The organism is Flavobacterium sp. LB2P53, assembly GCF_003970305.1.
Lineage (GTDB): Bacteria > Bacteroidota > Bacteroidia > Flavobacteriales > Flavobacteriaceae > Flavobacterium.
This window is the reverse complement of the sequence record NZ_RYDG01000013.1, coordinates 1-57,671: the sequence shown is the minus strand read 5'-3', so window position 1 is coordinate 57,671 and position 57,671 is coordinate 1. Positions and strand designations below refer to the sequence as shown.

Below are 57,671 nucleotides of genomic sequence, written 5' to 3'. Positions count from 1 at the left end.
TGTTGTCAATTCATTTGTAAAAATATCCAGCGCTATGGTAGATTGTTTTATGTACTCTGAAAATTCCTTTAATTCATTTGGGGAATTTATAGATTCCTCAAGTAAATTGGCTAACCCAATGATATTGGCAATAGGTTGCCTCACTCTATGCGAGGTCATGAAGATCATTTCTTCAAGACCTTTTATATATTCTTTATGGTTTCTTTTGCTTTTTTAAAAAGCATTTATGCTGTAGTTACATTGTTTTCCACACTGAAAATTGGAACAAATTGATATTGAGAATCTTTTTGTAACTGTAATTTAAAAATTTTAAATTTTAAATTCCTTTTTAGCTTCTACAAATTTAGTTTCTCCCTTGCCAATTAAATTTTCGCCTTCGTTCCAAATTTTCTCATACTTTTGAGTTATTGTCCCTAATAAAGAGTCTAATTTGCCTTTTAGTTCATCAGCATAATCATTGCTTTTGTCCATGATTTTTCTTCTTGTTTTGTCTCCTTTTTCAGGCGCAAACAAGACTCCTAATAATGCTCCTACGGCAACTCCTCCTAATACTCCTAATATAATTTTATCTGCTTTCATAATGTTTATTTTTAATAACAATGAATTTAAATTCCTCGGCCTTTTATCAGTCTCAATATCACTGCTATTACAGCTATAACCAAAAGGATGTGAATAATTGATCCCGCGCTGTATGCGAAGAACCCAACCGCCCAAAAGATAATTAAAATTACGGCTATGGTATATAATAGATTGCTCATGATTTTAGTTTTTAATGATTAATATTTTAATTTCTAGTTAAGTCTAAGTCCCACATATAAGCTCAATACGCTATTTTTTGCATCAGGATAAGTGTAATTAGTACCGGAATAATTTCTTTCTTTTCCTACTTTGGTTAAACCATAATTATATCGTACTCCAAAGTTTGCAACATCTAAATCGATACCAATACCTCCGGAGATACCGGCGTCAAACTTATTGAAATCATTGGTGTCTAATTCACTTTCGGAACTAAATAAGTTAGAATCATTGGTTGTTTTACCACTTACCATATAAGCGGCATAAGGCCCAACATGGACATTAAAATTATCGGTAAGATTCATTACCAATAAGACTGGTACTTCAATATAATTGACATTGAATTTAGCTGTTCCGTTAGCAAAAGAATTGTTGTACACCAGTTCTGCTCCTTTTGTGGTATAGTTAATCTCAGGCTGAATAGCAATAGCATTAGTAATGGGAAGCTTAGCATATAAACCGGCATTAAAACCTGTTAATACATTATTGTCATCTACATTATCCGTGTAAAGATTTGAGAAATTTAATCCTCCTTTAAAACCAAAAGAAGCTGTTTTTTCTTGTGCTTCAATAGTTGTAAAAGTGATAAGGCTTACAAATAGTGAAGCTAAAATAATTGATTTTGATTTTTTCATTTGTTTAATTTTTTAATTAAAAAATTGTTCTTTGCAAAGATGCAACTGTTTCAAAATAATTATGTTACAATACTTTTTGATAAGTTTATATTATTCACACTTTTTTCAATCTCCAAATTTTTCTTTTGATTTTTATTTTTGTCTTTCCAATTTCCTTTTAAATCTGATTCATTCCGCTTTATTGATAATTACCTGTGAAAGAATTGTCACTTTACAAAGTTCAGCTCTTTATGTACAGTTTAAACCGGAATAGGGTGTTCAGTTTGCTCTGGAATATCCACTTTATACCTAAAAACGATTACATAACTTTTAGGATTAGTTACATTATTCACGGGTTACAGACTAAGGCTTAGAGCCACATGTATTTTGCCTCATTCATTTCATATACCGGAATTGATTAATTGGCAGTTCTAGGGTGATTAATAGTGTATTCTTTAAGGATATTTTCTAAAGACTTGTAGTAATTTGTTAATGTTTGGATATTTATTTCAGGATTTGAAATAATTGGAACAGTGATGGGAATCTCCGCTAGGTATTTAGATAACTCAGGATACTGGTCGTGTATTTTTATCGTAATTTCAAGAATAGATTCGCTAAGTTGTTTTTCTGTTTTCATACTAAAATAGTTTAAGGTAACCTTTATTTTTTTAAAAAAGATGCAATCAAATTCACGAATTTCATCTTTAATAATTAGAATAAATACTTGATAAAGTAGTGGTTATAAAGTAAATTTATTCAAAATACGGTTGTTTATTCCAGAGTAAGAATTGTTATTGCGGGTTTCATGTCCTAAGGTTTTTTTGGATTATTGCTATTCCAAAAAAAGAAAAGGTAACTTTTTAAAAATAAAACCTACCAGGTATGGATTCATATCAGGTAGGTTTTATAAATTTAAAATTTGTTGGTAGACAAAATCATCTGCATCCCCGGATATTGAATATCTCCGTCATCTTCAGCAGTTATAAATATTTTTGACGGCTTGTAGGCTGTAACTGTTTCAAAAGTTGCTCTAAGTTTTGAGGACAAAAATCCGCTATCGCTTTTTATTTGACCAATATTTCTTACAATATCCCCGTCTGTTTCCATCCAGACAACGTAAACATTTTTTGAAGGCTGTAATCTGTTTACTTCGGCTAAATCTGATATTTTTATTTTTATCAAATAATTTTTGTTACTGTCTTTTGTGACATTTACCGAGCCATTTGCTGCGGGGACCACAATAGAATTTTGAAAAGCAATGTTTTTACCACATGAAGAAATCGAAAGCAGCATCAGCATTGCTAAACCACCCATAAATATTTTTTTTAAATCAGCACTTATTTTCATTTTAGTTTTATTTTAAGAGTATATATAATACAAATTTAAGTTTTTTTATTAAATTAGTTGTTGAATAACTTTTATTTAAACTTGTAATATTCACAGATTAATAAAAAAATTATTCTTTGTAATTAATTACTTTGTTTCTTGTCTTTCATAATTAAAACAACTCCTCCAATAGCAAGTACAGCCCCTATAATGGGGGACCATTTTATTGGATGGTTTACTTTTTTATTTATTTGTATTGGGCCTATATCAACAATTTTTTCAGTGGTTACATAGTTAAAGCTGTTGTAAAGTAACAGAATTACTCCTAAAAAAATCATCGCGATTCCAATGGTTCTTGTTTTCATTTTTTTTTATTTAAAAGTGATTGTATGGAGATGCGTTTATGCTTTTGAAAAATATTCTTTTACAAAGGTATGTTGCTGATTTGGTGTCATCTGATTGGGATGTTTGATTTCGAATTTTATTTTAAAAAATGTTCATTCTCACTCAAGAAATTAAACAGTTCCAGTGGGTGTGCTTGAGCAAATGGCTTTTAAAGTACAGCTATAGAGTTGTCAATTTGGTATAAAACAATTTAAATTATAAGATAATTCCGTTCTATTTATGGAGTGTTGTTTTGACAGTTGTGCAGAGTGAAGATATTTTATTATTCATCTTTTGTTGTACGAATCAGACTAATACCTGAAGCGAAAAATACGGCACCTAATATGCCATAAATAAAGAGGGATTTAATGTCACTAATATCGTCTGAGGCACTAGAAAATAATACCGCAGTATAGATTAGACCGCTAATTCCAAGAAAAGTAAGTACAGTTCCAAAGATTCTTTTAAGATTCATATTTCTTTTTTTTAAATGGATTGCTATAGTTTTAGTAATTTCTCGTGAAAGTCTAATTAGAAACAAATACACAAAATAAAAATATCTTCAAACAGCTGTAAATAATGGTATTACAATACAAATGTATTCCGATTAGACTTTACGAGTGTTATATAATTGTCTATAAAAGTTACATCATTCACACTTAAAAAAAAGGGATTTAGTATTACATTCTATCCATGAACCAATTCAATTCCTTTGTCATTTTTTGATATTTAAAAATAGTTTTGATATTTTTATTTAACCGAATAAAGGCAGTTTCACTTTTTACTACATAATCAAATGCTTTGTGATGCATACAGTTTACTGCAATTTCAATCTTATCCTGTGAGGACAACATGATCACTGGAATATCTGGATTGAAAGCTTTAATTTGATCTAAAGTTTTAATTCCGTTTATGGCATTTTTCTCAATACCATCAAGTTGGTAATCTAAAATGATCACATCTGGATTATTGGATATATTTGCCAAGCAGTGTTCACCGGTAGAGAAGGTTTCAACGATAAAATCAGTATTTGTGGTAAATTCAATTTCTAAAGATTTTAAAAATAATGCATCATCATCTACTAAGAAGATTTTTATTTTATTTTCGTTTTTCACTATTATGTGTTTTTAATTATATTAAGTTCTTCCTCTAGTTCAATACAGGCTTGCAGACAAATTTTTTCTAGTTGTAATACTAAATCATATATTCCCTCTGATTGATCTTGTGTAATTGCAAAGTTCTGAATTTTTTTTGCCATATTTTCAAAATCACTGTTAATACCCATTATGGCAAATGAAGGGATCATTTTATGGGCAGCAGCGCCTAATAATTTCCAGTTTTTGTCCTCTAAACTTTGCTTTATAGTATTCATTAAAGGCGGTGTTTGTACTAAATACAGGGATATCATTTCCATCATTAAGGTTGGATTTGATTTTGTTTTTTGATTCAAATAAATCAAATCAATACATTTTATTTTTTTCTCTTTACTATTGTTTTCCTTTAAACCGTTATTAAGTTTTTCACTCAGTTTTTCCAGTTTTGGTTTTTTTAATATTCCAACAATTTTGCTGTACAGCAGTCTTTCGTCAACTGGTTTTGCAAGGTGGTCATTCATTCCTACCGATTTGCATTTAGCTAAATCAACTGTGGTGACATCAGCAGTTAAAGCAATAATTGGGACTTTTGAATTCATTTTCTTACGGATATACTCTGTAGCTTCAAATCCGTTCATCTCTGGCATTTGTAAATCCATTAGAATAATGTCGTACTCTTTCGCTTTTAGTTTTTCGATAGCTATTTTCCCGTTTTCGGCAATATCGCACTCAAATCCAAAATCGTCTAATAATGTCTTCATTAGCAATTGATTGAGCGGAATATCTTCAACTACTAAGACTTTAATATTCTTGATTTCGGTATCTAATTCGATTAACTCATTTTCTAATTCAACATCGGCATTTGTTTTCTGAAAACTTAAAGTAAAACTAAATGTAGAACCTTCATTTAGGGTACTTCTTACCCTTATAGTCCCGCCTTGTGGCTCTATCAGCTGTTTGACAATTGCCAGACCTAGTCCCGTTCCTCCGTACAATCGTGAAGTTCCACTGGAAGCTTGTTGAAAATTTTCAAATATTTTGTCTATTTTTTCTTCTGGGATACCAATTCCGGTATCAGTAACGGCAAATTCAATAATGACTCGATCTTCGTCTTCATGTATCAAATGTACGCTTACTGTAATGTTTCCTTTTGATGTAAACTTTACGGCATTGCTCACGAGGTTTAAAATAATCTGATGCAAACGCACCGGGTCTCCCACAAGTACATTTGGTATTTTACTGTCGTATTGCTTTATTAATCGTAAGTTTTTTTCTTGAATTTTTGTTTCAAATAAATGCAGCATAGCTGATATGGATGATTTCATTTTGAAAGGTTTTTTTTCAAATGTCATCTTTCCTGCGTCAACTTTTGCTAGATCGAGTATGTCGTTGATCAGCACAATTAGGGCATCACCACTCATCTTAATCGCACTGATGTATTCTTTTTGTTTGGGTGTCAATTCTGTTTTCAAAACCACTTTTGTAAATCCAATGATGGCATTCATTGGGGTACGTATTTCGTGACTCATATTTGATAAGAATTGTTGTTTTGCTTTTACGGCATTCTCTGCTATAATAGTGGCGCTTTCAGCATTTTTTTTAGCTTCTTCAGCAATTTCTGTAGTTAACTCAGCAAAAACTCTGGCCTCAATCAACTCTGTCGCAATTCTTTTTTGCTCAGTAACATCTCTGGCAACAATTACTACACCAAGGATGTTTCCTTTGTCATCTTTGTATACGGATCCGTTGAATAATACATCCGTTAGTTTGCCGTCTTTATGCCGTAGTGTAAGTGGTGAATCTGCAACAGATCCTTTCTCAAATACTTCCTGATATACTTCTCTTGCGTTTTGTTGTTCCGTAAAATAATCAAAAAAATCAGAATCAGTAAGTTCTTCTCGAGGGATTCCTGTGATATTTACTAAGGCTTCATTCATGTCAGTAATTTTTCCTTTGGTATTAATTGTAACCAATGGATCACGACTCGCTTCAATTAAACTGAGTGAATACTGATACGCTAATTTTGCGTTGTACGTAAGTTCCTCTAGTTTTTTATTTACAATTTCTCGTTTTTCTTTTTCTTTACTTTGAAATAAAAGCTCCTTATTGGCAATAACTAATTCATCCGCGCGTTTTTCTTTTTCATTGTTTTGAAAAGCCAATTCTTCATTGGCAATAACTAATTCAGCCGCTCGTTTTTCTTTGATCTTGTTTTGAAAAGCAAGTTCATTGTTTGCAATTTTTAAATCTAGCGCCCATTTTTGTTTTGCACTATCTCTGGCAACAATTAGTACGCCTATTATAGTTCCTAAATTATCTTTGTATACAAAGGCATTAAACAATACATCCGTAAAACTGCCATTCTTATTTTGAATTGTAAGCGGAAAATCAGACACAGCCCCTTTCTGGAGAACTTCATGATAGATGTCTTGTGTTTTTTGTTTTTCTGTAAAATAATCAAAAAAGTCAGAATCAATTAAAAAATCGCGAGTAAATCCCGTTATATGTATTGTCGCTTGATTTATATCCGTAATTTTCCCTTCCGTATTTATTGCAATTATGGGATCCAGACTGGCTTCTATTAAACTTCTTGCGTATTGTGATTCTTGATTTTTAATGATTTCTGTTTTATTTATGAAGGTAGATAAATAAGGTGTTGATTGTTCTAATTTAAATTCCCGATTTCTTCAATTGGGCTTCGTCTTTTATCTTTTAATTTTTTAAAGTGAGAAGGGGAAAGTCCGGTTACTTTTTTGAACTGACTTGATAAATGGGCAACACTGCTGTAATTCATTTTCCAAGCGATCTCAGTTATATTTAATTCGCCGTAAATAATTAATTCTTTGATCCGTTCTGTTTTATGTGAAATTATAAATTGTTCAATTGTGGTTCCCTGCACTTCTGAAAACAAGTTAGATAAATAGGTGTAGTCGTGATTTAAGAGTTGGCTCAAATAATCGGAAAAATTGATCTTAATATTTTCAGTTGAATGGTGCACCATCTCGATAATTATATTTTTAATTTTTTCAATAAGCATTGACTTTTTGTCATCCATCAATTCAAGTCCAGAATCTAAAAGTGCAATTTTTAATTGTTGTCGTTGCTCCAAAGTAATATTTTCCATAATTTCAACTTCTCCTAAATCGACAACCATAAAGTGAAGGTTTAGTTTTTTTAGCTCTTCTTTCACTGCAATTTTACAGCGATTGCTTACCATGTATTTTATATATAGTTTCAAAAATATTTCTTTTACAGTTTAGACAAAAATAGCTTCTAGTAATAAAGGTACATTATATAATTTAACTTATAAGTTATATAATTAAAGGTATTCTATTTTTAATAGGATATTAATCCGAAATATTCAATTGAATTATAGTAATTAATTTTTTACAATTAGTAAATTTCGTTAAATATTTTTCACCAGTAATATTCTAGCAATTTTAAAATAATTGGCATTAAAACTATTTTTGGAATTTAGTATTTCTATTCTGTTTTGCAACAACTATTCCTGAAGAAAAAATGCAGTGCTATTTTTTAAAAAATTATTTCATCAAAAATGAATTTACCCAATCTAATGATTTAATAGAAGAAACTTTATTTTCTTCATTCATTGTAACTCGAAGTTCCTTGTTGGCTACTTTTTTAGTATATGATGCCTTGTATCTGAAAAGAGTACTTCCGTCAAAATTGTTTTTATATACCTCAACTAACTGAAGATCAATAAAAGTTCCATAATATTGGCGAAAACGCGTACAGGTCTTTGTCAGTCTTTCTTCGGTGGTGTTTTTTATTACTGACGTTGTGGCTTCATTGAGGTTAAAAGGCTTGAATTTTGAAGTATTACAGGTCATCAAAACTCGCTTTCCTAACTCATACGCTTTGGCTTTTTGATCCGCATCGATTGCTGTTAAGTCCAGCTTCACAATTTTAGCGTTCTCAAATTCGGGTTCTGGGGCAATTACAATAGTTTTTGATTTGCATCCAATAAGTAAAAGAATGCTAAATACAATAATTATTTTTTTCATGATTTATTTAATTTTTAATAGGATATTAGGATCCGGACAATTTTTCAAATAGTAGCTCAAATCATTTTTGCTGCAGACACCCGGATAATCACCAAGGATTTTTGCTATTTTTTTTATAATCTGAAAATGCAAATGTGGGGCATAATCACCATTGACAGCAGAATCGCCTAATGTAGCCAGCTGACTTCCTTTTTCGTACACATCACCAATATTAATGTTACTAATGCTTTCAAGGGACAAATGACCGTATAAAGTATAGAATTTTTGATTTTCTATTTTATGTTCCAGAATAATAGTGGGGCCATAATCACCCACACCAGTATTGTAATTGAAGCTGTGGATAAATCCGTCTAATGCTGCCAGAACTGGCGTTCCTGCCTTGATCCATAAGTCTAGACCAATGTGAATGTTTCTTTCATCGGTTTTCGTGTCATTAAAAATTTCACTCCGTTTGTATAAATTTCTAATTTCATTATATCCTCCAAACGCAACTTTTGCATTATTTTGAGCTAAATAATCCTCAATATATTCTTCAAAGGCAACTGCGGTATGTATATTTCGTTTTGATAAGATTTCATTTGTATTGGATAAATCTAATGGCAGGTAGCTGTTGTAATCAATTGTTTGATCTATAACTTTAACATTTTGAATGTTGTGTAAGATAGTTTCTAGTTTTGTCATTTATTGGGTTTTAAAAAGCTTAAATTTAAATAAAAAAAGGCTGTATAAAAATTTTACGCCCGCTTTATAACTTTTAATTAGCAGATAGAACCTTTTAATTTGAGTGTACAAGTATAATTTTTAACTCCTAATTTTAAGATTTATTTATAAATAGGTACCGAGTTTAGCAGCTGAATTTTTCTTTTAAAACGTCATCAACTTTTCATGCTTATCCGTTAAATGGGATATACAATCTAATAATGGATTATCTAATGACTGTTTAGAAATGAGTTTGTGTATTTTTTCTATCAAAAAAAATCCCAATCGTTTCCAATTGGGATTCTAATTTATGAATTGGATCTTAGTATAAATTTGGATATTTTGATGGATTTACTTCATTCATCATACCATACACTTTTTCAAAAATATCTTCTATTGAAGGTTTAGAGAAATAATCACCATCTGTTCCGTAAGCAGGTCGATGTGCTTTTGCTGTTAGCGTTTGAGGTTTGCTGTCTAAATAATTATAACCATCTTGATGCTCAATAATTTGTTGTAAAACATAAGCTGAAGCACCACCAGGAACATCCTCATCAATTACTAAAAGACGATTTGTTTTAGCAATACTTTTTACAACATCTTGATTAATGTCAAACGGAAGCAAAGATTGTAGGTCGATAATCTCGCAATCTATACCTATTTCAAGGAGTTCCTTGGCAGCTTGCTGTACTAATCGCAAAGTAGAACCATAGGAAACGAGTGTAATGTCTGTTCCTTGTTTTAAGGTTTCAACTACTCCAATTGGTGTTTTAAATTCGCCATAGTTTAAAGGCATTTTTTCTTTCAATCGATAACCGTTCAGGCACTCAATGACTAAAGCAGGTTCGTCACATTCTAATAAACTATTATAAAAACCGGCTGCTTGAGTCATGTTTCTAGGAACTAAAACGTGAATTCCTCTAATGGCATTTATAATCATTCCCATAGGAGAACCAGAATGCCAGATGCCTTCTAAACGATGACCACGAGTACGGATAATTAATGGTGCTTTTTGTTTTCCTACGGTTCTATAGCGCAACGTAGCTAAATCATCACTCATGATTTGAATTGCATACAATAAATAATCTAAATATTGAATTTCGGCAATAGGGCGAAGACCTCTTAAAGCCATTCCAATCCCTTGACCTAAAATGGTTGCTTCACGAATTCCTACATCGGCAACGCGGAGTTCTCCGTATTTTTCTTGCATTCCTTCTAAACCTTGATTGACATCACCAATAGCTCCAGCATCCTCACCAAAAATTAATGTTTCAGGATATTTAGTAAAAATTGCATCAAAATTATCCCGCAAAATCATACGTCCATCTGTATCTTCCTTGGCATCTTCAGCATAAATAGGCAGAACTTTTTTGACAGAGAACACATTTAAATCCGTTTCCGAAAATAAGTTGCTGCTAAAATTCTTTTGTGTTTTAGCAGTGTAGGTTTTTATCCAAAGTGACAGTTCAGTTTTGCTATTTTCATTTAGGATTAAACGCAATACTTTTCGGGCTGTCACCAGAATTTCCTTTTTCAAAGGAGATTTGATACTGCTTAAATCAACGATATGTTTTAATATTGCTTCTTTGTTTTTGCTGCTTTCGGCTATTTTTTGTAATAGAGCGACTATTTCTTTTTGCTCTTCAATTATGGGTTCTAAAAATGCATTCCAGGCCGCTTTCTTGCCTTCTAAAACATCTTTTTTGGCTTGTGTATCAATGGCTTCAATTTCTTCAGGAGAAGCAATATTGATAGCAATCATCCATAATCTCATTTGACGGATGCAATCATAGTCTTTTTCCCAGGCCAATCGGTCCGTATTTTTGTAGCGCTCATGAGAACCAGAACTGGAATGTCCTTGCGGTTGTGTCAATTCATTTACGTGTATCAAAACAGGAGTATGATTTTCTCGGGCTATAGTGGCAGCTTTTTCATACGTGGCAATCAGGTCTGCATAATCCCACCCTTTTACTCTTAAAATTTCAAAGCCATTTGTGTTTTTGTCTTTTTGGTATCCTTTTAAAATTTCAGAAATATTTTCTTTTGTGGTTTGATGTCTTGCATGAACAGAAATCCCATATTCATCATCCCAAATACTCATTACCATTGGTACTTGTAAAACACCCGCTGCATTGATAGTTTCAAAAAATAAGCCTTCTGAAGTACTTGCGTTTCCTATGGTGCCCCAGGCAATCTCATTTCCTTGATTAGAAAAATTAGCTGCATTTGGTATTCCGGAGACTTGTCTGTAAATTTTTGATGCTTGAGCCAGTCCTAATAAACGTGGCATTTGTCCGGCAGTTGGGGAAATATCAGCGCTAGAGTTTTTTTGTTTTGTTAAGTTTTTCCAACTTCCATCTTCATTTAGACTATGGGTAGCAAAGTGACCGCCCATTTGCCTTCCTGCTGACATTGGTTCTTGTTCGATATCATTATGACCATATAATCCGGCAAAAAATTGTTGGATACTAAGTTCACCAATAGCCATCATAAACGTTTGATCCCGATAGTAGCCAGAACGGAAATCTCCATTTTGGAATGCTTTCGCCATTGCCAGTTGTGGTACTTCTTTTCCATCTCCAAAAATCCCAAATTTAGCTTTTCCAGTTAATACTTCCTTACGTCCTAAAAGACTGCATTCTCTGCTTAATATGGCTATTTTATAGTCATTTAATACTTCGATTTTGAAATCTTCAAATGTCAATGTAGTATTGGTTTTTTCTTTTATCATAATTGAAAAGTATAACTTTGAGGTGCAAATTTACTTAAAAAGTAGCTAGATTCATAATTCATTGAAATAAATATAATTAAATTATTGTAATTTATTCTAATAAAAAGCATCTTATTTTTTTAGTATATGTAATTTTAAAATCAATTCACTAAGAATAGTTTAATAATTAATGAGAATCTTATTGGATTAGAACCATTTTCGATTAAAAAGATTGATTAATGTTTTAGGTGAAAAAGTTACGATGAAGCGTATTTTTTCATTGTAATTGTTTTGGGCAATTTCCCATCCATTTGTAGAATAGACCGGAAAATATAATTCAAAATAATCTGTGACTAAATTTAGGCGTATACCACTGTCATAGACAAATCTTTCTTTTACATTTTTATTTTTGATTAAACCAATGTCACCATATACTTCAATCCAGTTCCAGATACTATAACTGGCATTAAAGCTGGTAAGCCATTGATTGGCATAAGGCGTAGCAATTTTTGATTTAAAACCGCCTTCGGCCAATACATATTGTTGACTAAAAATCCCTGTACTTTCAGACCTTCCAAAATAATTGTAATCAAAAAGGTAATCCGTTGGCCGGTCTAATGCGAAGCTGAAAAAATCGGATTGCGTTTTATTATACAAAAAACTTCCCGCATACAACCGTAAATTAATTTGCCGGTTGTTTTCAAAGAGTTTTCGGTATTCAATTTCACCTGTAATTTTTCCGAATTTACCAGAAATTTGTAGATCCGTAGTAAAATTAAAATGGTTGGTAACTTCTGTTTTGGTATTAATATATCTCGCATCAAAAACAGAATAATTTTCGGGGGAGTTGTCAAGTACCAGGATGCTTTTTTCTTTATTGACAATTACTTGTCGGAATAAGAAAAGCTGTTTCCTATTGTCTCTGAAGTTGGGCTCTCGGATACGCAATTGCACCGTTGGATTTAGTCTAAGATACGCTGCATCCTGTGCATAATGAAAATAGGATCCACTTACTGAATATCGGGCATTATACAGCGTTGTGTTTCTGAAATTTTGGTTGACCACAAAAAATGCTGAACCAGATACGTTATTTGATTTAGTAGAATAAGATGGATTGACATCAAAAACAAAAGGCTTTTCCAGAATGGTTTTGTTATGCAATCTGATGCCGGGAGTTAAACCATCGTATAAATTGTAATATATTGACGGAACATACAGTACTTGATTGTAATAAGGATCCTCTAAGTCTTTCATGAAAACAAACTTTACAGGACGATTATTAGGGAAAAACCCTTCTAATTTCTTCCAGTTATTTCTTAAGTTATATTCTGGAACTTCATTTTTTAGATTTAAAATAATTTTGTCAGCATTATTTCTGGGTATCGTGAAAGTAGTATCGGTTTCATTAATATCCAGCCATTGCTTAAAAACAATTTGACCTTTTTTAGTACCATAAACTGGAATGGGAATAAGAGTTCCAGTTCTGTTTTTAATTGAAAAAGTGATACTGTCTTGGGTTTTTAAGACGCTTGAAAATTTATAATCAATGATGTCTCTTGAATTAATGATTGTATTAAAAAACCAACTGATATCTTTAGTTGTATTTGATTTTAATAAAATTTCAAAATCGGATCTTGATACTTGTTCCAACTGATTTTTTTTATAAAATTGTTGAATACTGGTCTTTACAGCATCATTTAACAAATAATCATCCAGAAACCGAATGCTTAATCCCGCACGGTATTTACTGGCAATTTGTTCATTGAATTTTATTAAAGTGTTCTTTGGATCGCCTAATGGCTGATCCAGATTTTTGCGAGCCATCAACATATAGAAATAACTGTATTGTCCATTAAAGTCAATATTGGTCAGATTGAAACTTTTTAGCAATCGGATGTTTGATGCACTGCCCATCATTTTAGCTTTGGGATGATTTTCATCCATATATTTCATCATCGCATAAACTTGAATACCATCATAAATCCAATTGTCTTTTCTAGGATCCAGATGTAAACTCTTTTTTAAATATTCATTTAAATAGGCTTTTAGAAATTTAATTTCGAAAATAAATTCATCAGAAAAAGGACTTATAAATGAGGGAAGCTGATTCAATCCATAAAACGGATTTTTCTCATAATCCGTTTGGGAAACTACAATTTTTTCGTAAGGATATTTCCCAATCAAATTACTTGCAAAATTCACAATTCGGTCAATTGCAATTGCTTTTTGAATGTTGTCTAATTTGTTGCTTTTCATATCCGTGAGTACTTCAACTGAACTGTTTTTGTAACTCTCAAAATTCAATTTAGGCTCAATGATCAGACTGAAATCAGTTCTGTTATTCCCCCACAATTTGTAGTTTGAAAAGCCATTATTATCAGTTGTTTTCTCACTGTTTAAATCGGATGTTGCTTCTAAAGTAGTGGGTATTTTAAGATCAATTTCAAAGTTAGAAATAGCATTGGCAATATCATCCAGATTATTATTACTATTTTTGATAAAAGCATGGTTTTCATAACGCGCAGGAGTAAGGTACCAGTTTTTAAGGTTTACAGTTCCATTGTTGTGGTAACCAAATTTTGTAAATTTTTCGCTGGGGATTTTAGTAATGTACGAGAGATTTAAATTGATTTTCTGGTTTGGAAGTAGCGGATTTTTTAATTGGACAACTACATAATCAGGATTTTTCTCTGTCCTTTGCCAAGACAAAAACTGCTGAGTGGCATCTGTAATAATTAAATTTATTGTGCTACCACGCTCTTCTTCTTTGGCTAAATGAAATCCTCTATAAAATTCATCCGAAAATCGTTTGGCTAAAGGCGTATTTTTATTGGAAAAGGCATGATTCCAGTCATTCAAAACAATAGATGTCAACGTATCATCGGACTGATTATTAAAAATGATTTCCTGCTTAATATCCAATGTCTTTTTTTCAATATTTAACACTACAGAGATGGTAGAGTGCTGCTGTGCATATTGATTCAATGTAGCTAATAAAAAAAGAATGTAACAGAATATTTTAAGGTATGATTTCAAATTCAGATATTGATTTATTAAAAAAATAAATGTACTTATAATTAGATAGTATTCTTACTAGGGATCTTAAAATAAAACAAAAAAAAGAAGCTGTTTTGAAGCAACTTCTTTTTTTGTTTAAAAATTTGGAGATAAATCGTATTTCTTGTAAAAGGCATTCAGGACGTCAACCACTTCATCTTCTGTATCTACAATTTTAAATAAATTCAAATCTTCGGCATGAACTGTACCTTCTTTTTCCACTAAAACCGTTTTTATCCATTCAATTAATCCTGCCCAAAAGCTGGAACCAACAAGTATAATTGGGAATCGAGCAATTTTTTTGGTTTGTATTAAAGTCATCGCTTCAAATAATTCATCCATCGTTCCAAAACCTCCCGGCATCACTACAAAACCTTGAGAATATTTGACAAACATCACTTTGCGAACAAAGAAATAATCAAAATTAAGGTTTTTATCACTGTCAATATATGGGTTGAAATGTTGCTCAAAAGGCAGTTCAATATTCAATCCTACTGATGTTCCACCACCCAAATGTGCACCTTTGTTTCCTGCCTCCATAATTCCTGGACCACCGCCAGTGATTACACCATAACCGGCCTTACTGATTTTATAGGCAATCTTTTCAGCAAGCAAATAGTAGGGGTCTTCAGGCTTTGTTCTGGCAGAACCAAAAATGGTTACGCACGGACCTATGCGTCCCATGCTCTCATAACCATTAACAAATTCGGCCATGATTTTAAAAATCGCCCAACTATCATTGGTCCTAATTTCGTTCCAAGTCTTTCTTTTCAGTCGGTCTTGGATTACTCTATCTTCGTCGTTATCAAAATCTTCTAATCTCATTTTCAAAAATATATTTTAATTTCTCTTTTTTTTGGAGCTATTTCCTGCTATCCATTTCAATCTTTATTGTTTTAAAGAAAAACAATAAAGGATTTTCATTGCTATCAGGGCTAAGCAAATTTAATACGTTTGCTCTTCAATGGATTTTGTTATTTTAGATATAACTTTACCAGTATGTTCAGTAGTTTTTGATTCTATCAGCATTATTAAACAGTCGTCAGTTGACGAAACTCTGTGGTTTATACCTTTTTTTACCACAAATAAATCTCCTTTTTTCATAGTGAATTTAGGTTCGTTTTCAATTTCCATTAAAAGTTCTCCTTCTACAATGTAAAATAATTCATCTTCATTTTCATGATTATGCCATGGTAAATCTTGGCCTTTGATTTTTGCCACTTTAATAAATTGATCATTAACTTCACCAATTATTTTAGGTGAAAAATAGTTTTCGACACTACTGAACGCTTCTTTTAAATTCATAATTTCCAAAAATTATTTTTTTATTTTTTATGTATACTAAAGTAATTCTTTTTTCAAGAATTGCGCCGTATAGCTTTTCTTATTTTTAATAATTTCTTCCGGAGTTCCTTTGGCAATGAGTTGTCCGCCGCCTTTTCCGCCTTCAGGACCAATATCTATAATATAATCCGCAAGTTTAATCACGTCCATATTGTGTTCGATAATCAAAATCGTATTTCCTTTGTCAACCAGTTTATTGATCACTTCCATCAACACTCGAATGTCTTCAAAATGCAAACCAGTTGTGGGTTCATCCAGAATATAAAACGTGTTCCCAGTATCTTTTTTAGATAATTCTCCCGCCAGCTTAATGCGCTGTGCCTCACCGCCGGAGAGTGTAGTGCTTTGTTGTCCAAGGGTAATATATCCTAATCCAACATCCTGAATAGTTTTTACTTTTCTATAAATCTTCGGAATCATTTCAAAGAACGGAACCGCTTCATCTACTGTCATATTCAACACATCCGAAATGGATTTTCCTTTGTATCGAATCTCCAAAGTTTCTCTGTTAAAACGCTTTCCTTGGCAGGTTTCACATTCTACATATACATCAGGTAAAAAATTCATTTCAATCGTTCGCACTCCAGAACCTTGGCAGGTTTCACAACGTCCGCCTTTGACATTAAAACTAAAACGTCCGGCTTTATATCCCCGAATCAGACTTTCAGAAGTCATCGTAAACAGATTTCTGATTTCGGTAAAAACTTCGGTATAAGTTGCAGGATTAGAGCGTGGCGTTCTGCCAATCGGACTTTGGTCAATATCAATCACTTTATCAATATGTTCCAGTCCTTCAATTTTTTTATACGGTTTTGGTTTTTTGACGCCATTAAAATAATACGCGTTCAAAATAGGGTAGAGCGTTTCATTAATTAACGTAGATTTACCACTTCCGGAAACTCCAGTCACGCAAATCATTTTGCCCAAAGGCAATTCTATCGAAACATTTTTCAAGTTATTTCCGGTTGCTCCGGTCAGTTTTAGGAATTTCCCATTTCCCTCCCGACGTTTTGCTGGAACCTCAATTTTCATCTTCCCATTGAGATATTGTGCCGTAATGGTATTTGAGGCCATTGTTTCTGCAGGAGTTCCAATGCTAATGATTTCTCCTCCGTATTTTCCTGCTTTTGGTCCAATATCAATTACATAATCTGCACGTTCAATCATATCTTTATCGTGTTCTACCACAATTACAGAGTTTCCAATATCGCGTAATTGTTCCAGGGAATGAATCAATTTATCATTATCTCTTTGGTGTAAACCAATACTTGGCTCATCCAAGATATATAAAACACCTACAAGTTGCGAACCAATTTGAGTCGCTAATCGAATGCGTTGTGCTTCACCACCCGAAAGTGATTTAGAGCTTCGGCTTAAAGCCAAATAATCCAAGCCTACATTCATTAAGAAGTTCAATCGATCCTTAATCTCTTTGATGACTTCGGTAGCGATGCGTTTTTGTTTGTCGGATAAATGATTTTCTAAGTCATTAAACCAAACCGTTAGATCCGAAATATCCATATCGCACAATTCGGTACTATTCTTTTCATTGATTTTAAAGAACATCGCTTCTTTTTTCAAACGGGAACCGTCACAAACCGGACATTTTATTTCGTCCATAAATTCCTTTGCCCAGCGCTTGATTGATGTAGAGCCGCTTTCATCATGTTGGTTTTTTATGAAATGTGAAATCCCTTCAAAATCAATTTTGTATTCTCGGGCAACGCCTAAATCTTTTGAGTTGATGGTGAATTTTTCTTTTCCGCCATTCAAAATCATTTCCATCGCTTCCTGCGGAATGGTTTCTATGGCATCCGTCAATTTGAAACTATATTTTTCGCCTATGATTTCAAGTTGCTTAAAAATCCAAGATGACTTGTATTCGCCCAAAGGCGCAAAACCGCCATTTTTTATGGATAATTTTGGATTTGGAATAATCTTTTTTTGGTTAATTTCATTGACTGTTCCTAAGCCATTGCAATGATCACAAGCGCCTTTTGGGGAATTGAAAGAAAATAAATTGGGTTCGGGATTCTGATAGGAAATTCCAGTAGTAGGACACATCAAATTCCGGCTAAAAAATCGTACTTCATTGGAATCTTGATCCAAAACCATCAAGACGTTCTCCCCATGATGCATGGCTGTATTGATGCTTTCCGACAAACGTTTCTCGTTATCTGGGGTGGCTTCAATCACCATTCGATCCACAACAATTTCGATGTCGTGTGTTTTATAACGGTCTAATTTCATTCCCAAAGTAATATCCAATACATCGCCGTTTACGCGAACTTTAAGAAAACCTTGCTTGGCAATTTGTTGAAAAAGCTCCGCATAATGTCCTTTGCGAGACCGAATAACTGGCGCTAAAATATTGATTCGCTTTCCGGTAAAATCTTGAATAATCAAATCTTTGATTTGCTCATCAGAATAAGAAACCATTTTCTCGCCGGTGTTGTAACTGTATGCATCAGCTGCACGAGCATAAAGCAAACGCAGGAAATCATAAATTTCAGTGATAGTTCCCACGGTGGAACGCGGACTTTTACTGGTCGTTTTTTGTTCAATAGCAATTACAGGAGAAAGTCCGTCAATTTTATCCACATCGGGACGTTCCAAGCCACCAAGAAACTGGCGTGCATAAGCCGAAAAAGTTTCTACATAACGGCGTTGCCCTTCGGCATAAATAGTATCAAAAGCTAAGGAGGATTTTCCAGAACCTGAGAGACCGGTAATTACAACCAGTTTTTCCCGAGGAATAGAAACATCTATATTTTTTAAGTTGTGAACGCGAGCGCCTTGAACTTCGATGGTATTGTCTTTGTCTAACATAATTTTTCGCAGATTCCGAATTTTTCGGAAACAAAGTTACTATTTTGATTTATTCTTTCGATAGAACACTTTAGAAGTTTGTGTTAAAAGTAATTACGAAATTATTCTATCGTCATCGATTTTAGTTTAGTTCTGTAAGCCTCAAGCGCAATAGATTTAGAAATAAAACCATAATATTTGTCGTTTTTGAGTACTGGCAAAAAGGCTACTTTAGATTTTTCAAATTTATTCATGACGGTTTCCATACTGTCATCCGGAGTGACTGTTTCCAAAGGTTTTATCATAATATCTTTGACCAAAGTATATTTAACTCTATAGGTATTGAATATTATTTCCCGAATAGTATTAAAATGAACCATTCCTAGAAGTTGATTTTCTGGATCTACTACAGCAAAAATTACTTGATTGGAATGTGATATCAAATCTACTAATTTTTCTAAATTTTCATTTGGCGTGACCGTTAAAAAATCCGTTTGAATAATAGAATTTGTTTCTAATGTGGAAAGAACATTAGTGTCTTTATTGCTGGTAAATGCATGTCCTTTTTGAATAAGATTTTTTACATCCATAGAATGTTTTTCAAAACGCTTTGAAATAGCAAAACTGATAGAAGAAACAATCATAAGTGGAATCATTAAATTATAACCTCCTGTAATTTCAGCAATTAAGAAAATCGCAGTCAATGGCGCATGAAACAAGCCACTCAATATTCCGGCCATGCCAACCAAAGTGAAATTGCTGATAGGAAGTTTCGTTAATCCGGTTAAATTTAAAAATTTAGCAAAGAAAAAACCAACATAAGACCCCAGAAATAGGGAAGGTGCAAAATTACCTCCATTACCACCACTACTCAAGGTTATTCCTGTAGCAAAAACCTTTATCATCATGGTGCAACCTACAAACAATAAAAGCGCCCAACTATTATTTCTAAAACTACTGAATAAAGTGTTCTCCAATAATTTTCCGGGATCATTTTCGGATAATGTTTTGATACTTTCATATCCTTCTCCAAAAAGTGTTGGAAAAATAAAAATAAGAATGGCCAAAATAGAAGAACCAAATAAGGCTTTTTTATAAGGCGATAATTTAAGTCTGGCAAAAAAATGTTCTACCCTTTGAAAGTTACGGGAATAATAAACGGAAACAAACCCGGTAAACAAGCCTAAAAGTACGTAAAAAAAAAGGTTGTGATAATCAAAACTTTGCTGTTGCTTAAAGGACAGTAAGATGGCTTCGTCCAAGGCAATGACGGATACTAATGCGCCTGTTGCCGCTGCAATCATAATGGGTGTAAATGCCGCAATACTCACATCAACTAATAACACTTCAATAGCAAATAAAACCCCAGCAATTGGCGCATTAAAAGCAGCGGCAATACCTGCGGCAACACCACAACCGATTAGAAGCGTTCGGTCTTTATAACTCAGTTTATATTTTTGGGCATAATTAGACCCAAAAGCAGCTCCTGTAATAACAATAGGGCTCTCCAGACCTGCAGACCCTCCTAATCCAACTGTTAGTGAGCTAGTAACAATTTGGGAATACATTTGTTTTTTTGGAATAATACTTGCTTTTTTGGCAACAGCATATAAAATTTGCGAAGTTCCTTTTTGTATGGTTCCTCCCAAAACTCTTTTGACTACAAAAACAGTAAGCAGAATACCAATTATAGGCAAGATACTATTAAGAAAACCTAATTTTAATATTCCACTGACATACGTGGCAAAAGAAAAAACCCAATGAGCAAAAGTTTTTAAAACGATCACGGCAAATGCAGAAGAGATACCAACTAAAACAGCAGATAAAAATATAAACTGTTTTGGAGTCAATAAAGACTGTGCTATGGCAATTATTACTTCTAATTTGGTGATCAACTTTTTGAACATTATATTTTTTTTAAAGGGGATGCAAAACTACTATTATTTTAATCCTAACAAATGTTTTTTAAAGCTTCTTTTGTGCTTAAGGGGTTTAAATTACAATTTGCGACAAACTGCTGCACAGCTTTTGGATCTATTTTGTGTAAAAGCGTTTTCTAAGGCGTGTGTAAATTTCATAAAAAAGTAAATTTGTCATCATTCCGAGCACAATCGACGGACTAAAAACCAACCGCTGTATCGTCACCTCTAAAATCAGCACCACCCTCTAATTTTTTAGTTGGTAAAACCAAAATCGCATCTACTTTTCCTATTACAGGTGTTGTTTTTTCATTGATGATGTATCCTCGGGACTTTAAGGTTTCAAAAGTTTTAGCATCGAAAGTATTAGGCTCAAAAGTGATTAAATCCGGTAACCATTGATGATGAAAACGAGGTGCGTTTACTGCTTGTTGCATGCTGAAATTATACTCAGAAACATTTAAAATCGTTTGCAATACGGATGTAATAATTGTCGAGCCTCCGGGAGAACCCACAACCATGAATAATTTGCCGTTTCTCTCCACAATTGTTGGCGTCATGGAACTCAGCATTCGTTTTTGTGGCGCAATACTATTAGCTTCATTTCCTACCAATCCAAACATATTAGGCACACCTGGTTTGGCACTGAAATCATCCATTTCGTTGTTGAGGAAAAATCCCAATTCATCACAATAGTATTTAGACCCGTAACCGTCGTTTAATGTTGTTGTTGCCGAAACAGCATTCCCAAACTGATCTACAATAGAATAATGAGTAGTTTCTGTACTCTCATTATAATTTACTTTTCCTTCTTTTATATCCGATGATAAGGTGGCTTTTTCAAAACTAAAATTCGACATTCTTTGTTTCAAATACGCATCTGCCATTAAGGCTTTTAAAGGAATTTTTACAAAATCAGGATCGCCCAGATAATAACTTCTGTCTGCGTAAGCCCTTCTTTCGGCTTCAACAATAACTTGAATGGCTTCGGTTGAGTTATGTCCCATTTTAGCCAGGTCGAAAGGCGCTATCATTTTGAATATTTCAGCGAGACATATTCCGCCACTGCTGGGTGGAGGCATCGAGATTATCTTTAAATCCTTGTAATCAAAAGTGAGTGGCGTCCTCCATTTGGCTTCGTATTGAGCCAGATCTTCTAAGGTGATGATAGCTCCTTTTTCTTGAAGGTATTTCACTAATATTTCAGCAGTTTTCCCTTTGTAAAATTCAGCTCTGCCATTTTTTGAAATCCTTTTCAACGTAGCTGCCAGCGCAGGATATTGTATTACATCATTTTCTTTGAAAGCAGTTGCAAATAACGTTTTGTTCCCATTTACTTTTATAATTCTATCTCGATAAGCAGCTAGTCGGTCTTCTTGTTTTTTGGTAACAATAACCCCTTTTTCGGCTAATGCAATTACAGGTTTCAGGATGTCTGCAATCGGTAATGAACCTAGTTTTTCATGAACTGCAAAAACACCGGCAATTGTTCCGGGAACTCCAATAGCCAGCGGAGACTCAGTACTTTTTCCTTTTATGACATTTCCTTTTTCGTCCAGAAACATATCTTTCGTGGCTGCTATCGGCGCTTTTTCACGGTAATCTAACGAACCAATTTCACCGTTCGCTTTTCGGTACACCATAAAACCGCCACCACCAAGATTTCCAGCAAACGGATAAGCCACTGCAAGAGCTAATTCGGTTGCCACCATCGCATCAAAAGCATTGCCCCCTTTTCGCATGATTTCAACTCCAATTTTGGAAGCTTCTACCCGTGCCGAAACGACCATTGCTTTATCAGCAACCAATCCTGTGGGCTGAACCATTATATTTTGGGTTTTACACCCAATAGAAAGCATACATAGTAGAATACTAATTTTTTTCATTTGAATGTATAAATTTAAAAACCAACGGCTTTATTATCACCTCTTTTGTCTGCTCCACCTTCTAATTTTCCATTTGGCAAAACCAAAATTGCATCAACTTCACCAATGATTTCTTTGTTTTTTTCATTGATTAAATAGCTTTTTTTCTTCAGATTATTCAATAATTCTGTATCGAATGAATTGGGTTCAAAAGTAATTTCATCGGGTAACCATTGATGGTGAAAACGTGGGGCGTTTACCGCTTCTTGCATGCTCATATCAAATTCATACACATTTAATATCGTTTGTAACACCGATGTGATAATGGTGGAGCCTCCCGGCGTACCTACAACCATAAAAAGCGTACCGTTTTTTTCGACAATCGTGGGTGTCATGGAACTTAACATTCTTTTTCCGGGAGCAATACTGTTGGCTTCACTTCCAGTGAGTCCGTATAAGTTGGGAACACCCGGTTTGGCACTGAAATCATCCATTTGATTATTCAAAAAGAAACCCAATTCGTCACAATATATTTTAGAACCATAGTTATCATTTAAAGTAGTTGTTGCTGAAACTGCATTCCCAGCGGCATCAACAATAGAGTAATGTGTGGTTTGGTTGCTTTCATATCCCTTGATTGCTCCGTGGGCAATATCCGAAGATTTAGAAGCTTTATCAAATGAAAAATCAGCCATTCTTTTTTCTAAATAGGATGGACTTACTAATTCTTTTACCGGAAGTTTTACAAAATCAGGATCACCCAAGAAATAATTCCTGTCCGCATAGGCTCTTCGTTCTGCTTCAGTAATGACTTGAATCGTTTTTAGGCTGTTGTGTCCCATTTGCGAGAGGTTGAAGGGCTCAATCATTTTCATGATTTGATTCAAACAAATTCCACCACTGCTGGGAGGCGACATCGAGGTGATTTTTAAATTTTTATATTGAAAAGTAATTGGAGTTCGCCACTTGGCTTTATAACTATTAAAATCTTCAATGGTGGTATTTCCACCTTTTTCAGCAAGAAAAGCAACTAACTTTTGAGCAGTTTCTCCTTTGTAAAATTCATCTCGTCCGTTTTTAGCAATTCGTTTTAATGTTGCTGCCAAAGCGATGTATTTTATAGTATCATTTTCTTTATATACTTTAGAAAACAAACTGTTCTTACCATTACTTTTTATAAAGGAGGCTCTGTGATACGCTAAACTTTCGGCTTGAAATTTAGTGACAATAACACCTCTTTCTGCCAAAGCAATTACAGGTTTGAGAATTTCACTGATGGGTAAAGAGCCATATTTTTTGTGTACTTCAAATATTCCTGCAATGGTACCCGGAATTCCAGATGCCAAAGCAGTCGCAGTACTTTTTCCTTCAATTACATTTCCTTTTTTGTCTAGAAACATATCTTTAGATGCTGCCAAAGGTGCTTTTTCTCTGTAATCGATAGCGCCTGTTTCACCATTGGCTTTTCTGAAAACCATGAAACCGCCACCACCAATATTTCCCGCCTGAGGATGTGAAACCGCCAAAGCCAGTTCCATGGCAACCATAGCATCAAAAGCATTACCGCCTTTTTTCATGATTTCAACTCCAATTTGCGACGCTTCTTCACGAGCGGAAACGACCATCGCTTTAGAAGTCACTAAACCTGTTGGTTCGACTGTTTTTTCATTTGATTTGCAACCTAAAACGGCAAAGGCAAGTAGGAATAGTATTTTTTTCATTGTATAATATATTTTGGTTTTAGGTGTATTGTTTTGGTTGTTTTATATTGTAATACTTTAAATGGTTTGACCACATAGAGACATAGAATTTTAGTTTGTGTGTAAAAAAACTTCGCTTAAAAATAGATTTCATAGACGGATTTAGTTACTCTGTTGGTAAAATTTTATAAAATTCATTAACGAAAGTCTTTTGCCCCTCTTTGAAAATATTATAACAATTAAAATTTATCAAAACACCTTTTGGTGATTTTAATAATTTCATATGATTCAAAAGTTTTGCTTCAAAAGCAGGATGTATTTCTGAGACGGCTTTAAACTCAATAACAATTAAGTTTTCAACTAGCAAATCACATCTAAAATCAGATTCCATGATTTTGCCTTTGTAAATGACAGGTATTTTAAGCTCTGAAATAAAATTAATATTCCGCACCCGTAATTCCTCTTTCATACATTGGTGATAGACGCTTTCTAATAAACCTCTACCCATGATTTTATGAACTTCTATTGCTGCCCCAATAATTTGAAAGCTTAATTCATTTAGATATTTTTGTGTAATCATCCTTTTAGTCCTTTCGAATTATTAATCTTCTTAAAGCGTTGTTGATTTAAATATAATATTGTCTTTGTAATACTACTAAGTAAGTCGAAAGTTTAAAAGTCGTAAAGTCAAAAGAATTAACTTTAAGTAAAATAACTTTAAATTAGATTGTTACATGATTTTATCCTGATTTTAAAATACGACATTATACCATGGTTATTACTTATGTTTGAAAATTATTTTCTAATCTGTCTCTACAAAAAACAAACTTATGTTTCTATGTGGTAAAAAAAATCATTAATCAATTCCTTTTTTGTTTTGCAAAAGCGTTCAATTCTTCAAAGAATTCCGTGAACTCCTTTTCAAATTCCGAATAAAATTCTGAAAGCTCATTGGTAGCAAACCGCATTTTAGATTCATTTTTGGTGCGATGGTCCATTTGAGTCAAAATATGCTCAATTCCTTCAACCGTTTGATAACTCACCAGCCAATTTTCTTTCATCATGGTAGGCATTAGTCCTTTGGTTCGTTCTGACAACATCTCATAATTATAATACAAGGATTGGTAAAATCGTATCACAAAGTCCTCTAGTTTTTCATCGGAATACTTCGTCCAGTTTTTAGCCAAAAAATGGTCGTAAAAAACATCAACAATTACACCTGCATAATGATGATAATGCTCATGCAGGCGTTTGGTACTTTTTCTAAAAACAAGATGTGCATCAGTAAAAGTGTCAATGGCACGATGCAGAATAATTCCTTTTTGAATTTCTAAAGGAAAGCTTTCAAAATGTTTTCCCCGAATTCCATCGGCCATGAAATTGCCAATTTTGATTAAATCATTATCACCGGAAAGATAGATGTGTGCTAGAAAATTCATTCGCCTAATTTAGGAATTTAAATGGTTAATTTTGAATTCTAAATGACTTTTATAAAGCGTCAATTATTATATTTGTGAGCAATTTAAAATTTATAATTCAAAATTTAAAATAATTAATCAATGACTTTAATAAAATCAATATCGGGAATACGTGGGACAATAGGAGGTAAAGTAGGAGATAACCTGACACCTGTTGATGCGGTTAAATTTGCCGCGGCGTACGGAACTTGGTTAAAAAAATATATCGGGAAGGAAAAAATCACTGTTGTTGTAGGTCGTGACGCCCGTATTTCGGGACCAATGATTCACAATTTGGTGGTAAATACTTTAATTGGTTTAGGAATTGACGTGATTGATTTAGGTCTATCAACAACCCCAACGGTTGAAGTTGCTGTTCCGTTAGAAAAAGCTGAAGGTGGCATTATCCTTACCGCTTCTCACAATCCAAAACAATGGAATGCCTTGAAATTATTGAATGAAAAAGGAGAATTCCTGAATGGAGAAGAAGGCTTGAAAATTCTTGAAATTGCTGAAACGGAAGCTTTCGATTTCTCAGATGTGGATAATTTGGGAGAAATTATGATTAACGACGCCTACATGGATATTCATATTGATGAAGTGTTGAATTTGCCTTTGGTAGATGTTGATGCAGTAAAAGCAGCTAAATTTAAAGTGGTTGTGGATGGTGTAAATTCTTCTGGAGGAATTATTATTCCAAGATTATTGGAATTAATGGGCGTTGAAGTAGTCGAGTTATACTGTGAACCAAATGGTCATTTTCCTCACAATCCCGAACCGTTGAAAGAACATTTGACCGATATTTCAGAATTGGTTGTCAAAGAAAAAGCAGATTTAGGAATCGTGGTAGATCCTGATGTGGATCGTTTGGCTTTCATTTGTGAAGACGGAGAGATGTTTGGTGAAGAATATACTTTGGTGGCTTGCGCCGATTATGTATTGAGTAAAACACCAGGAAATACGGTTTCGAATATGTCGTCTTCCCGTGCGTTGCGTGATGTAACTATTTTGCATAATGGAAGCTATGAAGCCAGTGCGGTGGGTGAGGTAAATGTAGTCGAGTTGATGAAAAAGAACAATGCTATAATAGGTGGTGAAGGAAATGGCGGAATCATTTATCCGGAACTGCATTACGGTCGTGATAGTTTAGTGGGAGTAGCGCTGTTTTTAACGCATTTGGCCAACAAAAAAATGACGGTTTCTGCTTTGCGTGCTTCGTATCCGGAATATTATATGAGCAAAAACAAAATCGAATTGACGCCACAAATTGATGTAGATGCGATTCTTGTTGCCATGACGGAAAAATACAAAAACGAAGATAGTACAACCATTGACGGTGTAAAAATTGACTTTGCTGAAAATTGGGTTCACCTAAGAAAATCGAATACGGAGCCTATAATTCGTATTTATACCGAAGCTGCTTCACAAGAGAAAGCAGATGCTTTGGCACTTCGAATTATTGATGAAATAAAAGCAGTGGCTGGAATATCTTAGAAATCTAAAATAAATACTGACAAATAGCCTGTTTGAATTATTAAACAGGCTTTTTTGATCTGTCCTTGGAACTAAATTAAAGCGTAAACTTTTATTTTAGTCTTCTTTGCAGATGACATTGCAGAGGAATGATTATGATTATTTATGCAATAATAGAGAAAATAATGAAGTGTTATTTACTTGAATTACCACTTTATGATTTTCGTTTCATTCTCTTAGGCCCATACCAGAGCCAAAATCCTGTAATTGTAAACAGTAAAAGTGCAAATCCCATGACGGTTGTGTAAAATAATTTGAAGAAACCACTACCCGTTTTGAAGTAATCGTCAACAATTGATCCATCGTGTATTTTTTCAATAATATCAGATCTTCGTCTTTCAATATGCAATAATTTCCCTGTTGCTCCGTCTAGTTGAATTCCCCAATAATTCTCAGCAAAAATAAATTTCACCATTCCTTTATCTTTTTTTATTTCAATGCGCTCTAGTTCTAAAGTACTATCTGCTGAAATAGAATCATGTACAATTTTGCAAGCATTTTTATGCAAACTATCAATAGGAAGCCAGTCTTTAAATTGCACCGAAGTACCTTGATAAGATTTTGATTGCAGTAGTCCGCCACTATTTTTTTTCCAACCTAATAATAGTCCTGTCACGGAAACAATAAAGAAAAATAGGAATAAAAAAGCGCCAGTTGTTCTGTGTAATTTTCTAAAAATCCGGAGTAATTTAGCTTGTTGTTTTCTTGAATTATTTTCGGTCATTTTAATGCACTATTTTTTATGGTAATTTGGATTAAATTTTTCTATCAGCACATTATAAATAAAGCAATATAATCTACCTTAGGTGGTAATAAAATAATCCTTAAAAATTTACTCTGAAACTTATATTTGGCGTTAAGCCAAGTGACTTATTGTCTACTTGAATGGCATCATTAGTATCATTTGGATTGACTTTGTAATAGCGATTGATGACATTGTCCTGATTGGAAGCATTGATTACACCGGCTGTAAACGAAGCTTTAATTGATTCAGACAGGTTGAAATTATACTGCAAGGAAGCGTCTAAACGCATGAAATTATCTAAATTTTCATTGTTGGGGGAATCGTAGTTGACCATTGTGGCATTTCCGTCTTGTATGGTTTCATTTCCTGGAATGGGTTTTGTGTACGGTTGCCCGTTTCGCCATACTCCACCAACAGATACTTTTAGATTTTTGATTATATCATAATAAAACCCAATAGAAAAAGAATGTCTTATATCCGCATTATTAGGAAAAATAGAAGGCGTAAAAACAGCAAATTCATAATCATTGATGCTATAGGTGTAACTGAACCAAGCACTATATTTACGAGCTGTTTTATTGGCTAGAAACTCAATTCCTTTTGCTGTATAGCTGCCGTTGGCATTAATAAACTGAAAACTATTATAGAAACCCTGATTAGAAGCCGTTATTCCCTCTACCAATTTATAAAATCCAGTAAGCTCAATATTTAATTTTTTTTGGTTGAATTCTATTCCAAAAGAGCCTTGTTTACTTGTTGCAATCGGGATATCTTGATTGTTTACTAAAACCCAACGTCTTTTTTCGACGCCAAGAAAATCAGCTTCAAAATCAATTATTTGTGCAGTAGTTTGATTTTTAAATTCCCCTTCCAGTTTCAAAGCAAAAGTAGTTGATAATTTTTGTCGGATATTTATTCTTGGTTCAATCAAAAATTTATTAAATTTTTGAAAATAATTTACACGCATACCAACTCTAAAATAGGTGTTAGAGTTGTTGTATTCCGCTTCCGAAAATAGGGAATGATTTAACAGCACATCCTTTTTAGTTCGTTTATATGACGGAGCGCTAACGGTAGTTTCGTTTAACATTCCTGTTTCATTAAACTGGTACCCGGATAAAAGGCTTAGGTGCTTATTTACTTTATAATGGGTATTTAGTTTCACGCCAGTTTCCAGAACTTCATTGGTTTCTGTGAGTCGTTGGTCAGTTTCTATCCTATAATCAGTGGCGTCGATATTGTATTTTGAAAAATAGGTAATCAGGTTGGTACTCCATTTTGAGGTCCATTGTGCTTTCCAGTTTCCGCCGTAACCAATATTATTTTGAGAAAGTGTACTTGCTTTTGTTTCAGTATTGTTCGTATTAGCGTTGCTCTCAGAATAGGCCAAAGCATTATTTATTCCAATAATATTGGCTCTAAACTGATGTTTTTCATTTAAATCAAAAAGTAATTTAGCGGTAAAATCGTAAAAGTAAAAATCAGAATTAGTATTCTTGTCTGAGCTATCGGCATTGATTTCGCTGTCCTGAAAACTTCTTTCAAAATAATTGTTATAAGTTGGTGTATTGAAAAGATCCGTAATAGAACGGCGACCTGAAAGGTGAAGTTCCAGATCCTTAGCTAACGGAATGGCAAGAAAAGCATCGGCACTGATGAGATTGACACCGGCTCCACCGGAAAATTTGTTCGTCACTACGTCTTTGGTTTGCATGTTTATGGTGCTGGAAACTCCATCACTGTACTCCGCACTAGTTCCGTTTTTGGTGATAGTCACTTTTTCGGTAAGATTTGGATTATAGGCAGAAATCAATCCGAAGAAATGACCGGAATGGTACATTTTGATATTATCCCAAATGACCAGGTTCTGATCGTTAGTACCACCACGAACATTGATGTTTGCAATGCTTTCATTGGTACTTTCAATTCCGGGAAGTATTTGTATGGATTGTAAAATATCAGGTTCAATAAGTCCAGGAAGAATCCCGAATTTTTTTGTGTTTAAAACGGTACTGCCGTCTAAAAACTTTTGCAAACCAGGGGTCAAATATACATTAATTAACACTTGGTTCAGCGTTTCGCTTTTTGCTGTAAGAGTGATTTCCAGACAATTAGTACCGGATAAAAACAGTTCTTTTGCAGGAATCTCTTTAATTTCATATCCTAAATACGAGAGCGTAATTGTTGAATTCAGAGGTATGTTTTGTAATTTAAAGATACCCTTTTCAGTTGTAACGGTGCTTCTGGAAGTATTCTTTACCAGTACGGAAGCACCGGAAAGTGGCCTCTTATTTTCCTGGTCAAAGACAGTCCCGCAAACAGCTATCGTTTTATTGATAACCGAAACGGTAATGTACCGCTTGTCTAAAACTTTAAAATTCAGTACTGTTTTAGCATTAAGATAATCTATAACCTGAGGTAATGTGAGTGTAGTTTCAGGTTTTTCTATTGAAACAGCGACTACATCTTCTACAGCATACGAAAATTTAATATTAAATTGTTTCTCTATAGAAAGGATAAGAGCCGTTAGTGGAATTTTTTTTGGAGAATTTTGTCCGTAACACAAGCTTCCAAAACAAAGTAATAGCAAAATCAGCCCTTTATTTTTCATCATAATTATAAAATATAACGGTTTTGCCTTCCATTTTATAACTTAATTTAAGCGGAATTGTAATCGCCTGAAGGGCTATATTTTGATCTTTATGTGTAAAACTACCTGTAAATAATTTAGTTGTATCCAGATTTCGTGTTTTAATTTTTAGATCATATTGACGCTCCAGTTCTGCAATAACCTGATTAAGAGGAACACGGTCAAAACTAGATTCTTCTTGAATCCACGAAGGGTTTTTTGCATTTAAGTCTTGAACACCTTCTATGGCATCATTTATAATTCGGAATGTTTTGCCAGGATGCAATTTAACGATTTGATTTTTGTAGGACACGCTAACTAAGCCTTCATAGCAATTTACTTCAAAATATTTGTTCCGTTTTTTTACATTAAATTGTGTTCCTAAGACAGTAATAATTCCGGCATCTGTTCGCACACTAAAAGTTTTTCCTTTTTTGACTTTAAAAAAGGCTTCTCCGTCTAAAGTTAAATTTCTTTGATCATCCCATTTTTTGTCGTTAAAAGTTATTTTTGAATCAGAATTTAAGATTACTTCAGAATCATCAGGAAGGTTAAAGGTTTTTGTTTGTGCTATTTGGGTCTCAAATGTCTGAATGTTATTAAAAAACAAAAAATAAGACGACGTCAATAAAACCACTAAAACTGCAGCTACTTTAAACCCTGTTTTAAAATTTAGGGTTCTGACTTTTGTTTCCTTTTTAGACTGATTTCTAGCTGTAAATGCTGCAAAAGCTTCCTGAGCATCTACTTGTGGAGCTTCCATTTTAGAGGCATAATAAGCAATTTTATCAAGTGTTTGCAAGCTATCAGATTGTTTTAAATCCTCAATTTCTGTACTTGAAAGCGCATCGTCTAACCATTTTAATATTTCTTTTTCGTTTTTCATTTTAATATCGCTATGTTTATTAGACAACTAACTTTTAAATTACCCTACGGTAAAATGGTTATTTATAGGTTTTCTATCTGGGATTTTAAAAGTTGCAGTGCTGCCGACATTCTTTTTTCTACGGTTTTTTGAGAAATGTCGAGTATTTCAGCTATTTCTCGGTACTTTTTGCCATCGATTCGATTCATCAAAAATACTTCTCGTTGCGCTTCACTTAAGGATGCAATTGCTTTAGTAAGTTTTTGTTTGAATTCTTCTTCTTCAAATAAATATTCTGGATTTTGATTATTGGTGTCTAAATTTGGTGTTTCTTTCGCATACTGCAATACTACTTTGTGGTGTTTTATAGTATTTAGAAATAAATTTGATATCGTTGTAAATAAATAAGTTTTTACTTTACTGAAATCAATTTTGGCACAATTCTCCCAAATTTTAGTAAAAGCATCTTGAACTAAATCTAAAGCAGTATCAGTATTACCACATTTATAATAGGCAAAATTAGTTGCTGATTGTACTTGCTTTAAGTAAAAGTCTCTAAAGTGTTTTTCTTCGCAAAGTGTACTCTTTTGGTCGTCCATTTAAAAGGGATTCATTTTTTGTAGATTGTAAATGTAATTTTTTTTTCAAAAAGCAGTCAGGTTAATTCGAATTGATTTTTACTTAAAAAAAATATAAAATCGTATAGCACTGTTATATAGTTATTTATGAATTTTTTAATAAAAATTTATATTTTTTTTAAAAATAAAATAGGGTAAAACGGAACGTAGTTGTCTTACTAAAAGAAAGGCGTCAAAAACAGCGCCTCTACAAACAAAAATATATTAAATTTGAACGTTATGAAAAAATTAAAAACGATTACTGGAATAGCATTAATGACTCTATTCGGATTTGCATCTTGTCAAAGTGAAGTGGATAACGAGCAAGGACAAAACCCAAATACAAATGCGGCAAACTCAACGACAGCAAACAATCTGAAACGTACTTCTATGTATGACGGATCATCGGATGATTTTTTAGACGGCACCTCTTGTTCTTCTATTATCCTGCCAGCTTCAGCTAGAGTAAATGGAACGCAGGTTACTCTTTTTAGCCAAGTCAATTATCAACAAGTCATTTCTATCCTTGGACAGTATAATAATGATCAGGATTCTGTAGTATTACAATTTCCTTTAAAAGTTAAATTAAGCAATTATACAGAGGTTAATGTAAGTAACCAAACAGAGTATAATGCTATAATTAATGCTTGTTCCTCCGCACAATCATCTGGTCAGAATGCTATTTCGTCAGTAAAGATTAGTTTTCCAATTACTATTTTGACCTATAATTTAAGTGTACAACAAACGGGAAGCGTTGTTATCACATCCGAACAGCAATTATATACGTATATGACTAATATTAGTAGTACGGAATTGTTTTCAGTAAATTATCCAATGTCAGTTACAACCAGTGATGGTTCAAAAACTACAATTTCTAGTGATGCAGAATTGCAAGCTACTATTGTGGCGTCTCTTAAAACAGAAGCAACTAAAGACGAAGCAGCTCAAAATTCAAAAAAATTAGAAACGATTATGGTAAACGGCAAATTCAAAGTAGAATCATTTGTAAGTTCTGGAGTAAATTCAGCAACTAATTACAAAGATTTTACAATAGATTTTGCAAATGATTGGAGTGTAAAAGCGGTAAATAATTTAAATACAACTGTAAATGGTACGTACGCTGTAAGCTCACAAATAGAAGTCTTTCTTAAATTAAATTTTACAAGTAACGCTTCTTTCAGCTTGTTGAATAATGATTGGAAAGTAACTTCTTTTAATGCAACAACGATATCATTACAAAGTTCAACTAATGCAGCGGCGACGTTAGTATTGAAACAAATATAAAGTAGACTTTTAAGTTGGGTTTAATTTTTTTGAAATTCTCAAAAAACAGTTGTCTTTTTAGGCAGCTGTTTTTTAATAATAAACTTTAATATAAATAGATAATAATGAAAAAAGTACTTGTAATCCTGTGCGTAGGTTTTGTCTTATTGGTATCCTGTTCAAAAGAAAATGATGTAACAGAAGGAATTGAGACTGTTAATCCCATTACAAATAAACAGTCCACAGGTAGTTCTGCAAACGATTTATTATCAGATAAAAAGTTTAAAAGTATGGTTATTGAAGTGGTTTATGTAGTCGGTTTTCAGCCAACCAGTACTTCAATAAATAATTTTGTAGCTTTTCTGGAAGCACGAACACATAAGCCCAATGGGATTAATATTGTGTTGAGATCGATCCCGTCACCAGGGACTTCTCCGTATACCAATGAGGAAATTGTAGTAATTGAAGAAACAAACCGAACAAAATACAATACCTCAAATGAAATTGCCGTTTGGGCCTTTTTTGCAGATGGAGAATCAGCTAGAAATACAAGCAGCGGAGTTGTTTTAGGAACGGCGTATAGAAATACTTCATTTGTTATTTATGAACAAACAATTCATGGGTTAAGCAACAGCCCTTTTAAACCCAACAGAAGCGTATTAGAAACAACTATCATCACCCACGAATTTGGACATATTTTTGGCTTAACAAACTTAGGAACGGCAATGCAAAGCAACCATGAAGATGGGGAACACCCAAAGCATTGTAATGTAAAAACGTGTTTAATGTTTTGGTCTGCAGAAACAGGCAGTGGTATTGGAGAGATGGTCTCAGGAGGTACAGCACCACAATTAGATGCACAATGTATTGCAGATCTTAGAGCGAACGGGGGAAAATAATAGAATACATTAAAAAACACTTATCGATGAAAAAACAAAAATTAATACTCGTAATGCTTTTTGGTATGACCCTCGCTGTGAATGCCCAAAACAACTCGAATAATAAATCCTTTGGAGGAATAAAAGGAGGGTATAGTTTATCCTCAGTACAATTTGACGGAAATGCTGAAACAGCTCAACGTCATAGCTTTCATGTGGGGGTTTATGGAGAGTCGTTTATAAGCAATAGTTTTTCTGTTCAGCCAGAATTGTTGTATTCCCAACAAGGGTATGTAATTACGAATAGTAGCGGCACATTTACACAAAAGCTAAATTATATCAACCTGCCATTGATGCTTAAAGCCTATCCTTCTAGAAATTTCTTTTTAGAAGTGGGGCCTCAAATTGGATTGGCTATTTCTCATAGAGAGGAGTTTAACAGTGGGTTTAGTTTATTTGATACCAATCAAGAATTTGAACCTAATAATTTTGACTGGGGAGTCAATTTTGGAGCAGGTTTTAAAACGGATTCCGGAATAAGTTTAGGAGTACGCTATCACTTAGGCAAGGGCGATATCTATGAGGAAGGAAAAGCACAAAATCGAGTACTGCAGTTTTCGTTAGGATTTGATTTATAATTAAAAAAAACAGTTGAAATGCCCAATAGATATTGGGCATTTTTTGTTTATTTTACTCTGAATAAATTTCACGAAAAAGGCTTTACTACACCTGTTTTTAGAACAAAACTTTGTAGATGAGTCCGGCGGTAAAACCTCTTGTAAGTCCATCGGGTCTTACTTCCCGAATTACAAAAGGGGCAGCCAATGATAATTCGATACTATTTTTAGCATCAATAGCATAAGAACCAATCAAATTTCCATTGATGGTGAGTCCATCAGAATTTTGTATGGTTTCTCTTTTTCCAAAAGCATTTTCAAAACTATCCTCGCCTAAATGATAAAGAAATAATACATTAGGTTTGAAGGTAAATTTAGTATTAGCGGGCTGAATGGTGTAGGTAGTTCTAAATAAAGCATCTGATTTTCTTTCAAATAAATTAGTAGACGGGAAATCATCCGTGTCTGAAAACTCCTTAAAATAAGAATTTTTGTTGTTATTAAAAACAGGAATCTGTATCCCGGTATTGAAATCCCATTTTTTATAAGTAAGATTCAAACCCAAAATAAGGTCAAAAGTTCCCAGACTGGATTGGTAGTCTAACGGAAGCGAAAATTCATTTATTTTTAGATTGGAACTCGTAAAAGGTATTTTAAAACCCATAAGAGTGCTCCATTTTGCGGTAGTTTTAGTTTTCCAGTTATAGTTGCCTATGAAATAGCCATCACCAAAAGCACCACGTTGTCCAAAACTGCCGTTTGCTACAGAATAAGTGATTTTAGAACTGAGTGAAAAGCGTTCGTTTATTGTTCTGGTATAGGTAAGATAGGATGAAAAATAAGTTAGATCTGCTTCCCCGGTGCCAAAAATATTTCCTATTTCTATACCGTTTTTGAAATCAGTTTTTGAGTTTTGAAAGCTGTTTCCTATCGAACAAATCCCTGCGTCACTGCATCCTTGAGAATAAGAACTAAAGCCTGAAAACAGCCCAACGAGTACAATTATTATTGTTTTTTTCATGGATATAAATTTAATTTTGAGACAATTGCGCTACTGCAAAAAGATGACTGTATTGCTGACAATGAATCAGCACATATTTATAATCACTAATATTTACTTGAGGAGGAATTGCATATACTGTTGACGAGGTTAAATTTCCTAAATTCACAAAATCTGAAGGGGCAGCGGTTTTAGATAAATATACTTTTAAATCCGGGCCATTGGAAATACTAAAATTGTCTAAGCGTACTTCATTTTGATTGGTATTCAAATACACTTTGGCTGAACCTGAAACCTTAATGCCTGATGTAGGCATAAAATCTCCAGTAAATGCAGATGTACTGTTTTCAGGAAGTGAGGCTTGTATAGCTGGATCACGCGTCAAATCTCCTTCCACTTCGCAGGAGAGCAGTAAAATAAATAGTGGGAGTATAAAAATTTTTTTCATAATCAGGATTGGTTATTGATTATTCAAATGTATAAGGAATGTAAATTAAACTTTGTCAGCTACTTTACATTTAAGAGAAGATTAAAAACACTAGAATCCACTTTCCATAAACTGAAAATATTTTTTCTGCAAAAAAATAATACCTTTGAACTCAAATCAGGAATTCTATGATAACTAAAGAAGTACCCACCCAATTAGAACAATATTTTCAACAGTTTCGTAAAAATATAATTGGAATTGATCAAGAATTTGAGTCACCTTACGGACCAAAAAAAATTATATACACGGATTGGACCGCCAGTGGTCGTTTGTATCGTCCTATTGAAGAAAAATTAATGAATGATTTTGGCCCTTTTGTAGCCAATACTCATACTGAAACTACCGTTTCGGGAACTGCCATGACTAAAGCATACCATCAAGCGCGCCATATTATCAAACACCATGTGCATGCCGGCAGTGATGATATTTTGATTACTGATGGAACAGGAATGACAGGTGTAGTCAATAAATTTCAACGAATTCTAGGTTTGAAAGTACCCGAAAACCTGAAAGATTTTATTACCATCCCACCCGAAAAAAGACCAGTTGTTTTTATTTCTCACATGGAACACCATTCCAATCAAACGTCTTGGCTAGAAACTATTGCTGATGTTGTAGTAATTCCCTCTACTGAAGACGGATTGTTCAGTATGGAGAATTTAGAAATAGCATTGAAAAAGTACAAAGAGCGACCTTTCAAAATAGCGTCAATAACTTCTTGTTCAAACGTAACGGGAATTAAAACACCGTATCATGAAGTGGCAAAAAGAATGCATCAAAACAACGGACTTTGTTTTGTTGATTTTGCTTGTTCTGGACCATATGTAAAAATCGACATGCATCCGGAAGACATTGAAAATCAATTGGATGCCATTTTTTTTTCGCCTCATAAATTTTTGGGAGGACCTGGAACCTCCGGGGTGTTAATTTTTAATAAAAAGCTATATCAAAATTTAATACCTGATAATCCTGGAGGAGGAACGGTAAGCTGGACCAATCCTTGGGGAGAGCACAAGTATATTGATAATATTGAAGATAGAGAAGATGGAGGAACTCCTGGTTTTCTTCAGGTTATAAAAATTGCACTGGCGGTTCAATTGAAAGAGCAAATGGGAATTGAGAATATCTTGAAGAGAGAGCATGAAATTGTGGATTATATTTTCTCAGAGATAGGAGCGGTTTCTAATATTAAAATCCTTGCAGGGCAGCATCACGACAGGTTAGGGGTTATTTCTTTTTTTATAGAAGAATTACATTTTAATTTAGGGGTAAAGTTATTGAATGATAAATTTGGAATACAAACCCGTGGCGGGTGTAGTTGTGCCGGAACATACGGACATTTTTTATTGCATGTGGATCAGGAAACCTCACACAAATTAATTGACGAAATTACTTTGGGGGATTTAATCAGAAAACCAGGTTGGATCAGAATGTCTATTCATCCTACAACTACAAATGCCGAAATTGAATTTGTGTGTAACGCAATAAAAGCATTGGCTGAAAAGCATAAAATTTGGGCTTTGGATTATGATTATAATTCGGCTACAAATGAGTTTATAAATAAAAATACACGCCATTTAGAAGATGAATTGGTAAAAAACTGGTTTTCTTTATAGAAGTTACTGTTTTAAGAAACTAAAAAAATCACATATCATAAACGCTATTGTTTCTAATGTGTGATTTTTTTCTGAATACGAATTACTACCGTCTGTGTTTCCATCGTTTATGCGTCCAAAAATAATATTCAGGAGCTTCCAGAATTTGTTTTTCTACTTCCCGTAAAAAAGTATTGGTGATTTCAAAATCGGGAATGGATTTTGGATTATCTGTTATAGGGACAAAAGTAGCTTCATAAAATCCTCTTTTTACTTTTTTTACTTTTACAAAAAGGACATTGAGATCGTATCGTTTGGCCAGCATTTCAGCTCCGGTATGCACTGGAACTTCAATGCCCATAAATGTATCCCAGTGAAAGGCTCGATCTAGTTTTGGGGATTGGTCGCTGGCTAAGCCATACATGAATAATATTTCTTTTTGTTGATTTTCTGCCATCAACGGGATCGCTCTTTTTGTTTCGACTAATTCTGCATTGTATTTGGATCGAATATCTCGTAGTAATTTATCAAAGTATTTATTGGCAATTTTTTTATAAACGCCTATTCCTTTAAATATTGTTTTTTCATTTACAGATAATAACCATTCCCAACTTGCATAATGGGAGGCTAATAATACAGTGCTTTTCCCTTTATCCTCATATTCTTTAACCAGTTCAATATTTGTTATTACAAATCGTCGGTTCATTTCAGCAGCTGAAATAGTCATGGTTTTTATCATTTCCAGGAACATATCACACAAATGGTGATAGGATTTTTTTTCGATAATAAGACGCTCCTTGAAACTCAAATTAGGAAAAGTAAGGGCTAAATTTTCTCTAACTGTTTTTTTTCGATACCCTATAATATAATATACAATCAAATAGATACAATCCGAAAACCAGTATAAAATCCGAAAAGGAAGAATAGAAATGACCCACAAAAAGGGAATGATTAAGATGTAAATAAGAAATTGCATGCCGTAATTTTTTTGACAAATATAAGGCAAAAATATAGATTGATATAAATTTGGACCGCATACAAGATGGTATTTGAGAAAGACTATCTTTACAATTCACAATAAACATACTTTATGAATACCATTTTAATAGCAATAATTGTTGTAAATGTTTTGATTAGTTACAAAGGTTTTAATGACCTTTCTTTTTTTAGAAAATATGAATTCCATATTGGAAGTATTCGTGCAGGCGAACAAATACGGTTGTTATCGTCTGGTTTTCTTCACGCAGATATGACTCATTTGATTTTTAATATGCTGACACTGTGGTTTTTTGCACCGGTAGTCATCAGTTATTTAGGGAGTTTTTCATTTATACTGGTGTATTTTGGAAGTTTAATTTTTGGAAGTTTATTGACTGTATTGTTTCATAAAAATGATTACGGGTATAGAGCTGTAGGTGCTTCTGGAGCCGTAACTGGGGTTTTATATTCGGCCATATTGTTACAGCCAGACATGATGTTGGGAATCTTCTTTATTATCCCAATGCCTGCTTATATCTTTGGAATCCTTTATTTATTGTATTCAATCTACGGAATGAAAGCTAAGAACGATAATATAGGTCATACCGCCCATTTTGGAGGCGCTGTTGGCGGTTATTTGATTACACTTGTCAACGAGCCACAGTTATTAGTGGATCATACTTTAATGGCAGTTTTATTAGCCATTCCTATAATTATCCTGTTCGTAATGGCAAAAATGGGAAAATTATAATGGCACAACTTTTGAAAAGAAGTTAACACAAACAATTAAATGATAAAAAAATGAAAAAAGCACTATTAATCTTGTCTATTTTATTTATTTCAGTGTCCTACGGGCAAGAAATCAAACAAGTTCCTCAAATAAGCGTAAGTGGCGAAGGAAAAGTAAAGGTTGTTCCGGATCAAGCAAGTATAACGGTGACTGTTGAAACAAAAGGGAATAATGCCAAAGACGTCAAAAAGCAAAATGATCAAAAGATTGAAGCTGTGCTTAAGTTCATCAAAAAAATGAACTTGGCTCCTGCAGATTATAAAACGCAACGTGTTTCGTTGAACCCACAATACGATTACGAAAAAAAGAAACACAGCTATAATGCAACACAAACAATCGAAATTGTATTGAAGGATTTATCAAAATATGATGAATTGATGGAAGGTTTAGTTGACGAAGGGATTAATAGAATTGATACTGTTGTGTTTGAATCTTCTAAGTTGGCCCAATATCAATCTGAGGCTAGAAAATTAGCGATGAAAGAGGCTAAATTAAAAGCAGAAGATTATGTTTCAGTATTAGGACAAAAAGTAGGACGTGCCATGATCATATCAGATAATTCACAAAATTATAGCCCACAACCAATGTATGCTGCCATGAAAATGGAAATGAGCGATACTAGAGTTTCAAGAGAAACGATGGCGGTAGGCGAAATCAACATTACGGCTAATGTAACGGTAAGTTTTATTTTAGAATAGAAGAAGCTGCAAGTATTAAAAAATTCCGTTCAAAATATCAATTTGCTAAGATTTTTTTGGATTAATTCACAACAGTAGTATGCAAAAAAAAACTCTTCAATCGCTTGAAGAGTTTTGTGGGGAGAGCAGGATTCGAACCTGCGAAGTTTACACAGCAGATTTACAGTCTGCCCTCGTTGGCCGCTTGAGTATCTCCCCAAGACTCAATAAGCAGTGCTTATTGTGCTAACCGGATGCAAATATAAAAACTGTTTTCAAGTTTCCAAACTATATTAGTACTTAATTTTACTATTATTTTTAAAGCATTGGTATTGAATAAAATAAAAAAAATCTCCACTAGGGAGATTTTTTTTATTTGTACGATATAAGGTGTTTATTGTTCTAAAAGCTCAATTATTTTGGCTCTAAGGGCATCTCCCCTTAAATCTTTAGCCACAACATTTCCGGATGCATCCAGGATAAAAGTGGCAGGTATAGATTCTACTTTATACAAAGCAGCAATTGGTTCGTCCCAAAATTTCAAATTTGAAACCTGATTCCAGGTCAACTTGTCTTTAGCAATGGCTTCTTTCCAGGCTTTGGCATCTTTATCTAAAGAAACACCAATAATATTAAGACCCTTACTGTGTAACTCTTTATAGATGGCCACAACATTTGGATTTTCTTGACGACACGGCCCACACCATGATGCCCAAAAATCAACTATTGTTACTTTTCCTAAACTTTCTTTCAGAGAAATTATTTTCCCTTGAGGATTAGGACCTGAAAAATCTGCTCTTCATTTACCATCAGTAGTTGGAGCAGTAGCTGGAGCAGTAGCTGGAGCGGTAGCGCCTACAGCAGCCGGTGCTTTCATTTCAGCTAGTCTGGTTTTGATAGCAATTCCTGGCTTTGTTTTTTTCAATGCTTCTTCTAAACTGTTGTATAACTTTTCAGATTTTGCAACATCAGCACTAGGATCGTTTAACATTCCTTGGATGATTAGCGCTGAAATAAAAGATTTAGGATGTGTTTCAGCATACGCTAAATACTTTGCTTTTGAAGCAATACCAACTTCTTCTTGAAGTTTAGAAAATTCCTGCATCAAATTATTGATCACAATGGTGTCCTTGCTTTGTTGAGCAGCTTCCATTGCTTGCATGTTTTTGTTTTGGAAATCCATTAGTTTCTTTTGAACTTTAGTGATTTCCTCGTTGAAGGTTGCGTATTCATCATTGTTATACGTTCCTGAAACTTTAGATTTTTGAATACTGTCTTTATTTATGGCAATCGTTACTTCTCCATTTTCTAATATGAAAGGTATTTTAGCCTGAGCCCCTTCTAATTGGATTGTATAAAACGATGGCTCTGTAATAGATCCTTTCATCTCAAATTTACCGTTTTCAACTTTTACGGTATCCTTAGCAATCAGTCCCATGCCATTTGCATCTTGTGTTTCTAAGATAATTGTTTTACCATTTTCAATTCCTGTTGCAGTCCCTGAAATGATGTATTCATCTTTGCCAACTTTGCTACAAGATAGTAAAACAACAGTAGCCGAAAGTAATAAAATTATTTTTTTCATTATTAATTAGTTAAGTTAAGAGTGCAAAAGTATTTAAATTTTTAATTGATATATAATTTTACAACCTAAATTTTTGTTATTATTTTTCATTCTTAATTAGGATTTAGCATTTATTTTACAAGTAGTTATTTTACTTCCTTCTTTTGAATATAAAACCTTTTAATCATGATGTGTTTTGGGACAATCAATTTTTTTTCAATTAAGATTTATAAAAAAAATAGCGAATAAATGGGATTTAAAACACTTTCTAGACGAGTTATTTAGGTTTTGCAAGCAGGCGTTTGTATATTGCTATTTCAGAACGGGACAAGTCCAAAATAAAAAAACATCCTTTTTTTGAAGGATGCTTTTTTATTTTGGACTTAAAAAAAATTAATCTTGATTGATTGTTTTTCTCCAAGTAAAGGAATTCAGGATGTGTCTTTTTGCAAATCTTCCAGGAGATTCAGCATTTACCATTTTTACGTAAGTAGCTTTAGGCACACTAATGTATTCGTAAACACTTCCATTTGAAAAATTGATGATCAATCGTCCTTCTACGAACTTATAGTCTGAAATTTTTGCAGTTGCAATAGTTTCAGTGTATTCCGGTAAGTTTTGTTTTAGAGTTTCAGGATTGATACTCACTAAGAAATGATAAGCTTCAATAATTTTTTTACTGTTTTCTTCAGCTGCTTTTAAACCAGTTTCATCTCCTTGAAATTTATCAGGATGCGCTTCTTTCATCGCATTACGATATATCGTTTTCAAATCTTTCAGCTCTGCAGTTTTGTCTACATTTAGCAGTTTGCGGTATTCAACTATTTTTTTCATAAATAAGGTAACTACTTGTCTTTTACTATAAAACCAATGTGATTTGATTTCAAAAAGCGACAAATTTTTTGCAAAGGTACACTTTTTTTTATTTTTTTGGTTTCAGACCAATAAATTTTCCGAAAAAAGTATTCTGAAACAATAGATTTAAGGAATAAAAAACTGAAAAAGTTTTATTGTTGGGGCTTATTGTTTGCTTTATCGAAATTTTTGGATTTTTTTGGATATTTATTATAACTGATATCACTCGGATTTTCGATGATTGATTTTATCGTAATCCAATCTCCAATACTGTGTTTTTGAGCCATTTTATAGTCCAGAAGATAGGCACCACAAAAAAAATTGTTGTTTTCATCTTTTTCCATAATTCCTGTATAAACTCCTTTTTGCAGCATTTGTTCTTGTGAAGACTTTGTCATATCAATTTGATTTTAAATAATTCTATTTGGCAAAGTTAATCAATTATTAAATGTATTGCTACAATTTAGCCTGGCTCAATTGGTTTTAGTATTCTGGTTTTTTATTCCAATTTTGTTCCATTTCAAACTTTAACTTTTGTTTCATTTAATAATGAACTGATTTTATCAAAAAAAAACTAATTTAGGATTTTAATTGAATGCATCTATTTCGAGATAGTATTCAATGTTAACGAAATTAATAGTATATAAATATTTATTTGGCAATCTATGAAAAGAAGATCTTTTTTAACTACAGCAACACTTGCTTCCGCAGGTTTAACTACACTTTTGATTACAGGCTGTACCTCCGGTACCAAAAAAAATGAAGATTCAGTATCTGTTGAAGATTTCAATGCCGTTTTTGAACTAGACGAAGAAACCATCAGCAGTGTAAGGGAGAAATTAACTTCTGGCAAATATACTTCGGAACAATTAGTACAATTATACTTAAAACGGATTGAAGCTATTGATACCAATGGGCCTCAATTGCATTCCGTCATCGAAGTCAATCCAGATGCACTGGCTATCGCTGTTGCACTGGATAAAGAGTTAAAAGCTGGTAAAAGCAGAGGCCCTTTGCATGGAATCCCCGTTTTAATAAAAGACAACATAGACACAGCGGATAAAATGCTAACCACGGCTGGATCTCTGGCAATGGCAGGAAATAGTGCTTCAAAAGATGCTTTTGTCGTTAAAAAACTCAGAGAAGCCGGTGCAGTAATCATTGGAAAAACAAATTTGAGTGAATGGGCTAATTTTCGTTCGACCCAATCCTGTTCCGGTTGGAGCAGTAGAGGCGGTCAGACTAAAAACCCCTATATTTTAGATCATAATCCGTGCGGTTCCAGTGCTGGTTCAGGAGCAGCAGTCTCAGCCAATCTTTGTGTTGTTGCTGTTGGGACAGAAACGGATGGTTCTATTGTTTGTCCAGCTTCGGTAAACGGAGTTGTAGGGATTAAACCTACTGTAGGTCTGGTTAGTCGATCTGGGATTATTCCAATTTCAAAAACACAAGATACGGCTGGTCCAATGGCCAGAACCGTAACGGATGCTGCTATTTTATTAGGCGTAATTGCTGCTGTAGACCAAGATGATACTGTAACCCTTGAAAGTAAAGGGAAAGCACAGAAGGATTATACAACTTTTTTAGATAAAAATGCTTTGAAAGGCAAGCGTATTGGTATTGAAAAAAAGCCACAAGAAAATAATAAATACATTAATGCACTTTTAGATGCTGCTGTCAACCTGCTAAAAAAACAAGGGGCTATTATTATCGAAATTGACTATTTGGAGAAAATTAATGCTTTGGGTCAGGCCGAATTCGAAGTTTTACAATATGAATTTAAAGATGGATTGAATACCTATTTGGCTACAGCCAATGCAAAAGTAAAAAGTTTGAAAGATGTTATCGATTTTAATACTGCTAATGAAGATAAAGCAATGCCGTATTTTAAGCAAGAAACATTAGAAAGTTCTAATGCTAAAAAAGGATTAGAGGACAAAAAATATCTGGAAGCATTAACCGTAAGTTTCGAAGGAAGTAAAAGTGTGCTAAATACAGTTTTTAAAGAAAATAAATTAGACGCTATTTGTGGAATCACCATGGGACCTGCTTGCAGTATTGATATGATCTACGGAGATCGTTGGGGAGGATATTCTTTAACTTCTCCTGCTGCAGCAAGTGGCTATCCACATATTACAGTTCCTTGCGGACTGGCTTATGATTTGCCGGTTGGTTTATCATTTTTTGGTATGCCGTATACAGAAGGGAAATTAATAGGATTGGGCTATGCGTATGAACAAGTATCTAAAAAGAGAATAAAACCGGGACTTAAACCTTCTTTTTTATAATATTTTATAGGTATTTAAAAGGGTAAAAGGGTGAATTACTTTTTACCCTTTTATTTTTTTTATAATACTGACAAATGGAATTAATCGGTTATTCCGGACATTTGGGCTGAGGCTTAGAAATTTCTCTTCCTCAAAAGGAAATAGCCATCCTAATTTCGCTCCAAATTTCTTTTGGTAAAACTTGCAAGAGTTGTTTCTCAGCTTTGATTCCGTCTTCGGATTCTGGGATTAATCAAATTCTGGGCACTACTCTAACTCCAACGGATGTTTTTTGCCTATATAAGTAAGTCGAAAGTTTAAAAGTCGTAAAGTCAAAAGAATTAACTTTAAGTAAAACAGCTTTAAATCAGATTGTTACATAATTTTATCCTGATTTTAAAATACGACATTATACCATGGTTATTACTTATTTGTTATAATGATTCTAAATTTTTATCCCATTCCGTTGCATTTTCAAATAAATCCGTATCACTATTCTTTGAAGTCCACTGATAAAGAATTCACGCAATAGCGTTGTCCGGTTTTTGTAGGTCCGTCATCAAAAACGTGTCCTAAATGGCTGCCACAATTAGCACAAAGGATTTCAGTGCGTTTCATACCAAGAGTTACATCAGAAATATATTCTACTTTTCCAGGAATGGATTCGTCAAATGAAGGCCAACCGCAATGGGCATCAAATTTAGAGTTGCTTTCGAACAAAGATTCACCGCAGGCACCACAGCAATAGGTTCCTTTTTCGTAATGTAAGTTATAAGTTCCAGTATGTGGGTATTCAGTTCCTTTTTGTCGAAGAATTCTATACCGTTCTGCTCCTAATTTTTCTTTCCATTCTTGTTCTGTTTTTTCTAAAGGATATTTCATGATTATTTTTTTATTAATTGTATAGTGTTGTATTTCAATTATTTATTTTGGATGAATTGAACTGTTTTTTCAATTACTTTAAGGTTGCCTAGAATCTTTCTATGTCCTAATCCGTCTGTTAATAGTAACTCTCCATTTTTTAAATATTTATGAATGTGAATTCCAGCCTTTACGGGAACTTCATGATCAAGGTTATCATGTATTACTAAAATAGGAATCGCTGTTTCTTTTGCAGCCAAAAAAGCAGAATAACTATTCATTTTTTCTCCGTATTTTTTTTCGAAATGCAAACGCAAAAGAGTACTTACACTTGGTTTCAATTGTAATTTTGCCACAAAATCATCTATAATATCTTCTACAACATCACCACTGCCAATCACTACGGCATGATTTACTTTTAAACCTTTTTTTATGGCGTTCAAAACGGACATTCCTCCTAATGAATGACCAATAGCTGCTTCAAAGGGCCCAAATTGCTTCTCTATTTCTAAAATTGTATCAATAAAGTCGACCATAATAGTCGTTTTTCCAGGTGATTTTCCATGTGCAGGAGCATCAAAACTGATCGTAGAATATCCGGCTTTAAGCAATTCATCCGCTATTTTGAATAATTGAGTTCCACGTCCTGACCAACCATGAACTAATAAAATTTTCTTGTCACTTTTTCCATATTCATATACAACAACTTCTTTGCCAATTGCCGGAATTGAAATTAATTTTTGTATACTATTTCGATCCATTTCTAACTCTCTTTTTGGAATCTTATGTTTTATGGGTGTAGTAAACAGTTTAGCTGCAAATAATGTAATTAGTTTTGGTGAAATAAAAGAGATTAATTTACTGGTTAATAAAATAATTTTAGGAATTTTCAATGATTGGGTATGATTAGAAGACTTTTTTGTCATTTTAATAAATTTTCAAGCAGGTTATTATATTATAATTTTTTTAGTAAATTTAGAAAAACATAAAAGTAGTATTTTTTAGAAAGTTTTCAGGCGTATTTATATAAAAGACTAAAATAGGGGTTAAAATTAATTAAAAATATCAAAAGTTCATACATGGAAATATTTCATATCAGTGCAGAGTGTTATCCTGTTGCAAAAGTAGGAGGTTTAGCTGATGTAGTTGGCGCATTACCAAAATATCAAAACAATGCAGAGCATCGTGTAAGGGTTGTAATACCTTGTTATGATACAAAGTTTAAAAAAGAAAATGAGTTTGAATGTGTTCATTGGAGTTCTGTAAAACTTGGAAATTTTAATTTTCCGTATAGTATTCTAAAAGAAAAAACAGACCAACTAGGATTTGAATTGTATTTGGTTGACATTCCGGATTTATTCGACAGGAAAGACGTGTATGGTTACGAAGATGATATTGAACGTTTTTTGTCTTTCCAGATCGCCACTTTGGATTGGATTACAGGCAGAAGCGAAGTTGCTGATGTCATTAATTGTCACGATCATCATACAGGTATGATTCCATTTATGATGTTGTATTGTCACAAATACGAAAAATTACGAAATATTCCTTCCATGATTACCATTCATAATGGTTTATACCAAGGGCAGTTTGGGTTTAATAAATTATATTATTTACCCGAATTTGATTTGGCTCACGTAAATGTTTTAGAATGGGATAATTGCATTAATTCATTGGCAGTAGCCATAAAATGTGCTTGGGCTGTTACCACAGTTTCTCCAAATTATCTAAATGAAATCAACTATTCAGCAAATGGTCTGGAATCACTATTTAATTTGGTTCGGTATAAGTCTAAAGGGATTTTGAACGGAATTGATATTGAAGTTTGGGATCCGGAAAAAGACGCGATGATAGAAAAAAACTATTCGATTAAAAATTTTGAAAAAGGAAAACAGGAAAATAAAAAAAAATTATGCAAACTCTTTAATTTAGATCCAACAAAACCACTTTTTAGTTTTATTGGAAGATTATTAGAAGAAAAAGGAGGGGATTTATTACCACCAGCCGCAGCTCTTGCTTTATCTGAGAATTATCAACAAATTAATATTTTGATTTTAGGATCCGGAAGTACAATTATTGAAAAACAATTGAATACTTTGCTACAAGATTACAAAGGAAATTACAATACGTTTATTGGTTATAATGAAGAATTAGCACACTTGATTTACGCCGGTTCTGATTTTTTATTAATGCCTTCCAGAGTAGAGCCTTGCGGTTTAAACCAAATGTATTCGTTGCGCTACGGAACAATTCCCATTGTGAGACGAACTGGTGGGTTAAGAGACACAGTTGTTGATTTTGGCGATGACGGAAACGGAATTTGCCACGATCAGGCTACAGTTGGTGATGTTTGTTATTCTATTCAAAGAGCCGTCAATTTATATGATGATAAAGAACATCTGAACAAAATTAGAAAAATAGGAATGAACACAGACCATTCATGGGAGCGTGTTTGTCAGGAATATATAGAAATGTACAAACTAATAAGCAACAAGAAATGAAACCCAAAAAGAAAAATGTTATTGCAATTATTTTAGGTGGAGGACAAGGTTCAAGATTGTATCCCTTGACAGAATCACGATCAAAACCAGCTGTGCCAATAGGAGGAAAATACCGATTGGTTGATATTCCTATTTCAAATTGTATGAATTCAGATATTTACAGAATGTTTGTATTGACACAATTTAATTCGGCTTCCCTGAATGCACACATAAAAAACACCTATAACTTTAGTATTTTTAGCCATGCCTTTGTTGATATTCTTGCTGCTGAACAAACTCCTGATAATCCAACCTGGTTTCAAGGGACTGCCGATGCCGTAAGACAATGTATGCCTCATTTCTTAAACCATGATTTCGATTATGCGTTGATACTTTCCGGAGATCAGTTGTATCAAATGGATTTCAACGATATGTTAGAAGAACACATTAAGAACGAAGCTGATATCTCTATTGCTACTTTGCCAGTAAATGCTAAAGATGCGCCTGAATTTGGGATATTAAAAACAAACTCCGAAAGCTGTATTGAATCCTTTATCGAAAAACCAGCGAAGGAATTATTACCGGATTGGGAATCGGATGTGAGTGAACAAATGAAAAGTGAAGGAAAAAATTACTTGGCTTCGATGGGAATCTACATTTTTAACAAAAAACTGTTGGTCGATATCATGTCCAATAAAGAAACCAAAGATTTTGGCAAAGAAATTATTCCGCAAGCGGTAGGCCACAGAAAGATTTTAAGTTATCAATATGAAGGATATTGGACGGATATTGGTAATATAGATTCCTTTTTTGAAGCGAATATTGGACTTACGGATGACTTGCCAAAATTTAATTTATTTGATGATATTAATAAAATTTATACCAGACCAAGATTATTGCCGCCATCAAAATTCCAAAAAACAATGGTTGATAAATCATTGATTTCAGAAGGTTGCATTTTGAATGCCAAAGAAATTAATCGTTCTGTAATTGGTATTCGATCCAGAATAGGGGAGGGAACTATCATTCAAAACAGCTACGTAATGGGTAATGATTTCTATCAGAATATTGATGATATGAATGAAGATCTTAAAAGCGACAGACAATTGGTTGGAATTGGGGAAAGATGTTTTATAAGTAATGCTCTCGTGGATAAAAACTGCAGAATTGGTAATGATGTATATATCAATGGTGGAAACCATCTAGAAGATTTTTCTAATGAGTTGTATGCCATAAAAGATGGAATTGTTGTTATCAAAAAAGGAGCAGTTATACCAGACAATTACATTATTAAGTAACCCTAAAAACTGTTTTTCTTACACTAATATTCTGATTTTTACACAAAGCAGAAGCATACAATTGTTATATGAGCAAAGTTATCTCGCATTCCCTTTTTACCGATTTCGATATTGAATTATTCAAATCAGGGAAACATTTTCGTCTGTATGAAAAACTAGGTGCACATCTTCTTTCAGTTGATGGAACAGACGGTGTTTATTTTGCGGTTTGGGCGCCAACAGCTCAGTCTGTTTCTGTAGTTGGGGATTTCAATTTCTGGACACAAGGTAAACATCTGTTGGAAGTTCGCTGGGACTCCTCTGGCATTTGGGAAGGATTTATTCCAAACATCAAAAAAGGGACAACCTATAAATATAAAATACAATCTAATAATGGTGGAATCATAACAGAGAAAGCGGATCCGTTTGCTTTTTATTGTGAAAAACCACCACACACTGCCTCAGTAGTTTGGGATTTAGAGTATCAATGGAAAGACAAAAACTGGATGAAAACGCGTCAGAACCACAATGGTTTAGACAAGCCTTATTCAGTATATGAAGTCCATTTAGGATCCTGGAAACGGCATGCAGAAGATAATCGCTTTCTGACGTATCTAGAATTTGCCGAAGATTTAGTACATTATATAAAAGAAACTGGATTTACGCACGTGGAGTTCATGCCCATCATGGAATATCCATACGATCCGTCTTGGGGCTATCAATTAGTGGGGTATTTTGCACCAACTTCCCGTTTTGGGAATCCACAGGAATTCATGCATTTAGTAGATAAATTGCACGAAGCAGGAATTGGAGTAATCCTGGATTGGGTACCCTCTCATTTTCCAGATGATGCACATGGTTTAGGATTTTTTGACGGTTCCAATCTTTTTGAACATCCAGATCGTAAAAAAGGCTATCATCCAGATTGGAAAAGTTTAGTTTTCAATTATGGACGAAATGAGGTTCGCTCTTTTTTGATTAGTAATGCGTTATTTTGGTTGCAACATTACCATGCGGATGCTTTGCGGGTAGATGCCGTCGCCTCGATGTTGTATCTGGATTATTCCAGAAAAGAAGGCGAATGGGAACCTAATATTTACGGTGGAAGAGAAAATCTAGATACTATTAGTTTCCTGAAAGAATTTAATGAAGCCGTGTATCTAAATTATGAAGGCGTTCAAACCATAGCTGAGGAAAGTACCTCGTTCCCAATGGTTTCGAGACCAACATCTATCGGAGGTTTGGGTTTTGGAATGAAATGGATGATGGGCTGGATGCACGATACTTTGGAATATTTTCAAAAAGACACGGTGTACAGAAAGTACCATCAAAATGATTTGACTTTCTCAATGACCTATACTTTTTCGGAAAATTTTATGTTGCCGCTTTCGCATGACGAAGTGGTGTACGGAAAAAAATCTATAGCAGGAAGAATGCCGGGAGATGAATGGCAGAAATTTGCGAATTTAAGATTACTTTATGGTTACATGTTTATGCATCCCGGAACTAAATTATTGTTCATGGGAAGTGAATTTGGACAAAGCAACGAATGGAATTTTGAAGGAAGTTTAGATTGGCATTTATTGCAATATCCCTATCATGAAGGCGTAAAAAAATTAATTACAGATTTGAATAAATTGTATAAAACACAACCTGGATTATATGAAAAACAATTCAGTCCGGAAGGTTTTGAATGGATTAATTATTCGGATCATCAAAATGCGGTGATGTCTTTCATTCGAAAAGGAAATGATCTAAAAAACGATATAATTGTAGTGTGTAATTTCACGCAAGTGGTGCGCCCTGATTATCGAATTGGTTTACCTAAAAAAGGAAAATTGACAGAAATTTTTAACAGTGATGCTTCAAATTATGGAGGAAGCGGCATTTCTAATACTACAAAAATAGCAATTGAGGCATTGCCTTATGATGGAAGAGATTATTCTGCTGAATTGCTATTGCCGCCGTTAAGTGTTATTGTTTTTAAAATCGGATAATTTTTAACAAAACGATTTAGAGGTTAAGAGAACTTTAGATTACAATGAGAATTAGAGATTAAGAGTATTTAAAGCTTAATTATGTAGGTGTAACAACTAATTTAAATTTAGTGTTGATTTATCGTTTTTTTTGATTTTAACTCCTAATCTCTTACCTTCTTTGTTTTAAAAAACACACCTATTTATCTCTAAATTTAACTGTCTAAAAACTATAACGTTTTCGTTAATAAACCCCACACATATAACTGTTTACAAAGTAATTTCGTAAGTTTGAATGCTAGAAAAAGATTAAAATTAATACCATAAAACATGATTACAAATACAGAATTAGAATATAAGGGAGATTTATATCCCACAAAAATAATTTCTTTTGAACAGGAAGTTGATTCAATCTATTTTCATACCGATAATAGTGTCATCTTGAAAGTAACCATATTAAGAGATAGTTTAATCCGATTTAGATTTACAACAAAAGGGTATTTTAGCAATGATTTTTCTTATGCAATTGATAAAAGTCATTCTCATGGTTATAATTTTCTGGAAGTTTCTGAAGCAGAAGAGTATTATCAGATAAAAACCAGTAAAGTACAATGCAGGATTCAAAAAATAGACATGAGAGTATCTATTTATGATCTAGAAGAAAATATTATTTTAGAAGATGAGCTTGGATTTCATTGGGAAGAAAGCTATGAATATGGCGGTAACATTGTCAAAATGAGTAAGGCTTCAAAAGATGGGGAATGTTTTTACGGACTTGGTGACAAAGCAACCCAAATGAATTTGAAGGGAAAAAGACTGGAAAATTTTGCAACAGATCAATATGCTTTTCAAAAAGACCAAGAGCCCTTATACAAAGTTGTTCCATTTTATATTGGATTACGAAACAAGAAATCCTATGGTATTTTCTTTGATAATACCTTTAGAACCTATTTTGATTTTTGTCACGAAAGAAGAAATGTAACCAGTTATTGGGCTGAAGGTGGAGAAATGAATTATTATTTCATTTACGGACCCCAAATGCAAGATGTGGTTACAACGTATACTGATTTGACCGGTAAGCCAGAATTGCCGCCACTTTGGGCACTTGGATACCACCAATGCAAATGGAGTTATTATCCGGAAAGCAATTTAAAAGAAGTTGCAGCTAAATTTAGAGAGTTGAAAATTCCATGTGACGCACTGTATTTGGATATTGATTATATGGAAGGTTTTCGATGTTTTACTTGGAACAAAGAATATTTTCCGGATCCAAAAAGAATGGTGGCTGAATTAGCCGAAGATGGTTTCAAAACAGTTGTAATTATCGATCCGGGAATAAAAATTGACAAAGAATATTCGGTATATCAAGAAGCTTTAGAAAAAGATTATTTCTGCAAAAGAGCTGACGGTCCATACATGAAAGGAAAAGTATGGCCGGGAGAATGTAATTTTCCGGATTATACAAACCCTGCGGTACGGGAGTGGTGGGCTGGATTGTTCAAAGAATTAATTTCGGAAATTGGAGTAAAAGGAGTGTGGAATGACATGAATGAACCCGCAGTAATGGAGGTTCCTAATAAGACATTTCCAATGGATGTGCGCCATGATTACGACGGAAACCCTTGCAGTCATAGAAAAGCACATAATATTTATGGTACACAAATGGCCAGAGCAACCTATCATGGTGTGAAACGATTTGCATATCCAAAAAGACCCTTTGTAATAACAAGATCAGCATACGCAGGAGCACAACGGTACACGTCTTCTTGGACTGGAGATAATGTAGCCACTTGGGAACATTTATGGATTGCAAATATCCAGGTGCAACGCATGTCTCTATCTGGTATGGGTTTTACAGGATCAGATATTGGTGGATTTGCAGAACAACCATCAGGCGAATTGTATGCCCGTTGGATTCAATTGGGTGTTTTTCATCCTTTTTGCAGAACTCATTCTTCAGGAGATCACGGCGATCAGGAACCATGGGCTTTTGATGAAGAAGTGATCAATATCACTAGAAAGTTCGTGAATTTAAGATACCAATTATTACCTTATTTATATACCATGTTTTGGCAATATATTGAGGAAGGAATTCCTATGTTGAAGCCATTAGTGTATTATGATCAGGAAGATATTCAAACGCATTATAGAAATGACGAATTTGTTTTTGGAAATCAAATTCTTGTTTGTCCTATTTTAGAACCTAATTCAGTAGGAAGGCGCATGTATATTCCTCGTGGACAATGGTATAATTATTGGACCAACGAATTGGTCAATGGCGGAAAAGAAATATGGGTAGGTACTAAGTTTGATGAAATTCCAATTTTTGTAAAAGCAGGAGCAATTATTCCTAAATATCCGGTTCAACAATATGTTGGCGAACTGGAGTTTGATGAGTTAACACTGGATATTTATTATCACGAAGGAAAAGAAAAATCAGTAGTGTATGAAGATGCGCAAGATGGATATGATTATAAAAAAGGACGGTATAGCTTTTTGTCTTTTCAAGCAACCGGAAAAGAGAAGGAACTGATCATTCAGTTGCATAAAGAAGGAAAATACGACACTAATTATTCTAAGTATAAATTAAATTTGATTGGACTTCCTTTTAAAGTCAAAACAATAGAAATTGATAACGTTGAAGTTGTATTTGATAAAATTACTTTGGATAATGAGGGCTATTTGATTGTTGATAAGGGATTTACAGCTTTGTATATTATTGGAGAATAACAAAAAAATGATACTTTTAAATTTAATTTTATAAATTTTAAAATATTAATAATTGTATTTTTGTATGACATCTAAAAACAATAAAATCATGAAAAAGCATTTAATAGTAGGGGTTTTAGCTCTAGGTATTTTATCTTCTTGTGCAACTAATCCGCTTACAGGAAAAAAAAACTTAAATTTTGTTCCCAATAGTGAGTTGTTTCCAACCTCATTTCAGCAATATGGTACTTTTTTAAGTGAAAACAAAGTAATTACTGGAACTGCTGATGCAAAAAAAGTGGAAACAGTTGGTCTTCGAATTAAAGCTGCTGCAGAAAAATATTTAATATATTTAGATCAATCACAATATTTGAAGGATTACCGTTGGGAATATAAATTAATTGACAATAAAGATGTGAATGCCTGGTGTATGCCAGGAGGAAAAATTGTAGTGTATACCGGAATACTGCCTATAACTAAAGATGATGCGGGTTTAGCTACCGTAATGGGACATGAGGTTTCGCATGCATTAGCCAATCATGGAGCTCAACGTATGAGTGCTGCTCAATTGCAACAATTAGGTGCTGTAGGAGTTGCTGTTGCAACGGGAGGAAAAAGTGCTGAGAATCAACAAATTTGGCAACAGGCTTACGGAGTAACCACACAATATGGCGGAATGTTACCTTTTAGTAGAGGTCATGAAACGGAGGCCGATAAAATAGGACTTACTTTAATGGCTATTGCAGGATACAATCCAGAGGAATCAGTTGTTTTTTGGCAAAGGATGTCAGCGCAATCCGCTGGGCAAGCACCGCCAGAATTCATGAGTACACACCCCTCTGATGCTACCCGAATTGCGAATTTGAAAGCATTAATTCCTGAAGCTAAAGCAACAGCTGTAAAAGTTGGAATTATATACAGATAAAAATCATATTAATTAGTAAATCTAATTTTATACAAAAGCTTTTCTTTTTCAGAAAAGCTTTTTTTTGTTTATCCTAACGGCGTGCTTATGATAACGGATTATTAATGTACGATTTCATCCCGTTTTGTCTAATGTTAAACAAAAAATAAATAAATTCGTAGCATAAATAAATGAAATATGAAAGGATTACAAAAAGGAGATAAAAAGCTTATTAACGCTTGGGCTTTTTATGATTGGGCTAACTCCGTTTATAGTTTAGTAATTTCGACAGCTGTTTTTCCCATTTATTATGAAACGGTAACAAGCGGAAACAATGGGATTGTTCATTTTTTTGGAACAGAATTCATTAATTCAACTTTGCTATCTTACTCTTTATCATTCTCATTTTTGGTAGTTGCTCTCTTATCACCAATATTGTCTGGAATTGCTGATTATACGGGTAACAAAAAACGATTTATGCAGTTTTTTTGTTACTTGGGTTCGTTATCAGTCATGAGTTTATTCTTTTTTAAGGGACAGGACACATTGTGGATTGGAATTTTAGGTACCATTTTAGCCAGTGTTGGCTTTTGGGGAAGTATTGTTTTTTATAATTCTTATTTGCCAGAAATTGCTTTTCCAGAACAACATGATCGAGTAAGTGCAAAAGGATTTATGTATGGTTATTTTGGTTCTGTAATTTTATTGGCGTTTAATTTGACGATGGTTATGATGCCTCAATGGTATGGGATAACAGATTCTTCTTTACCGGCGAGGATTTCGTTTTTATCTGTTGGTATTTGGTGGATTGGTTTTGCCCAAGTAACTTTTTATTATTTGCCTAATAATGTATTTCATAAAAAACCCGAAAAAGATTATATTTTTAAAGGATTAATAGCGCTTAAAGTTGTTTCAAAAAGTATAAAGAAACTAACAAAATTAAAACAATTCTTAACCGCTTTTTTTCTTTACAGCATAGGGGTACAAACAATGATATTATTGGCTGGTATTTTCTTTAAAAAAGAACTAGGAATTAGTACGAGTAAATTGATTATTATAATTTTATTAATAAATGTAATTGCTATTTTCGGCGCTTATTTATTTTCAAGAATATCAGAGAAAATTGGAAATATAAAAACACTAAAACTTACTGTAGCAATTTGGGCGTTTATTTGGTTTACGGTCTACTTCTTAGATGCTAAAAGTACATATATTGATATCCAAATTTATGCGCTTGGAGGAATGATAGGAATGGTTTTGGGGGCTATTCAATCCTTATCACGTTCAACCTATTCTAAGTTATTGCCTGAAACGGAAGATCATGCTACCTATTTTAGTTTTTTTGATGTTACTGAAAAAATTGCCATAGTGCTTGGTACATTTATTTTTGGTTTTGTAGCTTCAATTACAAATTCGATTAGGAATTCAATTTTTATATTGGCGATTTTCTTTGTATTGGGTTATATTGCTCTTAGTTTTATGAGTAAAAATGAAGACGGAAAAGATTAGTATATAATTATTCACTACTAACCAACAAAATAATTTCAAGACAAAGGGCTACTTTTAATAGTAAGCCCTTTTTTTTATATCTTTTGGTTACCAAAAACAATAAAATAGGAGTTCTAAAGATATTGAAAAAAAACACCAAACCGACCGATATTACAAGTCTTTTCCTGCTTGAACACAACTTGTAACGCTACTTTTTGGAGTTTTTAGTTGTTGTGATTCTATGGGAGAAATTTGCGATGGAATGCTTGCAATGCAAGGTGAATTAAATCATTTAGGACACGATAAATCTCCTGTAAAGAGTACTTCAGGCAACTGGTTTTGGAGTATTGAAAGAAGAACATATTCACTTAAAATACAAAGAATAAAATCAAGAAAAAACCCTTTGTTTACGAAAAGTTACGTACCGAGATGACAAAGAAAGAGTGTATGAATTTATCACCAATAACTTTGAGATAAGCAATGAATAGGTGACTTTGATTTATAAAATTAGTTGGCAGATTGAGTTACTTTTCAAGAAGCTAAAACAAAATTTTCAACAGCACTAATTTTATTCAGAGACCGAAAACGGAATCAAGACCCAAATCTGGATTACACTCATAGCTCAATTACTTTTGATGGTTCTAAAGGCAAAATCACAAACAAAAAAAGCGTTTTCGACAAGTGATAAAAAAAATATCTTCAAGGGTTACCTTTTTGTCTTTTCCGTATTAATAAGAAAAAACAAATTGGACATGCTAACTTAGCCATCACATTAAGTTAAGAAATAATCTTAATTTTAGCCTATGAAACAAGTCCGCA

Annotated in this window: 49 protein-coding genes, 1 tRNA gene and 2 pseudogenes (1 of these 52 running past the window's edge); 15 read left to right on the top strand and 37 right to left on the bottom strand. The window is 33.5% G+C overall.

What is annotated here, in order from left to right:
• From EKL95_RS13605 to EKL95_RS13495, 23 genes are all read right to left on the bottom strand, one after another.
• Nucleotides 1–168, bottom strand: partial view of a histidine kinase dimerization/phospho-acceptor domain-containing protein gene (locus EKL95_RS13605; protein ID WP_126555749.1) — the 5' portion only. It extends 39 nt beyond the left edge of the window; 168 of the gene's 207 nt are visible here — the first part of the coding sequence; its start codon is at nucleotides 166–168; its stop codon lies off the left edge, out of view.
• A gap of 141 nt (nucleotides 169–309) precedes the next feature.
• Nucleotides 310–579, bottom strand: coding sequence for a YtxH domain-containing protein (locus EKL95_RS13600; RefSeq protein ID WP_126555752.1), 270 nt, complete (start codon nucleotides 577–579; stop codon nucleotides 310–312).
• 26 nt (nucleotides 580–605) lie between these two features.
• Complete coding sequence (locus EKL95_RS13595; RefSeq protein WP_126459873.1) at nucleotides 606–758, bottom strand: lmo0937 family membrane protein; 153 nt, start codon at nucleotides 756–758, stop codon at nucleotides 606–608.
• A 33-nt stretch (nucleotides 759–791) separates the two neighbouring features.
• Nucleotides 792–1,430, bottom strand: coding sequence for a porin family protein (locus tag EKL95_RS13590; protein WP_126564423.1), 639 nt, complete (start codon nucleotides 1,428–1,430; stop codon nucleotides 792–794).
• A 397-nt stretch (nucleotides 1,431–1,827) separates the two neighbouring features.
• Complete coding sequence (locus EKL95_RS13585) at nucleotides 1,828–2,046, bottom strand: hypothetical protein (protein WP_126459867.1); 219 nt, start codon at nucleotides 2,044–2,046, stop codon at nucleotides 1,828–1,830.
• Nucleotides 2,047–2,321: 275 nt separating this feature from the next.
• Nucleotides 2,322–2,756 (bottom strand): hypothetical protein, encoded by a 435-nt coding sequence (locus EKL95_RS13580; protein ID WP_197037190.1) that lies wholly within the window; start codon nucleotides 2,754–2,756, stop codon nucleotides 2,322–2,324.
• 122 nt (nucleotides 2,757–2,878) lie between these two features.
• A complete protein-coding gene (locus EKL95_RS13575) occupies nucleotides 2,879–3,100 on the bottom strand; it encodes a hypothetical protein (RefSeq protein ID WP_126555761.1) in 222 nt (73 codons plus the stop codon).
• 302 nt (nucleotides 3,101–3,402) lie between these two features.
• Complete coding sequence (locus tag EKL95_RS13570; protein ID WP_126459858.1) at nucleotides 3,403–3,594, bottom strand: hypothetical protein; 192 nt, start codon at nucleotides 3,592–3,594, stop codon at nucleotides 3,403–3,405.
• Between the two features lie 205 nt (nucleotides 3,595–3,799).
• On the bottom strand, nucleotides 3,800–4,234 hold the full coding sequence (locus EKL95_RS13565) for a response regulator (RefSeq protein WP_126459855.1): 435 nt from the start codon (nucleotides 4,232–4,234) through the stop codon (nucleotides 3,800–3,802).
• A gap of 2 nt (nucleotides 4,235–4,236) precedes the next feature.
• Nucleotides 4,237–6,831 carry an ATP-binding protein gene (locus tag EKL95_RS13560; RefSeq protein ID WP_255416255.1) on the bottom strand — a complete coding sequence of 865 codons (2,595 nt, stop codon included), beginning with the start codon at nucleotides 6,829–6,831 and terminating at the stop codon, nucleotides 4,237–4,239.
• Between the two features lie 47 nt (nucleotides 6,832–6,878).
• Nucleotides 6,879–7,430 (bottom strand): helix-turn-helix domain-containing protein, encoded by a 552-nt coding sequence (locus EKL95_RS13555; RefSeq protein ID WP_126460145.1) that lies wholly within the window; start codon nucleotides 7,428–7,430, stop codon nucleotides 6,879–6,881.
• 325 nt (nucleotides 7,431–7,755) lie between these two features.
• The gene (locus EKL95_RS13550; protein ID WP_126555770.1) at nucleotides 7,756–8,238 is read right to left on the bottom strand and encodes a hypothetical protein; all 483 of its coding nucleotides are present in this window, start codon (nucleotides 8,236–8,238) and stop codon (nucleotides 7,756–7,758) included.
• Nucleotides 8,239–8,241: 3 nt separating this feature from the next.
• Nucleotides 8,242–8,919: a peptidoglycan DD-metalloendopeptidase family protein gene (locus EKL95_RS13545; protein ID WP_126459846.1), complete on the bottom strand. Its 678-nt coding sequence runs from the start codon at nucleotides 8,917–8,919 to the stop codon at nucleotides 8,242–8,244.
• A gap of 340 nt (nucleotides 8,920–9,259) precedes the next feature.
• Nucleotides 9,260–11,668, bottom strand: a complete 2,409-nt coding sequence (locus tag EKL95_RS13540; RefSeq protein ID WP_126459843.1) for a thiamine pyrophosphate-dependent enzyme — start codon at nucleotides 11,666–11,668, stop codon at nucleotides 9,260–9,262.
• Between the two features lie 186 nt (nucleotides 11,669–11,854).
• Nucleotides 11,855–14,602, bottom strand: a complete 2,748-nt coding sequence (locus EKL95_RS13535; protein ID WP_126555821.1) for an aminopeptidase — start codon at nucleotides 14,600–14,602, stop codon at nucleotides 11,855–11,857.
• A gap of 198 nt (nucleotides 14,603–14,800) precedes the next feature.
• Nucleotides 14,801–15,529: a TIGR00730 family Rossman fold protein gene (locus EKL95_RS13530; protein ID WP_126459840.1), complete on the bottom strand. Its 729-nt coding sequence runs from the start codon at nucleotides 15,527–15,529 to the stop codon at nucleotides 14,801–14,803.
• Nucleotides 15,530–15,649: 120 nt separating this feature from the next.
• On the bottom strand, nucleotides 15,650–16,009 hold the full coding sequence (locus EKL95_RS13525; RefSeq protein WP_126459837.1) for a cupin domain-containing protein: 360 nt from the start codon (nucleotides 16,007–16,009) through the stop codon (nucleotides 15,650–15,652).
• A 36-nt stretch (nucleotides 16,010–16,045) separates the two neighbouring features.
• The gene (gene uvrA / locus EKL95_RS13520; RefSeq protein WP_126555773.1) at nucleotides 16,046–18,877 is read right to left on the bottom strand and encodes an excinuclease ABC subunit UvrA; all 2,832 of its coding nucleotides are present in this window, start codon (nucleotides 18,875–18,877) and stop codon (nucleotides 16,046–16,048) included.
• Nucleotides 18,878–18,978: 101 nt separating this feature from the next.
• On the bottom strand, nucleotides 18,979–20,763 hold the full coding sequence (locus EKL95_RS13515) for a chloride channel protein (RefSeq protein ID WP_126454883.1): 1,785 nt from the start codon (nucleotides 20,761–20,763) through the stop codon (nucleotides 18,979–18,981).
• A gap of 212 nt (nucleotides 20,764–20,975) precedes the next feature.
• Entirely contained in the window at nucleotides 20,976–22,661 is a 1,686-nt protein-coding gene (gene ggt, locus EKL95_RS13510; RefSeq protein ID WP_126564421.1) for a gamma-glutamyltransferase, read from the bottom strand.
• 14 nt (nucleotides 22,662–22,675) lie between these two features.
• A complete protein-coding gene (gene ggt / locus EKL95_RS13505) occupies nucleotides 22,676–24,361 on the bottom strand; it encodes a gamma-glutamyltransferase (protein ID WP_126555779.1) in 1,686 nt (561 codons plus the stop codon).
• Between the two features lie 145 nt (nucleotides 24,362–24,506).
• On the bottom strand, nucleotides 24,507–24,920 hold the full coding sequence (locus EKL95_RS13500; RefSeq protein ID WP_126454889.1) for a GxxExxY protein: 414 nt from the start codon (nucleotides 24,918–24,920) through the stop codon (nucleotides 24,507–24,509).
• 280 nt (nucleotides 24,921–25,200) lie between these two features.
• Complete coding sequence (locus EKL95_RS13495) at nucleotides 25,201–25,779, bottom strand: ACP phosphodiesterase (protein ID WP_126564420.1); 579 nt, start codon at nucleotides 25,777–25,779, stop codon at nucleotides 25,201–25,203.
• 120 nt (nucleotides 25,780–25,899) lie between these two features.
• Here EKL95_RS13495 and glmM point away from each other — a divergent pair, with 120 nt between their 5' ends.
• Nucleotides 25,900–27,291, top strand: a complete 1,392-nt coding sequence (glmM, locus tag EKL95_RS13490; RefSeq protein WP_126564419.1) for a phosphoglucosamine mutase — start codon at nucleotides 25,900–25,902, stop codon at nucleotides 27,289–27,291.
• A 193-nt stretch (nucleotides 27,292–27,484) separates the two neighbouring features.
• Here the strand turns inward: glmM and EKL95_RS13485 are convergent, their stop codons facing one another.
• The 4 genes from EKL95_RS13485 to EKL95_RS13470 all read right to left on the bottom strand — a co-directional run bounded on the left by EKL95_RS13485 (nucleotide 27,485) and on the right by EKL95_RS13470 (nucleotide 32,168).
• Complete coding sequence (locus EKL95_RS13485; protein ID WP_126555785.1) at nucleotides 27,485–28,054, bottom strand: PepSY-associated TM helix domain-containing protein; 570 nt, start codon at nucleotides 28,052–28,054, stop codon at nucleotides 27,485–27,487.
• Nucleotides 28,055–28,154: 100 nt separating this feature from the next.
• The gene (locus EKL95_RS13480; RefSeq protein WP_126564418.1) at nucleotides 28,155–30,689 is read right to left on the bottom strand and encodes a TonB-dependent receptor; all 2,535 of its coding nucleotides are present in this window, start codon (nucleotides 30,687–30,689) and stop codon (nucleotides 28,155–28,157) included.
• Nucleotides 30,676–31,590: a FecR family protein gene (locus tag EKL95_RS13475; RefSeq protein ID WP_126564417.1), complete on the bottom strand. Its 915-nt coding sequence runs from the start codon at nucleotides 31,588–31,590 to the stop codon at nucleotides 30,676–30,678. Before EKL95_RS13475 ends, EKL95_RS13480 begins: the two co-directional genes overlap by 14 nt.
• 62 nt (nucleotides 31,591–31,652) lie before the next feature.
• A complete protein-coding gene (locus EKL95_RS13470) occupies nucleotides 31,653–32,168 on the bottom strand; it encodes an RNA polymerase sigma factor (RefSeq protein WP_126459810.1) in 516 nt (171 codons plus the stop codon).
• A gap of 258 nt (nucleotides 32,169–32,426) precedes the next feature.
• Here EKL95_RS13470 and EKL95_RS13465 point away from each other — a divergent pair, with 258 nt between their 5' ends.
• The 3 genes from EKL95_RS13465 to EKL95_RS13455 all read left to right on the top strand — a co-directional run bounded on the left by EKL95_RS13465 (nucleotide 32,427) and on the right by EKL95_RS13455 (nucleotide 34,965).
• Nucleotides 32,427–33,470, top strand: a complete 1,044-nt coding sequence (locus EKL95_RS13465) for a hypothetical protein (protein ID WP_126555792.1) — start codon at nucleotides 32,427–32,429, stop codon at nucleotides 33,468–33,470.
• Between the two features lie 104 nt (nucleotides 33,471–33,574).
• Nucleotides 33,575–34,348 (top strand): membrane metalloprotease, encoded by a 774-nt coding sequence (locus EKL95_RS13460; protein WP_126564416.1) that lies wholly within the window; start codon nucleotides 33,575–33,577, stop codon nucleotides 34,346–34,348.
• A gap of 26 nt (nucleotides 34,349–34,374) precedes the next feature.
• On the top strand, nucleotides 34,375–34,965 hold the full coding sequence (locus EKL95_RS13455) for a porin family protein (RefSeq protein WP_126564415.1): 591 nt from the start codon (nucleotides 34,375–34,377) through the stop codon (nucleotides 34,963–34,965).
• A gap of 97 nt (nucleotides 34,966–35,062) precedes the next feature.
• On the opposite strand, the gene EKL95_RS13450 is transcribed toward EKL95_RS13455, so the two are convergent.
• A complete protein-coding gene (locus EKL95_RS13450; RefSeq protein WP_126564414.1) occupies nucleotides 35,063–35,965 on the bottom strand; it encodes a hypothetical protein in 903 nt (300 codons plus the stop codon).
• Between the two features lie 10 nt (nucleotides 35,966–35,975).
• Nucleotides 35,976–36,392 carry a DM13 domain-containing protein gene (locus EKL95_RS13445; RefSeq protein ID WP_126555800.1) on the bottom strand — a complete coding sequence of 139 codons (417 nt, stop codon included), beginning with the start codon at nucleotides 36,390–36,392 and terminating at the stop codon, nucleotides 35,976–35,978.
• Nucleotides 36,393–36,559: 167 nt separating this feature from the next.
• Here EKL95_RS13445 and EKL95_RS13440 point away from each other — a divergent pair, with 167 nt between their 5' ends.
• Entirely contained in the window at nucleotides 36,560–38,047 is a 1,488-nt protein-coding gene (locus tag EKL95_RS13440) for an aminotransferase class V-fold PLP-dependent enzyme (RefSeq protein WP_126562165.1), read from the top strand.
• An 85-nt stretch (nucleotides 38,048–38,132) separates the two neighbouring features.
• Here EKL95_RS13440 and EKL95_RS13435 read toward each other — a convergent pair whose 3' ends face one another.
• Nucleotides 38,133–39,002, bottom strand: a complete 870-nt coding sequence (locus EKL95_RS13435) for a lysophospholipid acyltransferase family protein (protein ID WP_126459789.1) — start codon at nucleotides 39,000–39,002, stop codon at nucleotides 38,133–38,135.
• Nucleotides 39,003–39,116: 114 nt separating this feature from the next.
• On the opposite strand from EKL95_RS13435, the gene EKL95_RS13430 reads away from it, so the two are divergent.
• Nucleotides 39,117–39,755: a rhomboid family intramembrane serine protease gene (locus EKL95_RS13430; protein WP_126564413.1), complete on the top strand. Its 639-nt coding sequence runs from the start codon at nucleotides 39,117–39,119 to the stop codon at nucleotides 39,753–39,755.
• Between the two features lie 50 nt (nucleotides 39,756–39,805).
• Nucleotides 39,806–40,492 (top strand): SIMPL domain-containing protein, encoded by a 687-nt coding sequence (locus tag EKL95_RS13425; protein ID WP_126459784.1) that lies wholly within the window; start codon nucleotides 39,806–39,808, stop codon nucleotides 40,490–40,492.
• Nucleotides 40,493–40,609: 117 nt separating this feature from the next.
• On the opposite strand, the gene EKL95_RS13420 is transcribed toward EKL95_RS13425, so the two are convergent.
• The 5 genes and pseudogenes from EKL95_RS13420 to EKL95_RS13400 form a co-directional block, all read right to left on the bottom strand.
• Nucleotides 40,610–40,690 (bottom strand) — tRNA-Tyr (locus tag EKL95_RS13420).
• A 175-nt stretch (nucleotides 40,691–40,865) separates the two neighbouring features.
• A pseudogene (locus EKL95_RS13415) lies at nucleotides 40,866–41,252 on the bottom strand (TlpA family protein disulfide reductase); the annotation flags it as partial.
• A gap of 18 nt (nucleotides 41,253–41,270) precedes the next feature.
• A complete protein-coding gene (locus tag EKL95_RS13410; protein WP_126564412.1) occupies nucleotides 41,271–42,056 on the bottom strand; it encodes a DUF4369 domain-containing protein in 786 nt (261 codons plus the stop codon).
• A gap of 372 nt (nucleotides 42,057–42,428) precedes the next feature.
• Nucleotides 42,429–42,869: a KTSC domain-containing protein gene (locus EKL95_RS13405; RefSeq protein ID WP_126561605.1), complete on the bottom strand. Its 441-nt coding sequence runs from the start codon at nucleotides 42,867–42,869 to the stop codon at nucleotides 42,429–42,431.
• Between the two features lie 173 nt (nucleotides 42,870–43,042).
• Complete coding sequence (locus EKL95_RS13400; protein WP_126561604.1) at nucleotides 43,043–43,288, bottom strand: hypothetical protein; 246 nt, start codon at nucleotides 43,286–43,288, stop codon at nucleotides 43,043–43,045.
• A gap of 267 nt (nucleotides 43,289–43,555) precedes the next feature.
• Between EKL95_RS13400 and EKL95_RS13395 the strand changes: the two genes are divergently transcribed.
• Nucleotides 43,556–45,178 (top strand): amidase, encoded by a 1,623-nt coding sequence (locus EKL95_RS13395; RefSeq protein ID WP_126564411.1) that lies wholly within the window; start codon nucleotides 43,556–43,558, stop codon nucleotides 45,176–45,178.
• A gap of 471 nt (nucleotides 45,179–45,649) precedes the next feature.
• On the opposite strand, the gene msrB is transcribed toward EKL95_RS13395, so the two are convergent.
• Complete coding sequence (gene msrB / locus EKL95_RS13385) at nucleotides 45,650–46,039, bottom strand: peptide-methionine (R)-S-oxide reductase MsrB (RefSeq protein ID WP_126514806.1); 390 nt, start codon at nucleotides 46,037–46,039, stop codon at nucleotides 45,650–45,652.
• A 38-nt stretch (nucleotides 46,040–46,077) separates the two neighbouring features.
• Nucleotides 46,078–46,944, bottom strand: coding sequence for an alpha/beta hydrolase (locus EKL95_RS13380; protein WP_126564410.1), 867 nt, complete (start codon nucleotides 46,942–46,944; stop codon nucleotides 46,078–46,080).
• 153 nt (nucleotides 46,945–47,097) lie between these two features.
• Here EKL95_RS13380 and EKL95_RS13375 point away from each other — a divergent pair, with 153 nt between their 5' ends.
• The 7 genes and pseudogenes from EKL95_RS13375 to EKL95_RS15470 all read left to right on the top strand — a co-directional run.
• Nucleotides 47,098–48,519, top strand: a complete 1,422-nt coding sequence (locus EKL95_RS13375; RefSeq protein ID WP_126564409.1) for a glycogen synthase — start codon at nucleotides 47,098–47,100, stop codon at nucleotides 48,517–48,519.
• A complete protein-coding gene (locus EKL95_RS13370) occupies nucleotides 48,516–49,796 on the top strand; it encodes a glucose-1-phosphate adenylyltransferase (RefSeq protein WP_126556343.1) in 1,281 nt (426 codons plus the stop codon). The genes EKL95_RS13375 and EKL95_RS13370 overlap by 4 nt, the downstream gene beginning before the upstream one ends.
• Before the next feature lie 68 nt (nucleotides 49,797–49,864).
• On the top strand, nucleotides 49,865–51,772 hold the full coding sequence (gene glgB, locus EKL95_RS13365; RefSeq protein WP_126564408.1) for a 1,4-alpha-glucan branching protein GlgB: 1,908 nt from the start codon (nucleotides 49,865–49,867) through the stop codon (nucleotides 51,770–51,772).
• Nucleotides 51,773–52,081: 309 nt separating this feature from the next.
• Nucleotides 52,082–54,481 (top strand): glycoside hydrolase family 31 protein, encoded by a 2,400-nt coding sequence (locus EKL95_RS13360; RefSeq protein ID WP_126459774.1) that lies wholly within the window; start codon nucleotides 52,082–52,084, stop codon nucleotides 54,479–54,481.
• Nucleotides 54,482–54,569: 88 nt separating this feature from the next.
• A complete protein-coding gene (locus tag EKL95_RS13355; protein WP_126553209.1) occupies nucleotides 54,570–55,385 on the top strand; it encodes a M48 family metallopeptidase in 816 nt (271 codons plus the stop codon).
• Between the two features lie 177 nt (nucleotides 55,386–55,562).
• The gene (locus EKL95_RS13350) at nucleotides 55,563–56,873 is read left to right on the top strand and encodes an MFS transporter (protein WP_126459770.1); all 1,311 of its coding nucleotides are present in this window, start codon (nucleotides 55,563–55,565) and stop codon (nucleotides 56,871–56,873) included.
• A gap of 184 nt (nucleotides 56,874–57,057) precedes the next feature.
• Nucleotides 57,058–57,285, top strand: a pseudogene (locus EKL95_RS15470) (hypothetical protein); the annotation flags it as partial.
• Nucleotides 57,286–57,671: the final 386 nt, after the last annotated feature.

Coding starts and splice junctions, on each gene's coding strand:
- EKL95_RS13405 (WP_126561605.1), bottom strand. CDS start 42,869: ATGAAAAAAATAGTTGAATACCGCAAACTGCTAAATGTAGACAAAACT.
- msrB (WP_126514806.1), bottom strand. CDS start 46,039: ATGAAATATCCTTTAGAAAAAACAGAACAAGAATGGAAAGAAAAATTA.
- EKL95_RS13425 (WP_126459784.1), top strand. CDS start 39,806: ATGAAAAAAGCACTATTAATCTTGTCTATTTTATTTATTTCAGTGTCC.
- EKL95_RS13575 (WP_126555761.1), bottom strand. CDS start 3,100: ATGAAAACAAGAACCATTGGAATCGCGATGATTTTTTTAGGAGTAATT.
- EKL95_RS13470 (WP_126459810.1), bottom strand. CDS start 32,168: ATGGACGACCAAAAGAGTACACTTTGCGAAGAAAAACACTTTAGAGAC.
- EKL95_RS13360 (WP_126459774.1), top strand. CDS start 52,082: ATGATTACAAATACAGAATTAGAATATAAGGGAGATTTATATCCCACA.
- EKL95_RS13600 (WP_126555752.1), bottom strand. CDS start 579: ATGAAAGCAGATAAAATTATATTAGGAGTATTAGGAGGAGTTGCCGTA.
- EKL95_RS13410 (WP_126564412.1), bottom strand. CDS start 42,056: ATGAAAAAAATAATTTTATTACTTTCGGCTACTGTTGTTTTACTATCT.
- EKL95_RS13580 (WP_197037190.1), bottom strand. CDS start 2,756: ATGAAAATAAGTGCTGATTTAAAAAAAATATTTATGGGTGGTTTAGCA.
- EKL95_RS13595 (WP_126459873.1), bottom strand. CDS start 758: ATGAGCAATCTATTATATACCATAGCCGTAATTTTAATTATCTTTTGG.
- EKL95_RS13545 (WP_126459846.1), bottom strand. CDS start 8,919: ATGACAAAACTAGAAACTATCTTACACAACATTCAAAATGTTAAAGTT.
- EKL95_RS13455 (WP_126564415.1), top strand. CDS start 34,375: ATGAAAAAACAAAAATTAATACTCGTAATGCTTTTTGGTATGACCCTC.
- EKL95_RS13370 (WP_126556343.1), top strand. CDS start 48,516: ATGAAACCCAAAAAGAAAAATGTTATTGCAATTATTTTAGGTGGAGGA.
- EKL95_RS13530 (WP_126459840.1), bottom strand. CDS start 15,529: ATGAGATTAGAAGATTTTGATAACGACGAAGATAGAGTAATCCAAGAC.
- EKL95_RS13585 (WP_126459867.1), bottom strand. CDS start 2,046: ATGAAAACAGAAAAACAACTTAGCGAATCTATTCTTGAAATTACGATA.
- EKL95_RS13435 (WP_126459789.1), bottom strand. CDS start 39,002: ATGCAATTTCTTATTTACATCTTAATCATTCCCTTTTTGTGGGTCATT.
- EKL95_RS13515 (WP_126454883.1), bottom strand. CDS start 20,763: ATGTTCAAAAAGTTGATCACCAAATTAGAAGTAATAATTGCCATAGCA.
- glmM (WP_126564419.1), top strand. CDS start 25,900: ATGACTTTAATAAAATCAATATCGGGAATACGTGGGACAATAGGAGGT.
- EKL95_RS13350 (WP_126459770.1), top strand. CDS start 55,563: ATGAAAGGATTACAAAAAGGAGATAAAAAGCTTATTAACGCTTGGGCT.
- ggt (WP_126555779.1), bottom strand. CDS start 24,361: ATGAAAAAAATACTATTCCTACTTGCCTTTGCCGTTTTAGGTTGCAAA.
- EKL95_RS13495 (WP_126564420.1), bottom strand. CDS start 25,779: ATGAATTTTCTAGCACACATCTATCTTTCCGGTGATAATGATTTAATC.
- EKL95_RS13540 (WP_126459843.1), bottom strand. CDS start 11,668: ATGATAAAAGAAAAAACCAATACTACATTGACATTTGAAGATTTCAAA.
- EKL95_RS13380 (WP_126564410.1), bottom strand. CDS start 46,944: ATGACAAAAAAGTCTTCTAATCATACCCAATCATTGAAAATTCCTAAA.
- EKL95_RS13570 (WP_126459858.1), bottom strand. CDS start 3,594: ATGAATCTTAAAAGAATCTTTGGAACTGTACTTACTTTTCTTGGAATT.
- EKL95_RS13555 (WP_126460145.1), bottom strand. CDS start 7,430: ATGGTAAGCAATCGCTGTAAAATTGCAGTGAAAGAAGAGCTAAAAAAA.
- glgB (WP_126564408.1), top strand. CDS start 49,865: ATGAGCAAAGTTATCTCGCATTCCCTTTTTACCGATTTCGATATTGAA.
- uvrA (WP_126555773.1), bottom strand. CDS start 18,877: ATGTTAGACAAAGACAATACCATCGAAGTTCAAGGCGCTCGCGTTCAC.
- EKL95_RS13450 (WP_126564414.1), bottom strand. CDS start 35,965: ATGAAAAAAACAATAATAATTGTACTCGTTGGGCTGTTTTCAGGCTTT.
- EKL95_RS13485 (WP_126555785.1), bottom strand. CDS start 28,054: ATGACCGAAAATAATTCAAGAAAACAACAAGCTAAATTACTCCGGATT.
- EKL95_RS13550 (WP_126555770.1), bottom strand. CDS start 8,238: ATGAAAAAAATAATTATTGTATTTAGCATTCTTTTACTTATTGGATGC.
- EKL95_RS13400 (WP_126561604.1), bottom strand. CDS start 43,288: ATGACAAAGTCTTCACAAGAACAAATGCTGCAAAAAGGAGTTTATACA.
- EKL95_RS13465 (WP_126555792.1), top strand. CDS start 32,427: ATGAAAAAATTAAAAACGATTACTGGAATAGCATTAATGACTCTATTC.
- EKL95_RS13480 (WP_126564418.1), bottom strand. CDS start 30,689: ATGATGAAAAATAAAGGGCTGATTTTGCTATTACTTTGTTTTGGAAGC.
- EKL95_RS13375 (WP_126564409.1), top strand. CDS start 47,098: ATGGAAATATTTCATATCAGTGCAGAGTGTTATCCTGTTGCAAAAGTA.
- EKL95_RS13395 (WP_126564411.1), top strand. CDS start 43,556: ATGAAAAGAAGATCTTTTTTAACTACAGCAACACTTGCTTCCGCAGGT.
- EKL95_RS13475 (WP_126564417.1), bottom strand. CDS start 31,590: ATGAAAAACGAAAAAGAAATATTAAAATGGTTAGACGATGCGCTTTCA.
- EKL95_RS13525 (WP_126459837.1), bottom strand. CDS start 16,009: ATGAATTTAAAAGAAGCGTTCAGTAGTGTCGAAAACTATTTTTCACCT.
- EKL95_RS13500 (WP_126454889.1), bottom strand. CDS start 24,920: ATGATTACACAAAAATATCTAAATGAATTAAGCTTTCAAATTATTGGG.
- EKL95_RS13590 (WP_126564423.1), bottom strand. CDS start 1,430: ATGAAAAAATCAAAATCAATTATTTTAGCTTCACTATTTGTAAGCCTT.
- ggt (WP_126564421.1), bottom strand. CDS start 22,661: ATGAAAAAAATTAGTATTCTACTATGTATGCTTTCTATTGGGTGTAAA.
- EKL95_RS13440 (WP_126562165.1), top strand. CDS start 36,560: ATGATAACTAAAGAAGTACCCACCCAATTAGAACAATATTTTCAACAG.
- EKL95_RS13445 (WP_126555800.1), bottom strand. CDS start 36,392: ATGAAAAAAATTTTTATACTCCCACTATTTATTTTACTGCTCTCCTGC.
- EKL95_RS13460 (WP_126564416.1), top strand. CDS start 33,575: ATGAAAAAAGTACTTGTAATCCTGTGCGTAGGTTTTGTCTTATTGGTA.
- EKL95_RS13430 (WP_126564413.1), top strand. CDS start 39,117: ATGAATACCATTTTAATAGCAATAATTGTTGTAAATGTTTTGATTAGT.
- EKL95_RS13355 (WP_126553209.1), top strand. CDS start 54,570: ATGAAAAAGCATTTAATAGTAGGGGTTTTAGCTCTAGGTATTTTATCT.